Source organism: Segatella maculosa OT 289 (assembly GCF_000243015.1).
Classification (GTDB): domain Bacteria; phylum Bacteroidota; class Bacteroidia; order Bacteroidales; family Bacteroidaceae; genus Prevotella; species Prevotella maculosa.
Map to the genome: position 1 here is coordinate 1 of NZ_JH594502.1, position 53075 is coordinate 53075.

The window sequence follows — 53075 nt, forward strand, 5'->3', positions numbered from 1 at the left end:
AAAAGTTACAAAGGCCCGACTCTTTCACACGATGAAATGGCTGAGATTGAAATATAAAGTGTAAGCAATTGATTATCATTCGAATGTATGTAGGGACGCACGGCTCGTGCGTCCGCTCGATTCCGATTGACAGTTGACAAGTAAACAAAGCGAATAAGTTGCATGCTTTACAGTATGTAGGGACGCACGGCTCGTGCGTCCGCTCGCATTCCGATTGACAGTTGGCAAGTAAACGAGTGACTAAGTTGCATGCTTTATAGTATATAGGGACGCACGGCCTGTGCGTCCCTACGAACCGTGCGTTTCTTGCATCGACATCATGGCTTGTTGATGTGTAAAAATGCACTGGGATTAAAAGGCAAGGTATAAACGTTTACTCCCCCTCCCTCTTCGGGAAGCAGGGTAGGGGAGAAGCTTATGGCTATTAGTCCTTTCTGTGTGTGTTCAGATATTCAGCAATCTGCACGGCATTCAAGGCTGCTCCTTTGCGGATTTGGTCGCCTGTAAGCCAAAGCGTGTTGCTGTTGTCATCGGCCAGATCCTTGCGCACGCGGCCCACGTAGATGTCGTCTTTCCCTGCACTGTCGAGAGGCATCGGGTAAACATAGTGCTGTGGGTCGTCAACCAAGGTGACACCGGGAGCTGCTGCCAAGGCCTTGCGAATGGATTCGACGGAAATCGGTTCCTCAGTTTCGAACCACACGCTTTCAGAATGGGAACGAAGCGAACTGATGCGCACGCAGGTGGCACTCGTGCGCACGTCGCTGTGCATGATCTTGCGTGTTTCGTTGAACATCTTCATTTCTTCCTTGGTGTAGTCGTTGGGCGTCATTTTGTCAATCTGCGGAATGACATTGTAAGCCAGCTGGTGAGAGAACTTGTTGATGGTCTTCACCCGTCCTTCTTCGACGAGTTCCTTGTATTGTTGCTCCAATTCTTGCATGGCAGCGGCCCCGGCTCCGCTTGCACTCTGATAGCTCGCGATGTGGATTTTACGAATATGGCTGAGCCGTTCAATCGGTTTCATCACGACAACCATCATAATTGTGGTGCAATTGGGGTTGGCTATGATGCGTCGGGGGCAGTTCAAGGCGTCTTCGGCATTCACTTCGGGCACCACCAACGGCACGTCGTCGCACATGCGGAAGGCACTTGAGTTGTCAATCATGATGGCTCCATGCTTTGTGATGGTCTCGGCAAACACCTCGGAAGTGTCACCACCGGCTGATGTGAATGCGATATCAACGCCTTTGAAGTCGTCGTTGTGTTGCAGGAGTCTCACTTCGTAGTCCTTGCCCTTGAAGTTATATTTCCGACCTGCACTGCGTGCCGAACCAAACAAGACCAAATCGTCCACAGGGAAGTCTCTCTCAGCAAGAATACGCAGGAGTTCTTGTCCTACGGCACCGCTTGCTCCAACAATTGCTACTCTCATAATTCGGTAATTTTATTTATAAATTCATTATTTTCTGTTGCAAATTTACGATATTTTCGCTAACCTGGCTATAAAACGGAAGGAAAAGTGTCATCTTAAGACAAAAAATATCGGAACCCAATCACGGGCTCCGATGGTTTGTTTTCTTTGTTCTCAAAGTAAATGGTAACCTCACGGTCGCCATTGCCAGCCATGAAACAATCTTACTAAACTTTACCTTAAAATGAATGACTAACCTTTGAGATCTATTACTACTAATTATTAACATTTGATTTTGATACTACAAAGATACATCGCTTTTGATTTAGATGCAAGAAATTAACGTATTTTTTGTGTGGAAAAATTATTTCGTCTATCTTTGCAAGGAGATAGTCGAAAGAATAATGAGAATTCTGATTGTAAACACAAGCGAACGCACCGGAGGGGCTGCCGTTGCAGCCAACCGACTGATGGAGGCACTCAACAACAACGGTGTGAAGGCCAAGATGTTGGTGCGCGATAAGCTGACAAACGACATCAGTGTGGCAGAACTTCCCCATCAGTTGCGCAATCAATTGCATTTTCTTTGGGAACGATGGTGCATCTTTTGGCATCTTCGTTTCAGCAAACAACATCTCTTCGAGGTGGATATGGCCAATGTAGGAAGCGACATCACGCGGCTGCCGGAGTTCAAAGAAGCCGATATTATCCATCTTTCATGGGTCAATCAAGGCATGCTTTCGCTGAAAGGAATACGCAGAATACTCGACAGTGGCAAGCCTGTTGTGTGGACGATGCACGATATTTGGCCTGCCACCGGCATTTGTCACATCACGCTCGGCTGCCTGCATTACCAGTCAACTTGCGGCAATTGCCGTCTACTTCCACATGGCGGTTCGCCCCACGACCTGTCTTATAAGGTGCTCCGTCGCAAGAAAACGATGCTCAAGGATCGCAACATCTCATTCGTCACCTGTAGCAAATGGCTCGAAAAAGAGGCTCGAAAGAGTGCCGTTTTGGCCGACCAACAGATACAAACGATACCTAATCCCATCGATACCCGCATCTTCCGACCACACGACAAAAAGCAAGCGCGACTGCGTGTCAACTTACCTTTAGACATGAAAGTCATTCTCTTTGTCGCCCAACGTATAGCAAACGAGAACAAAGGCATATTTTATCTTATTGACGCCTGCCACAAAATGGCGGCTGAACACCCAGAGATGGTGCATAACACCTTTGTTGCCGTGCTCGGTGGAGGTAGAGGAAACATAGGTGATGTCTTTGATTTCTGCACGGGTAATTTAGGATATGTGAATGACACTCGACAGATAGTAGACATCTATAACGCCGCCGATGTGTTCGTTCTGCCCTCACTTTCAGAGAATCTTCCCAACACTATTATGGAGGCAATGGCCTGCGGTGTGCCCTGTGTGGGCTTCAATGTGGGGGGTATTCCCGAAGAAATCGACCATCTGAAAAACGGATATGTGGCCGAATATCGTAATGTCTCAGACCTTGCCAAGGGCTTGTATTGGGTGCTCAACGAGGCCGACAGCGAGGCATTAAGCCGAGAAGCCGTTCGCAAAGTGACGGCAAGTTACTCGCAACATGCCGTTGCCATGAAATATATAGAGGTGTACAACCGGGCTTTTTCGCTCAAAAACAATCGCACATGATTACCTTTTCCATCATCACCTGCACCTATCAAGCGGCCGAAGTGCTGCAAAGAACGCTCGACAGCGTGCTCAACCAAAGTTATCCGCACGTGGAACACATCATTCTCGATGGGGCTTCGCAAGATGCAACAATAGCCATGGTGAACCGTTATATCACGGAGAACGACAGCCGAACCGACTGCTTTCACCGCGTCGTTTTCAGCTCCGAGCCCGACAAGGGACTCTATGATGCCATGAATAAAGGCATCAATAAGGCCACAGGCGACTATCTTGTGTTTATCAATGCGGGCGATGTTCTACCCTCAGACACACTTGACCACATTGCCGCCTGCGTTGGAGAGGGCGAAACGCTCCCCGGCGTGCTCTATGGCGACACGGATATCGTTGACAATGACGGCCGTTTCGTGCGTCATCGCCGCCTCTGTCCGCCCCAAAATCTCACGTGGAAGTCGTTCCGTCACGGTATGGTGGTGTGCCATCAAGCCTTTTATTGCCGCACGGATATAGCCAAACGTAATCCCTATAATCTGCATTTCAGGTTCTCGGCTGATGTGGATTGGTGTATCCGTGTCATGAAAGATGCAGCGCAACACGGCCTATCTTTGCGGCCTGTCAACGCCGTCATCGTTGACTATCTCGATGGCGGAATGAGCGTAAAGCACCACAGGGCATCGCTGAAAGAGCGTTTCCGAGTGATGCAACGTCACTATGGTTTGCTCACGACCTTAGCCTTTCATGCGTGGTTTGCCATGCGAAGTGTTTTACGAAAATAAGTGAAAAATGTTATTTTCAGATAATTTTTTTTCTATATTTTGATGCTTCGTGCTATATTTGCAGTGTTCAATTAAAAATAAAACGATATGAAAAAAATGATGTTATGTGCAGCCCTGATGGTTGCTTCGTTTGGTTTTGTCAATGCACAGAATGCGAAACCGGCAGACAAGAAGTGTAATCACACCGAACAGTGTGCCAAAGACAAGAAGTGCGATGCCGACAAGCACGAGTGCAAAGACGGCAAGAAAGACGACAAAAAATGCAGCAAGAAAGAGTGCGATAAGAAACCTTGCTGCAAGAAAGACGCTGCCAAGAAGGGTGAGTGCAACAAGAAAGCAAAGCCGGTGAAGAAGTAAGCGCACGTCTTCTGGCCTGTTCAAGGGCCGAAGCCATGCATTTCTGAAACAAACAGCGAGCGCCAAGAAGCATCGAAGCATGCATCTTGGCGCTTTTCGCTTGTCGGTCGACGAGAACTGCACCCTTTCTCGGTTGCTTTTTGGCTCGACAGAGATTTTATTCCTCCCAATTCGGTCATTACCTTGCTCCGTATGCGCAAGCATCAAATGGAAAGGAAAATGACTTTCGCCCCGGGGCGAAAGCTCCAAATGTAAACATGTCTTAACGTCGCCCCGGGGCGAAAGCTCCAAATGTAAACGTGTCTTAACGTCGCCCTAGGGCGAAAGCTTCAAATGTAAACATGTCTTAACATCGCCCTAGGGCGAAAGTCTCAAATGTAAATATGTCTTAACGTCGCCCTAGGGCAAAGGCTTCAAAGCTAAACAGATGTTAACTGCGCTCCGAGCGCAAGCCTTTTAATGACCGATTTGGGGTAATGGGGGGAGAGACAAATGGCGCGTAACCCATTAAATCTCTACTGAGCCCTATTTCCCCGTGACGGTTTTATCCACATAAAGGCAATCGACGGCGGGAATCAAGGTCAAGGGACTGTAGAGTTTCACTTCGTTGTCGCCCGGCTTCAGGTTGATTTCGAACGCAGCCTCTTTGAAATCAATTTGGTTTTTGGCTATGGCTTGTTGGGAGGTTTGGAGCGCGTAGGCCTCTTTTCCGTTCACCATCACTTTCATGGTGAGCCGTTGTGCATCGACATATCTGATGCGTAGCTTGTAGGTTCCGCCTTGCTCGCTCCACACATGCTTCCAAACGAGCGTGTTGTCCATGTCGCCGCCCACGTTCGAAACGCATATTCCGCCGCTGGAGCCTTTCACTTTGGTGAAACCTACAGGCAATTTGCGCTTGCCCAAATCGTTGTAAGCCGGCAGATAAGCCCACTCTGCTTCATAACGCGTGGGCGCTATGCGTTGCTTGGCCTCTATGGTCATTACCTTGATTCCATGTGCCGGCACCGTAGCCTTCAGCACATTGCCGTTCATGGCAGGGCTTTTCACGGTTTCTATCTTTACCTCCGCATGCGAAATGACGTCTTTCGCCTTCGCTTTTCCTGCCAATTCCAATTCAGACAGCGGGACTTCGAAGCTCAATGCCGTGTCGGCAGGGTTGTAGAGCGCTACGGCTCTTGTCAATCCGCGCCGTTCTTTGATGTCTTTCACGAAGACATAGCCGGGACCTTGGCGTAAAGCAACATAGGCTTGCAGTCCCAATCGGTCTTGGTTGATGGCCAACAGCTCTCGGTTCTTCAATAATGCCAGCGAACTTTCATTGAGTTTGTTGAGATCGCAGCCAATAAGCATCGGCGAACTCATCATGCACCACATGCCGACGTGCACTTCTTCCTCGCTTGGTTTCAGGCCGCGACCAATCTCAAGCATGTCCATGTCGTTGTAATGGCCGTCACCTGCAAAGGCCGAAAGATACATGTTTTTCTCTATGATATACTTGATGGAGCTCCAATTGGGCAGAATGTCGCGGCTGATGCGCCAAGAAGTGGCGATGTTTTTCGCCCAAACACCGGGGAAAGCCCATCTGCAAATGTTGATGGAAACCGGATGTCCGGCCTCTTTCTTGATGGCTTCGCAGACAGCAGTGTATCGTTTCTGCTCCTCAAGGTCGAGCCATGTGCCGGCACCGCAGTAATCTATCTTGATGAAATCAAAGCCCCAATCGCGGAAATACAGTCGGGCATCTTGCTCTTCGTGCCCATAAAGGCCGGCACCGAAGCCATGGTCGTCGGCATCATACTTAGAACCGCACGTGTTTGCACCTGCATCGGAGTAGATTCCGGCCATCAAGCCTTTCGAATGTATGTAGTCGGCCACCACTTTCAGCCCATTCGGAAAACGTTGCGGGTGAGGATGCATCTCACCCGAGGCATCTCGCCAGCCAAAGAAGCCGTCGTCGATGTTGATATGGGTGTAGCCCACGTCTTTCAAGCCCAACCTGACCATTGCGTCGGCTTGTGTTCGTATCAGTGAATCGCTGATGTTGACATGGAAAGTGTTCCAAGAACTCCATCCCATGATGGGTGGTGCGAACTGTTGTGCCTCGACCCGGCACGGAAGAACGCTCAGACTGAAAAATAAAAAACCAATAAAGTTGCGCTGTTTAGCTGTCATGATGGTTAGATTTTGATGTTTGAAAGTTATAGATTGGTTGATAAAGGGAAATGAAAAACCGTTTCAGGCCCCTTTTTTGAATTTGCTCGGCGAGATACCGTAGTACTTTTTGAAAGCCGTACTGAAATATTTGGCATCCGAGAGCCCTATTTCCACGGCCACTTCCTGCACTTGTTCGCCCCTCTGCAACAGTTCGGCAGCCTTTCGCATGCGCAGGATCGTGATGAATTCTCCGGGCGATTTCCCGGTCAGGGCTTTCAGTTTCTCATATAAAATGGTGCGGCTCACCGCGATTTCCCTGCATAGCGATTTGATGGAGAAGTCTGTTTTGTTCATATTTTCCATGACGTATGAAAGACAATGGTCGAGAAAACGGTGGTCGGTTTCATTCAGTTCGGGTTTGTTTTCCGTGTCCGTGGTCCGGTCTGTGACTTCCGTTTCGTGCTTGAAGCCGTATTGCTGCACGGCTTTCTCGCGCAATCGGGTCTGTGCATTGAGCATGTTGCGCACCTTCGCCTTGAGTTTTGCCGAGTCGAACGGCTTCGGAATATAGTCGTCGGCCCCACAATCGAAGCCTTTCATGGCCTCCGCTCTTCCCGATCTGGCCGTCAGCAGAATGACGGGGATATGCGATGTCTCGACAGAAGTCTTGATTTTGCGGCACAAAGTGTCGCCTTTGATGCCCGGCATCAGCACATCACTGATGATAAAGTCTACCGTGTTCTGCTTCAAAGCGGCCAGTGCCGTGTCGCCATCGGGCATCGTAACAACCTGATAATCGTCTTTAAAAACATCATACAGATAGGAACGAAGTGCGTCGTTATCCTCAATAATCATCAAACGTTTCCGATGCAGCGTATCTTCCAAGCCGGTTTCGCTTTGCCAGACAGTCGGCTGAGCCGTTTGAAGCTGCAGCCGATGAGCAATGGGTCCGGCCATTCGCGGCCTTTGATGCCTGATATGGGCGCGCAACGGCGATAACAGTCGCAGCAGTTTCCAATGCCGTTGCTTGCGAGAAAAGGTGATGAAGAACGTCGTTCCCTTACCTTCGGTGCTGTCGAACGTGATGTCGCCTTGGTGCATTCGCATGATTTCGCGCGCAAAAGCCAACCCCAGTCCGTTGCCACTGGGATTGTCGCCGGTTGCATTGGCTGCCCTGTAAAACAAGGTGAATACTCTTTTCTGCGATTTCTGCGGAATTCCGATGCCCGTGTCGCTGACGGCAACAGTTGTATGATGTTTGTCCTGTTGCAATTCGATGGTGACTTTTCCGCCTTGACGGTTATATTTCACGGCGTTTGAAATCACATTATATAATACGTGGTCTATTTCGTTGCGGTTCATCCCCACCGTCACTTCTTCTTTCGGCAGGATCAGCCGCTGATGTATGTCTTTTTCATGGAAGAGTGGGGCGCAATGTGCGACGATTTCGCTCAGACGGGCTTTCAGGTCGCAGTGCCCCGTACGTTTTTTCCTGCTGCCTGATGCGCGAAAGTCTATCTTTTGGAAGTCAAGCAGTTCAGTGGTGAGTTGATAAAGGTTGCGGGCACCGACTAAAGCGGGTGAAAGTTTCCGACGTTCTTCAAGCGACAAGCCGTTTTCGTCGTCCAAATCGCTTAAAGGATTGACAATCAAGGTCAGCTGTGTCCGCATGTCATGCGCCGTATTTGCGAAGAATTGCAGTCTGCGCATGAAAAGTCGCCTTTCAATTCGGCCCAGATAGTTGCGCCGAATGCTGTAGAACGTCAGCAAAACGAGCAGAAGATAAACCGTCCAGTCTTGATGAGGCGACTGTATGTAGGCTAACTCGCCGACCGTGCTGCCCACATTGTGTGCCGACAATGCACTGCCGGCGGCATAACCGAGGGCGGTAGAAACCGGAATATTGCGGATTAAATTTCCCTGTGTGGCCGAGTGCGCTCCGCAGGCAAGTGCCCATGGCAGGAATATAAACATGAAGTATTTTTTCATTGTATTGAGAACTGGTCGTTGCAAAAATACGGTTTTATTTTGACAATAAGGCAAATAAAACGTAAAAAAAACGATTGTGGCTGAAAAGACAGAAAGAAAAGTACGTGCCACTTGGTGCAACATTGCCCGATATCGGCCTCATTGACGGCCGGTATTCGTATAAAAAAGAGACCTCTGCAAAAGTCTCGAAGAGGATTTTACAGAGGTCTCAACATGATAGGGTTCATTTCATGTATTTATCACAATAATTCAAGTATTGCGTCCAATCGAAATTGGTGACATCATGAATGCCCCTGCGGATATGATAGCCTACATCATTGTGAATAGGTTGTTCAATTGCCGGTGGTATAGGGCTGTCCAAGCCATGCATTCCATACAGTTTATACACGTCTTTTGTATAATAAGCTCCGAGATACTCGCCCTTTTGGTCGGCCCACATGTCCTCTTCTGCACTGGCAACATACAAGTGACGCGGGGCGATTAAAGCCAATAACTCGTGTTGGTCGAATGGCATACTTGCCTCGTTTCCTGCATATTGATTGAATGCCGGGCAGAACCAATGCGGGAAGGTAGTCGTAATCCGGGCAACGTTCTCGCCGAAAACTCTCTTGGAAAGTGCAGCTCCGCCACAACCTGAGCAATTTGATATGACAACCTTGAACCGAGTATCTTGTGCACCGGCCCAAAGTGCAGCCTTACCTTGCCGCGAATGTCCGAGCAATGCAATACGATTGCCGTCTATCCTGCTCTCGTTATCGATGATATAATCCGCTATACGGCTCGATCCCCATGCCCAAGCGCCAATAGCATTCCATTCATCGTGATTCTTGGACCTCTTGTCGTAATCAGAGAACAAAGAAATGACACTGTAATCGCGCAGCCCATTGAGGTCAGGATAGATGTCGCCGTAGAACATTGTGGCTACAGCATAACCGCGATCGATGATCATTTCAAACGGCCAACGCCTTTTCTGACTGGCACGAATCCATACTTCACTGCTGGGATCCTCTGACAAATGCATTGAAGGAGACGCAAAAATGGGTTTCTCTGTGGTTGTCGATTGGTTGCCAAGAAAGTTATATCCGATGAAAACCGGTGCTTTTCCGTTCACCTTATTCGGTAGGTAAAGTAACAGAATGGCTTCGATCTTCTTCCTTCCATTCGTAAACGTGAACAGAACCTGCTTGCGGGTGGCTTTTCCGTTCAGCGCATTCGGGTCTTCGGAGAGCAAATCGTACGACACTTTGATTTTTTCAGTTGGCGTACGTCCATACTCTAACGAAGAGAATATCTCAAGTAACTCTAAACGACGGATAGTTTCCCAGTCCTTTATCGTCTTTACTTTCTTCCCATTATTGCATGTCAGCACATCAGGCAGCGTAAACTGAGGTACCTTACTCTCGTTCTCATTGATGCGATTTTTATAATCCTGCGCAAAAACGGCAGTAAGAGATAAACACATCATCAAAAAAGTTAAACCTAATTTTCTCATTTTTTCTTTCTTTATTAATAGATTAAGGTGTTAAAATTAAATGATTTTTCCATTTAGAGGCATTAGAGACGGCAGTTGTTGTTGAATAGATTTGGATTTTATACCTGCTTTCTTGAAAGGTTCACAAGCGGTTTTTAATATGCAAAAGCATTAACGGCTGTAAATACAGGATATATTTTTGTAAAGGCATTCAAAGGAGAATGAAAACTTATTCTTTTCAGGTTAGAAGGTTGGAAAAGCGTCTCTACTGCACAATATCAGTCATTTTGTAATTTAATTTCAGCCATTTTACCGCGCAATATGGCTGATATTGCATGGTAAAATGGCTGAGATTGGGTCGTAAAATGACTGAAACAGAAAGGCAAGACCGACCATAAGCCGATTTTACATGCCTGTCTGTTGATTGTAATGTCATTTGCTACAACTCTTTATTAACGGCTCCATACGTTGAGGACAGCTTCACGTGAAGTCTCGTATTTGGCCGTCTTCACAACCAGTTTAACGTTATAGGTACCGATCGCCTTGGGGATATAGCAGAGACCTGTGCCTCGATGGACCACTTCCCCATCGATATACCAAGTCCCTTCGCTGTATTGTGAAGGCGTATATTGAACGATTGGCTTTAATGTGTCGCCCAATGTGAGATTGAACTCTCCGAGATCTCCATTGCTTTTCTTGTCAGGCCATTGTCCGAAAATCTGCGGATATTCATCTTTTCCGAGTTCCGTGAAGTCTGTTTTCTCATCTTTACAACTAACGAAAACATTGCCCAAAACAAGGAGGCTTAGCAATATTAAAAAAAGATGTTTCATGATTGTGTCGCTATATTTTGTTATGAATTGAGTTACATGCTTGAAAACATTTATTTTTATCAAGAGGTTTCGTTATTGATCCCACCATACGGGCTTGTTCCAATCATCAGTTCCGCCGAGTCGTTGCAGCACTTCTTCATACTTGGCCTTGTTATATGTGCCCTCAAAGAGCGGATAACAGAGGCGTAAAGGAATAGTTTGCGAGTTTAAGCACTTGGCTCCGTATTCTGTAGAAGACTTTAATACGGGGTAATCAACCCTGCGCCAGTTGGCATATCCTTCCCATGGGTTGTCAAAATGCAGGATCCATAGTTGCATATTGATTTTCTCGATTTGGTCTTTTTGGTCGGCCGATACGTTGTTGGCTGCAATATACGTGTTGATGTCAGCATCCTTGAAGGCTTCGGCCCCATAACTTTCCAAGTGATGGAACGCGGCTTTCACACCTTCTTCGTAGAGTTGCTCGACAGTTTTGCTGCTCATCTCGCTTCCCCACCGTGCCACGGCTTCGGCTTCCAGCAACTTTGTCTCGGCAAGGGTCATGATAACGCCGGGCGAAGTAGGCCTCAAGTAGAAGTTATTGACTTGCGGTCGGCATTCCTTTGCATAGTATTTCTGCATCTTTGAGCTCCAATAGCCACTCGGCCATCGCTCCCAAGAGAAGTAACCCGGGTCTACCGGTTGGAATTTTGCTTTCGGTGCGGACAGCATATCCTCTGTGATGTCATGGCGACCAAAGGGATTATTGGGCGACGTTTCATCGTAAGTGCGGCAATAGACGAACAACCTTGGGTCGTTGGTATCTTTTAATTGATTGAAGAACGTAGAGCAGATATAGGTTGCAGGATATTCTCCTGTTCCCTTCATCAGCAGTGCTATGCCATTACGTCTGTATTCCATGGTGGCCCAATCAAAGCTGTCATAGACGTATTTGACGAGTGCTTCTTCTTCAGCTGATGAGATTAATCCGCCGGGATTGTGCAAAGCTTTACTTACTTCCTGCTTGGCAAATGCGGGATCTGCCTTTACCATGCGCATAGCATAGCGCAAATGGAGTGAGTTAGCCAGCTTTTTCCATTTCAAGATATCGCCATCATAGATGATATCTCCCTTCACCTTTGTTTTCTCACTGGCACTTAAAGAGTCGACAGCTGTCTGTAGTTCGCTCATGAAATCCTTATAGATGTCTTGTTGTTTATCGAACGTCGGCAGCACATTGTCGTCGAAATGTCCGCGACAGGCCTCAAAATAAGGTACGTCGCCATAGAGGTCTGTGACGATACCGAAGCAGTAAACCTTGAATATGCGTGCTATATAATGCAGATTGCGCTGTTTTATGTTGCTTGTGCGGTTGACAATGTCAACGAGGTTCTTGAGCGTCAGCACATACATGTAGTCATAGATTGCGCCCACATATTGCGGATGCTTCGCATAACGGCCGCCATAAGTGGTCGTTGCCCAGTTACCCATCAGGTATTGACAAAAAGGAGAAACGTAATTAAGGGTTGTTTCATGCCAAAGCCAAAAGCCCCATATCTGTGCTTCGCATTGTGTGAGCTGATAATTAGGGTCTGCATTCGATGATCTCTTTGAGTTGGTGTTCATTGACTCAAAGGCACTGTCGTCACAAGCGCATAATGCAAAGGCTGACAAGCAAAGCAAACAAGCTAAAAGTTTATGTGTTGTTTTCATAATTGAGTTCTTTCTTTCATTAGAATTTGAGGTTTACGTTCATTCCAATGCTTCTTCTCGACGGAAGTGAGCCGTATTCGAGTCCCAAAGACGGTCCATTGTTATAGTTGGAGTCAGGGTCGATATTGGGAATGTTCTTGTAGATGTTGAAAAGGTTACGTGCAACAAACGAAACGGACAGCGACTGGATAACCTTCCCCAGCAATCTTTTCGGGAAAGCATACGATAAAGTCAGCTCACGCAGCTTGACATACGAGTTGTCATAAATGAATGGACGAGCCGTATTCATGGCCACATGCATCCAATAATCCTGCGGGTTGACATAAATATCATTCGGTTTATACGTCCCATCGGGCTGCTCAATCACGCCTTTGGCAATGTATCCTCCCGTAGGCTTCCAATCTTTGGGGGCCACACCGGCTTGTAAACGTTGCTCTTCTGATGCATACCACCCGTCTCTTCCCTCGAGTGTTTCCTTATTTTTACCCGTATAATAGGCCGACCGAGCTGACATGGAATAGAGATCTGCGCCTACTTTGACATCAAAGATAGCTCCAAGCGTGAGATTTTTGTAGCGGAAGTTGGTCGTAAGTCCGCCCGTCCAGTCCCATGTTGCATTACCTAAGACTTTCAAGTCGTCGGTTATTTTGGGCAATCCCGTCTTTCCATCGATGATAACATCGCCATTTGCATTGCGCAGGAAGTCTTGTCCCATGATACAACCATAGTTCTCGCCCACCTTGGCTACGATTTTTACACCAAGCCAACGGGCTGAAGACAATTCGAACTCATCTACTCCATGGGCTAATTTCCTGACTTTATTCTTGTTCTTTGCAAAGTTCATGTTCAGATCCCAGCTGAAATCCTGCAGGTCTATCGGCCGTGTATTCAACACAATCTCGATACCTCGGTTCTCAATATCTCCGGCATTGACCATCTTAAATCTGTAACCTGAGCCGTGTGCTGTGTTCATTCGAAGGATTTGGTCCCTACTATGCTGATTATAATAGGTGACATCGAGCCCAATCCTATTGTTCAAGAACTTCAATTCAAATCCCAATTCCACAGAGTTTGTCATGGTTGGTTTAAGTTTCTTATTGGGAATCACGTCGTTTGTAATAGAAGCCATCGGATATTTCCCAAAATTATGGGGTGCCATTTCATACATTAGTTGCAACAAGTAAGGCCAAGTATCGTGTCCAACCTTTGCCCACGAAGCACGTACCTTGCCATATGGCAATATTTTCTTGTTGATATGGAAGAACTCCGAGAATAAGAAACTGCCCGAAACCGATGGATACCAATAGAGATTGTTCTGTATTGGGAGCGTGGAAGAATAGTCGCCGCGCAGCGTCATATCCATATATGCGAAGTTATCATAACCCAAATTGAGGCTTCCATAAACGGAATTGATTTGTTTGCAATAGGGTTCTTCCTCTATTTTCCGCTCGGAGAAGCTCTCCAAAGCCTTGGCATCGCGCATGACCATGTTTTGTGCCATGATGATTCGCGTCTTATTGTCTACCTTATAGATGTTCCCACCGACTGTAGCACCATAGTTTAGTTTCTTAAACCGGTCTCTATAGCTTGCCAAGAACTCTGCGGTATAGGTACGATTGCGGTAATCCTTGATAGTAAGCGCACCCATTTCGCGTCCGGGAGACGTAGGATAAGCAAAGTCTTCAAAGACGAGGAAATTCATATCCGTACCGAGAGTGGCCCGCAATGACATTTGTTTGAACGGACGATATCTGATGACTGCCGAACCTCTATAGGTGTCTTTCTTCGTATCATTGGACATTTTATTCAGCACCCAGTAGGGATTTATGTTGTATCTATCGCCGTCGTTCCAATTGTAGTATTCCCCGTTGGCATCCTGATAGTTGTCGCGCAGCCATGCTTGGTCAAAGGTTGTGGAAAGCGTCATCAGGTTTTTGGCGATGTTAGCACGGTGATCGGCCACTGCAGGACGGTTGTGAACGTTCTCGTGGGTGTACGTAACTTTGAAGTCTAAGTCCACATATTTCGTGATATTTGTATTGGCACGGAGGTTCAAAGTGTTGCGCGACATGTGCGTTTTGGGGATAAGATCCTTGTCACGCATGTCGGTATAGGTCACACGCAAGCCTGTTTTACGCACCATTTTGTCGATGATCAGCGAATTGGTTGTGTTGACTCCCGTGCGGAAAAAGCCGTCGATGTTATCCTTGACAACGAGCAACGGACGAGCCACGCCGTCAAAATAGGTCAGATAAAGACCGGGGTCGACTCTCGGTCCCCAGTTGCGATTGGAGGAATATCGGTCGTCGGAGAGCGTGATGCGACCGTCAGAACCTTGTCCGAACTCATATTGTACGTCGCTCCATTTCGTGAGTTGCGTCTCAATCGTAGCCGTACTGTTCAGTTCAATCGAGAAGTCTTTCTTCGTACTTGCCTTTTTCGTCGTGATAAGAATCACACCGTGAGAGGCCCTACTCCCGTATAAAGCCGAGGCAGCAGGCCCTTTCAGCACTGAGATATTCTCGATATCGTCGGGGTTGATGCTTGAGATTCCGTCGCCGAGGTCGAAACCTCCCCATTGATCGGAGCTGTCATAGTTGGTGTTATCCATGGGAACGCCGTCGATGACATACAGCGGTTGGTTGTTTCCCGTTAGCTCCGTGCTTCCTCTGAGGATTACTCTTGTGGAGCCCGCAGGCCCCGTTGCAGTCTGACTGATGGAGAGTCCGGCCACTTTTCCGGCCAACGAGTTGATGACATTCGTCTCTTTTGCCTTCTGTAACTCCTTTCCATCGATTTCACTCAACGAATATCCCAACGCTTTACGTTCGCGCTTGATGCCCAAAGCCGTGACAACCACTTCGTTCAAACGCTTGGTGTCTTCTCTCATCGTAATGATTATCGGTTTTCCACGCCCTGTAACTTTCACCTCTTGTGTGGCAAATCCGATGTAGCTGACAACGAGAACGGATCCCGGAGCGGCCTTGATACTGAAGTTGCCTTCCGTGTTTGAAATCGTTCCCTCTTTGGTTCCTTTGACCATAACACTGGCCCCAATGATCGGATTGTTCTCTGTGTCCAACACAGAACCGCTTACATGTGGCGTCTGAGTTTGTGCCTGCACACCATTTCCCCAAAGGAGAAAGAGGCTGAAAAGCGTCAGAAATAAATAAAGATGTTTTTTCATAAGTTGATATTATATTTAAGTATGCTTCTTTTTCAATGTGTCCTTCATCGGCAAATTCGGCACAAAGATATGGAAAAAGGAAGCGGAGAAGGTTGAAAATCTATCGGAAAACGTTTGAAATACATCGGAATGTAAGGTTAAAACCATTTAATCTATAGTTTAAAATGTTTCAAATGCGATTTCGTTTCAATTTTATTGTGCTTTGACCTCTGTCGTTCTGTTTTGTAATCTCAGCCATTTCACCGCGTAATATCACCTATTTTACCGTGTAATCTCAGCCATTTCGCACGGCAAAATAGGTGAGATTGAAACATAAGGTGCAAGTCGTTGGTTATCAGGTTGGATAAATGTAAAAGTCGACGGAATGGATATCTGCTCCAACGAGCCATACTTTTGTGTCTTCATTCAACTTGAGCGGACGCACGAGCCGTGCGTCCCTACATACCTATCATGGTCGTATTGCAGTGTAAAATAGTTGATGGGAGGAGTTGCTCGAAGGCATGTAGACATGCACGGCTCGTGCCTCCGTTTAAACAATCCTGCATGTATGCTTTCAATTCAGCTGGAGCGGACGCCCGAGCCGTGCACCCCTACATGCAAAAGCGGGCTTCTGTGCAGTCTAAAATAGGGAAGCACAGCCCGTACGTCGGCTCAATGGCCTTTTTATCAAGATAAAAAAGGATGCCGAACAATTGATCACTCAATCGTTCGGCGCATTTTATAGCTCATAGGCCTAAGGCCATGAGTGAGAAAAGTCTGTGTTGTTTATTTGATTTTCTCGTAAACATAGAGCTCGTGTACCTCACCCGTGTAGCCTTCCTCGGTGAAAGGACCGATCGGCATGCCCAAAAGTATCTGGTTACCACGGTTGTTGAGCACCACAAGGTCGTCGTTCGTCGGGTCTATGGAGAGCCCTTCAATCTCGCCGGCACGGCGGAAATCGCCCATTTCGCGGAAGAGTTCAATGCGACCTGCTATGGCTCCGGCTGCAACCTTACCCGGTTTCTTCACTGCTTTGAAGTTCTCTACGGTCACTTGTGTGCCGTCTTTAAGACCAGTATAAGGCACGTTGGAAACGTCGGCCACGTAGATGTTGTCCGCAATACCGAAGGTTGACTCGCCATCATCGGCAGCAAAGAGCATTTTTCCATCGGCAATGAAGATGCCTTGGCACCAATATGGACACGGACGGCACTGCATCTTGGTGTAATACTTGCCCGTTTCGAGGCTGTAACAATACACGTATCGACTGTCAACCCAGTCACTCATCCACACAAGGTTCTTCTCGCGGTCGATGGCAAGGCCTGAACACTCCACTTGTCCCGACTCCGCAATCCATGGAATGGTTCGTTTCCACTTCAAAGTCTTAGCATCATAGACGTCAATTGATATATTATGGCCCTGACCGAACTCAAATTTCTCGTTACCGGTGTAGATTTCACCGTTGAAAATGTCGATATCGCCGAAGTGGTTGGCCTTTTCTGGGTCTCTGAACGGCTGATCGTTCTTCATAATGAGGTTGCCCTGCTTGTCATACTTGTAGAGTGCGCGCGTGTCGGACACGTAGTAGTAGTCCTTGTCAATGGCAATACCTTGCCGACCGGCTACGGGAATGACCTTCTTGAGGCGATATTCGGAGCCCAAGTGTTGTGCATGTGCCGCAACGGCTAAGCAAGCGGCAGCAAGAATCATAGATAACTTTTTCATAATCGTGAATTTTGAAAGATTAAACGATGGTTTTCTTAGAACTTATACATGGCCATGATCTGTATCTGGCTTGAACCTTTCTTGCCACCATTGGAGAAATCTTTTGCCTCTTTGGTGTACATGGAGTAGCCATAGTTAGCCTGTATCTTGAGTTTCTTGGAGAACATGTAGGTGAAGCCGCCCAAAATGCGGTCGTAGTTGTTCAAGGTTGCCTTGTTTACCTTGTCGCGATACATGTCATAGCGCACAACTGGCACCCAATTTCCGATGGTATAGGCCGCAAGGGCATAGAAACCGTCTTCCTTCACATAGCTTCCGGCCTGTATGTGGCCGTATTCTGTACGCAGGTTCAAGCCGTTGGGGTCGTTATACCATGCTCCGACGATGTAACGGTTCATCTCTTGATGCTTCACACCGGCCGGAACAAGACTGTTTCCACCAGCGATATTCTCCGAAGCATACTCGCCCCAGTTGTACGCACCCTTGAACATAAGGTTCTTGATGGGGCGGAATTCGAGTACAGTAATGATGTCCTTCGACTTGTTGTTGTCGTCTTTCATCGGCATGTTTCCGTTAGTCAGCGAGAGGTAGTAGCTCAAATAGTTGAAGTCTTTCTCCGCATTCGGCAGCAGATTACCGAACACCATCACGCCAAGGTCGCGACCATAGTCCACAACATTGTAGGAAACAGGGTTACGGCATACCATTCTGTAGCAGATATTAGAGAAATCGACGGTCTCGAGCGTTGCGGGAGATATGTTATAGTTCTCAAACCCGAGCGGAAGATAGTATTGTCCGGCCCTGATATTGAGCGCATCAGAGAGCTTCGCCGTGGCGAAAGCGTCCATCACTTGGAGGTTCTTCTGTCCGTTTCCGTTCCTTGAACCGCCAATACCATTGAAAGCCTCAATCTGTAAACGGAAGGTAACGTTCTCCATCACCTGTCCGTCCATGATTAAACGCAGGCGTTTGGCTTGGAACGACGATGTCCCTTTGCCTTGGGTGGTGTAGTTCCAACCCGTTTGCAGGTAACCTGAGAGCTTCGGGAGCTTGGAGATGAGTTTTTCCAAGGCTGAAGTGTTTTCCTCATCCGTGGTTTTCTCGGTCGAGGTTGTGGCTGTTTCCGTTGCAGTGTTCGTTTCTGCCGGTCCCATGTTCGCGTTTTCGTCGGCTGCAAGCGCAGGAGCTGAAATCAACAATGCGCTCACGAAAGACATAAATACTCGTTTCATAGAATGTAGTGTTAGTTATTAATGAATGATTGATTATAAAAAATACAAGTCTTTATTGAGTTAAGACAATGTCAGTTTTCTTGCTTTTACCAACAGTTTCCCAAACTCTTCGACGTTAAGCGCCGTAATATCTGGTTGCCGTTCATAGGTAAGGGATTGTTCCAACGTTGTTTCTCCAGAGAGAACCAGCACACCCAAGGCCCCTGCATTCTGTGCGGCGGCCACATCGGTATAGATTCTGTCTCCACACATGGCGACTTCATCGGGCTTCAAACCAAACCGTTCGCTGATACAATAGAGCATATTGGGGTTGGGTTTGCCGATGACAACGTCGGGCTTACGCTTTGTCGAGGCCTCAATGGCGCTGCAAATAGAGCCACAATCAACAAGAATTACCTCCTGATCCGTGGGGCATACCCAATCGGGATTGGTGGCAATGAAGGGGATTTCGGCCTTCGAGGCCCACCAAGCCGCACGACATAGCCGTTCATAAGTAAGGGTTGTGTCGAAAGCAACCACTAACATGTCCGGACGGTCTTGCGGAGAATCTGCCGTCAGTTCAAAGCCGGCGTTCGTAAATTCCCGTTGCATGCTCGGTGTTCCCAAAGCGAATATGCGCTTGACTTGCGGATAATGCAGCTTGATATAGTCTATTGTAGCAATCGACGACGTGTACATCTGCTCCTCCGTAGCCTCAATTCCCAATGCTTTCAGCTTCAATAAATAGTCCTTACTGCTCTTGGTTGGGTTGTTGGTCAGGAAAGAATACGAGATACCATGAGCCCTCAGCGTCTGCAAAAAGCCTTGGGTATAGGGGAAGAGTGTGCTTCCCAAGTAGATGGTTCCGTCCATGTCCAAGGCCACATGCTTGATCTTGGCACAGCATTTCAGCAATCTTTCTTCCGAAAGCGGGGTGATATAAGATTCAATGGTCTTCATATGGTGTTCTTTCATGCGTTATTCGTCGTAGTTGATAGACTGACTCTTCTCATAACCATCGCGTGGAGCTTGCCACATCGACACGAGAATGAAGATGCAGATGACGGCAACAACGATGATGGTTTCAAAGACATGAGTCCACCCATAGAGGTCGGCAACGTAGCCAACCAGCAGACCCGACAGACCGGCACCAATGTAACCCAAGATGCCCGCCAGGCCGTTGGCACGCGCTGAGGCCTCTTTCGTGGCCTGATTGCCCAAAGCTATGCCGATAAGTGCCTGTGGCCCGTAGATACAGAAGCCTGCACCGATGAGGATAATCGTTGTCAAAAGGAAGCTCGAATTCTGGGGTAGGAACCTGAATATCGTCATAAAGAGCGTTGCACCCACCATACTGAACACGCACATACGGTGAGCCTTGCCTTTAAAAAGATGGTCAGTGGCCCACCCAGCGAACAAGGTTCCGACGATACCTGCTATCTCAAAGGCCGCAACAGTCCAGCCGGCTTCCGCTATTTTCATGCCTCTGCTCTCGGTAAGGAACTTCGGTCCCCAGTCCAAAATACCCATACGAACGATATATACAAAGAGATTAGCGATGCAAAATGTCCAAACCCAGCGGTTTTTCCACACCATAATCATCTCGAATTTCTTCCGGGCTTTCTTGTCTTTTGCGTCAGTATAGTGGCCCAATGAGGTGTCGGGGAGGTCGGGAAGCCCTACATCTTTCGGTTCATCGCGGAGTCCTATCAGAATGAAAAGCGAACCTACCAACGCGATGCAGGCCGGAATCCAAAAGCACCAACGCCATGCTCCGGTATGAGATGCGTAGGCCAAGGCCTGATTTGCGGCATCCGTGACCCCATTGTCTGTGAGATGAGTCGTCAACTGGGCCACCCAAGCTGGATTGCTGCTCAGGTTGACGCCCATTGTGCCCATGATGTATCCGCAAATCAGCACAGCCAGCGTCGCACCCACGGAATGTGAGGTGTTCCATATCGACATCTTCGTGGCTAACTCGCTGGGATGAATCCAGTGGGGCAGTATTCTGGCGCAGGGAGGATAGCCCATTCCTTGGAAATATTGATTAAGAATGATGATGATTCCCATGATGAAGATAAACGTCGACGTGAAGTCTGCCCCGTGATCCGCCCCGGTTATCATCGCACTAAGGTTGACACCGAACCCGAAAGCAAAGTTTGCAACGGCACAAAGGAACAAACCTAATGCCATGACTATGCGACCTTTGATCTTATCGACCAGATAGCCGTTGATGAATCTCGAGAAACCATAGACGAGCGAGCCGATAAAGATAATCCAACCAAAGCTTTTATTGGTGATACCATACTCTGCTGTCAGTCCTGGCATGGCCAAAGAGAAGTTCTTTCTCACGAAGTAGAAGATGGCATATCCTATCATTGTGATGAGAATAGTGCGCATTTGCCATTTCAAAAACGGTTTTCTTTGTGGCCCTAACGGTTTATATACGTCTGTCTTTTCCATTATAAAATTTAGTGTTTTTAGTGTTTATGCTTCGTTCTTTTGCTGTTTTACCAGATATTGTTCCTCATGATAGGTCAGTCCCATAAAGAGAATGGAAAGTAAACAGGCGATGATGAGGAGAATAAACGTCCAGTTCCAGCCGGCAACTTCGGCTACATAGCCGATAACGATGTTGGCCAGAAGCGCCGTTCCCAGTACATAGCCCATGAAACCCGTCAAACCGGCCGCCGTTCCTGCTGCGTTCTTCGGCGCAAGGTCTAAAGCTTGCACTCCAATGAGCATTACTGGCCCGTAAATCAGGAAACCTATGGCGATTAAACAGCCGATAACGACATTCACATTGTCGATGTTCTGCCAATAAACCACGATGGCTACGGCCACAAGCACCATGAATAGGATCGTAGGCAGGGCACGTCGGCCGTTGAATACCTTGTCTGACAGCCAACCGCAGATGATGGTGCCCGGAATGGCAGCTATCTCGTAGGCGAAGTAGGCCCAGCCGGCACTCTTGATGTCGATGCCTTTCTCGGTCAGAATAGTCGGTGCCCAGTCCAAACAGCCGTAGCGTACCATGTAAACAAAGGCATTCGCAAAGGCAATATACCAAAGGAACTTGTTGGAAAGCACGATTCTGAATATCTCTTTCGTGGAAAGTACCTGCTCGGCCTTCTCATTATAGTTCTTTGAAGCCGAGCCGCTCCACTTCTCAATAGAGGGAAGTCCGCACGATTGTGGCGTGTCTCGTATCATGCTATAGGCCAACAAGGCAATCAAAATGGCTACCGCGGCCGGGAAAGCATAGGTTCCGATGAGGAAATATCGCTGCGCATCGGCACCATAGAACCACGATCCGAACCACATTGCGCCATATACGGCCATAGGACCTACCAAAGCGCCGCCAACATTATGGGCACAGTTCCAGAACGACATCCATGTTCCGCGCTCTTTGATGGAGAACCAGTGCGTCATCACGCGTCCGCACGGCGGCCACCCCATGCCGTTGAACCAGCCCACAAGGAAGTTGAGCACAGCCATCAGGAGAATGGCCAGCGATTTGTGGTCGGCACCGATCCATTGAATGGGAACAATCATGAAGAGCATGGATATGGCGGCCATCACCAAGCCCAATGGCAGGAAAGCACGGGCGTTACTACGGTCGGAAATGCTTGCCATGATGAACTTCGAGAAGCCATATGCAATGGCATTCATCGAGAGTACGATACCCAATTCACCCTTGTCGAAACCGAAATTGGCAAGCATTGGTATCGCCATTGAGAAGTTCTTGCGCACAATATAAAAGCCGGCGTATCCGATAAAGATGCCCAAGAACACCTGCCAACGCAATTTCTTGTATCTTGCATCGGCTTCGGGGCCGGTTTGTTCGGCTTTATAGGCCGGAGGAGTCAGTAGTTTCCACATAGGATATGAATGGTTTTCAGTGTTGTAAATAGCGTGTTATCATCTTATAAAGCCTGTGTTCTCAAGCATAGGTCGTGCATTTGGGAATACGATTCTCGTCGCCCTGCATCACCTGCACATGGAAAAACCGAGGCAAAAAGGCCGTAAAAGAAATACCATTTAGGCTTGTTCTTCGTTTTCATTGTATGGTATGATGGTTTCATTTCGGAAATATTCCGCATTACTTTGCTTGTGTTGGTAAGACTATATGTTTCATACGAAAACAAAGATAGGCTATTTATGGCAATTCCATTCATTCTATTAACATCTTTTATAAATTTAATAACCACCTTTTCTCTATTTCTTTTCATGCCGATAAAGGCCGAAGTCATTTCCATTGGCCACGCCCTTGAGGCTCATAGGAATAGAATGAGAGGGGGAATAAGCGGCATGCAACCCGTAACCCCACTGGATTTATGGGCTCTCCTGACCCTTTCAAAGGACGGAAATCCAATATATTGCAACTCCATGCTGTTGGCGACAGGTCGCTTGGTCTTCCTTGTTCAATTTCTATTCGGCGGAAAATACATCGCAGCTATTGGGGGGCAGTGCTGCAAGCGTTGCGCGTTTCATTCCCAATCGATTCTTTGAAGTAGTGTTACGTTGTCTCGTTTTTCGGCTATGCTCAGTCGTTTGGTTTCCGAAGAGGAATGTAATGAAAATACTTAACAAAAGGCTTTGCGCAGCTTGCGTATTTGAAAAGCGAAAGAAGATGGACGGAAATACGCGCCGAATTTCAAGTGTTTGTAATCCATTGGTATGCAGATGGTTATGAAAATTAGCAGAAACGACGACGAGAAATAAATGCCAAAGCGGTGCCGTTTGGCTGCAACAACGTTGCAATATGCCCCGGTTTGGCAGGTAAAATAAGCCAGATTAGCGTGTGATATGGCCCATATCGGCATGTAAAATGGGCCATATTGCGGGCAAACAGGACTGAAATGAGTGCATCACCTGCAAGAAACGACAAGACCATTTACCAAAACCAAGCAGAAAACCGCAGAGACCTTCGCCTCCCATTTCTATTTGGTTGCTTGGAAAAGCCCTGTCTTTTGTGTAATTATTTTAACATGATTGACAGAAGACACAATCTTTTTCCGGCATCAAAACTCCGTCAGTCGCATGTCCCCTTTCGTCAGATAGGCATCGTGGAAGGCGAGGGCTGAACGCATGTGCTGCGGTTCGTGCCCCTTACCTGCTATCTTCAGGTAGTCGCGAAGCAAGGGACGATAGTCCGGATGCGCACAGTTTTCGATGATTTCCTGTGCTCTTCGCAGCGGACCTTTGCCTCTCAAGTCGGCCACTCCCTGCTCGGTTACAATGACATCTACGTCGTGTTCGGTCGAATCTACATGGCTGCACATGGGCACAATGCTACTGATGGCACCGTTTTTTGCCGTACTCTGCGTCGTAAAAATACTGATAAAGCCGTTCCGTTCATAGTCGCATGAGCCGCCGACTCCGTTCATCAGCCGGCTGCCACAGATGTGACTGGAGTTCTCGTTGCCGTAGATATCGCACTCAAGTGCCGTATTCATGGCGATGACTCCAAGTCTTCTGATGACCTCGGGCGCGTTGCTAATCTCGCTTTGACGTATGGTTATGCGGGCTTTGAAATAGTCCATGTCGGCATAAATGCCTTTTAAGGTGTCGTTGGTGACAGTCAACGACGAGCAACTGGCAGCTTTGATGCGCCCCTCTCTCATGTATTTTACGACGGAATCTTGCACAACCTCCGCGTAAACGGAGAACACCGGGACGGCCGGATTCTGCCCCAATGCCTCGAGAACGGCGTTGCTCGTCACGCCAACTCCGCTCTGCAAGGGCAGGAATTCGGGCGGAATGATGCCCCGTTTCAGGTCGTTCACCAAGAAATCGGCCACGTTATGGCCCATTTGTTCAGTGACCGGGTCGAGCGGAGTGAATGCGCGTGCCTCCTCGGGAATGCAACATTCCACCACACCAACGATTTTCTTGGCATCGATTTCCACGTATTCTCTGCCGATACGGTCGCCAACCTGCAGGATAGGAATGGGGAGACGGCGGGGGCATTCGGCTATCTCGTACACGTCATGCAGCAGATGTGACGTCGGATGGTGAAAGCTGTTGTGCTCGATGATGACGTGTTTAGCCAGCCTGACGATGGTGGGTACGATGCCTCCGGCACTGGTCAGGAAGGCCTTGCATGTGGAGGTTCCCTCCTCCAAGCCGCTCACTTCGATGATGGCCCAGTCGATTTCGCCATAGAACCCACGCCGCAATCGCTCGGCAACATGGCCAAGATGCATGTCCTCGAAGTCGATTTCGCCCGCGTTGGTGCAGTCTCTGAAGTCCTTATTCGTGGAGAACGGCGCCCTGAACTTGATGGCCTTGGCCGCTGCCATGTCGCCTTCTACGCTCTGACCTGTGGAGGCTCCGGTGATAATTCCAATCTGAAAGGGACGCCCGGCCGCGTGTTCTTGCTCGGCATGTTTGGAGAGTTCGCGGAAAACGGCCTTGGGAACACCGTTTGGAGTGAACCCCGAAAGCGCAATGGTCTCGTCGTTTTTGATCATGGCCGCAGCCTCGGCAGCCGACATTCTCGTGTATCCCATATCGTTGTTTCAATTGATGTGAACAAAGATACGACTAATTTTATAAATATACAAACATTCTTTTGTTTTTGCATAAAAGTAAGATGAATTTGTATAATTATCAATGTTAGATGCGCAAAAAATTGGTTTCCGGGGCCGATAGCTCTTGTCTTAGGGCAGAAGACAGCGTGGTTCGCAGACCCAACCTGCTTTCATGGAATGTGCTTCCACCTTATTATATATATACCTATCATGCTCTCGCCTCCCGTTTTATTGCGAAAAGGCATGTGAATGGAGTTATTGTCGGCACATTTCGTATGAAGCGAGCATGCAGAATGCGCACGTGCGTTTCTCTTTTACCTTGAGCGGATGCACGAACCATGCGTCTCTACATGCGTTACCTCACGGTTTTTTCATGTTTCGGGGGTGATGATTCAGGATTTCTTCGCGTAAGGTTGTCGTGTCGATGTGTGTATAAATCTCGGTGGTACCGATGCTTTCGTGGCCCAACATGGCCTGAATGGCCCGCAAATCGGCGCCACCTTTCAACAAAGCCGTGGCAAAACTGTGGCGCAAGGTGTGGGGGGAAATCGTCTTTTTGAGGCCGGCTTCTTCAGCTTGTCGCTTGATCATGATGAGAATCATGGTGCGCGTGAGATGCCCACCACGCTTACTCAGAAATACGAAATCTTCTTCTCCACGCTTGATTTTCAGGTGGACACGGTCGGTGAACCACAGTTTTAGTTCTTTAATGGCACGCGGAGAAATCGGCACGAGCCGCTCTTTCGACCCCTTACCCAGCACGCGAATGAAGCCTTCTTCAAGATGGAGTTGCGAGAGTTTCAAGTTGACTAATTCCGAAACACGCAGGCCACAAGAGAACAACATCTCGATAATGGCGCGGTTACGTTGGCCTTCGGGCTTCGAAAGGTCAATGCTTTGTTCCAGCAAATCCACCTCTTCGGTGGACAGAACCTCGGGCAGATGTTGTCCCAAGACGGGCGATTCGAGCAGTTCGGTGGGGTCGGTTTCGATGTAACCGTCAAGCAACAGATAGCGATAAAAGGAGCGGACGCCACTCAAGATGCGGGCCTGTGAGCGCGGACCGACTTGATATTCATGCAGCGAAGCCGCAAAATGCTGCAGGTCTTCGGGCTGCAAGGCCGTCGGTTTGCGCGATTCTCGGTCGCAATAGTCCATGAGCCATGCGATGTCATGGGCATAGGCATCGATTGTGTTCTGCGAATAATTGCGCTCCAACTTCAGATATCGCAGATAAGTCTTCAGTATATTCGCATCGCTTTTCTTGTCGGTTTCCATTTATTTTATTATTTTTGCTGCTGCAGGACGGCGTATTCGGCAAGTGTTGTAAGCCTTTCCGCATGCCATTGCTGCAAAGATAAACAAAAAAAACGAGACAATGAAGATTCAAATCATCAACGGACCGAACCTCAATCTCTTGGGAGTTCGCGAGCCGGGTATCTATGGCGGCCGGTCGTTTGAGGACTTTCTGCCCGCAGTGAAGGCTAAATTCCCCGATATCGAGATTGAATATTTCCAGAGTAACAGCGAGGGTGAGCTGATTGACAAGCTGCAGAAAGTGGGCTTTACGCATGACGGTGTGGTGCTGAATGCCGGTGCTTACACCCATACGAGCATTGCCTTGCAAGACTGTATTCGCGCATTGAAGTGCCCGGTGGTGGAGGTTCACATCAGTAATGTGCACCGTCGGGAGGCTTTCCGCCATCAGTCTTACCTCAGTTCTGTCTGCCTTGGCGTCGTCTGTGGCTTCGGATTGCATGGCTATGTCATGGCCATTGACGGCATACTTGCCCATCTTTCCAATGCCGTTTGAGCGATGAATAGACACGGAGAGCGGCAGGTTGCGGCACTGCAAAGCATTGAAGACCCTATCAATGCGTATATCGTGCAACACATCGACCCCGAAGACGACTATCTGTATCGCCTCTATCGGGCCACGAATATCCACACCATACACGGCCGAATGGCCAGCGGGCATATTCAAGGCAGGCTGCTCAAGATGCTTGTCACGATGATTCGACCGAGGAATATCCTTGAAGTGGGCACGTTCAGTGGCTACAGTGCGATCTGCATGGCCGAGGGATTGACGGGCGACGGCAAGGTATATACGTTTGAAATCAACGACGAAATGGAAGACTTTACACGCCCTTGGATTGAGCAATCTCATGTAAGTGAGCGCATTGTTTTCACCATCGGAGATGCCAATCTGTTGGCCCCTAAGCTTGGAATTACGTTCGATATGGCTTTCATCGACGGCGATAAACGCACGTATATCGAGACTTATGAGATGGCAATGTCAGTGCTTCGGCGGGGCGGTTACATTGTGGCCGACAATACATTGTGGGACGGTCACGTCGTAGATTCAGCCTATGACCACGACCAACAGACCCTCGGTATCCGTGCATTCAACGACCATGTGATGGCCGATAAGCGGGTAGAGAAAGTTATTCTGCCTCTTCGTGACGGGCTTTCGCTTATCCGTAAGATTGCGGAATAGGCCAAAGAAGTACGATGGATGGCAGAAAGTGGGGCCAACCTTGCAGGGAATGCAACATTTTGAACAAAAGCTATCACTTTTGTTTCATGTAACATTTTTGCTTTGTTTTGAACGATAAGTTCGTTCGTTTTACAAGATTGCGGTTTATCTTTGCGACAGAAACCTTGATAGGATCATTGAAAAGTCATGTGGTTCCTGTCTGATAACATTATAAACCTAAATAAAATTAACGAATGAACAATCTGAAACGACTCATGATGAGCACCATGCTCATGTTCTGTTGCACATTGATTTATGCGCAAACAGAGTTTTCTGGAATTGTTGTCGATGCCAATGGCGACCCGATTATCGGTGCCTCGGTCATGGAAAAAGGTACATCTAACGGTACGATTTCCGACATCGACGGCAACTTCAAACTGAAGGCGAAGCCGGGTTCCACCCTTCTTATCACCTACATCGGCTACGTCGGACAAGAAGTAAAAGCTGCTCCAAATCTGAAAATCACACTGAAAGAAGAATCAAAACTGTTGAACGAGGTTGTTGTTACGGGCTATACGAAGCAAAGAAAGGCCGATTTGACGGGGGCAATCTCAGTGGTCAGCGTCAACGAAATAGCCAAACAGAATGAAAACAACCCTATCAAAGCACTGCAAGGTCGTGTGCCGGGAATGAATATTTCGGCTGACGGTGCACCGTCGGGAAGTGCAACTGTGCGCATTCGCGGTATCGGAACGCTGAACAACAACGATCCACTTTATATTATAGATGGTGTGCCAACGAAAGTAGGTATGCACGAACTCAACGGTAACGACATTGAAAGTATCCAGGTGTTGAAGGATGCAGCCTCGGCTTCTATCTATGGTTCACGTGCTGCCAACGGCGTAATTATCATCACAACCAAGCAGGGAAAGAAAGGAAAAGTAAAGGTTGACCTTGACGCTTCAGTAGCCGTTTCATCCTATGCGCATAAGATGGATGTGATGAATGCTAAGGAATATGGGCAGGTAATGTGGCAGGCTTATGTCAATGATGGCATGGATCCCAACACCAATGGCTTGGGCTATCGCTATCAGTGGGGCTATGATGCCAACGGATATCCTGTGCTGAATGGCATCAAGATGAATAAATATCTCGATGCAGCAAGCACAACTCCTGCCGCAGATACCGATTGGTTTGACCAGACAACGCGTACAGGAGTAATCCAACAATATAATGTTGCCGTGAGCAACGGCACGGAGAAAGGAAGCTCTTACTTCTCTCTTGGTTACTATAAGAACCTTGGTATCATCAAAACTTCTGACTTTGAGCGTTTCTCTGCACGTATGAATTCCGACTATAAGCTCATCAGTAACGTGCTGACTGTAGGTGAAAACTTCACCTTGAACCGTACTTCTGAGGTGCAAGCTCCTGGTGGTTTCCTCAGCAACGTATTGCAATTCAATCCCTCTTTGCCTGTATATACGGCTAAAGGAGAGTATGCCGGCCCTGTAGGAGGCTATCCCGACCGTGAGAACCCGGTAGCCCGTTTGCAACGAAACAAAGATAACCGTTATACTTATTGGCGTCTTTTCGGTGATGCTTACTTAAACCTGAACCCTTTCAAAGGCTTTAATATCCGCTCGACTTTCGGCCTTGACTACAGCCAAAAGCAACAACGCATCTTCACTTACCCTGTAACCGAGGGCAATGTTGCCAATAACAAGAATGGTGTTGAAGCCAAACAGGAACATTGGACGAAATGGATGTGGAATGCAGTTGCCACTTATAACGCCGTTATGAGACTCAACAGAGTAGACGCTATGTTCGGTATGGAGCTTAACCGTGAGGATGATACCAATTTCTCTGGGTACAAAGAGAACTTCATTATCCTTAATCCCGACTACATGTGGCCTGATGCCGGCGTGGGAACAGCACAGAGTTACGGTGGCGGTTCAGGCTTCTCGCTCGTTTCCTACTTTGGAAAACTCAACTATAACTACGATGATAAATACATGGCTTCACTGACTGTGCGTCATGATGGAAGCTCCCGTTTCGGTCGTAACAACCGTTATGCCACCTTCCCTTCTGTCTCTGTGGGCTGGCGAATCAACCGTGAAAACTTCCTCAAGAAAGCTACATGGATTGACGATTTGAAGCTTCGTGCCTCATGGGGACAGACGGGTAACCAGGAAATTTCGAACATTGCACGCTATACTATCTATGTAAGTAACTACGGAGTCAGTGAGAATGGTGGTCAGAGTTATGGCACTTCTTATGATATCGGCGGTACGAATGGTGGCAAAACCCTGCTGTCCGGCTTCAAACGTGACCAGATTGGAAACGACAATATCAAGTGGGAAACAACCACACAGACCAATCTTGGTCTTGACTTCTCATTCTTCAACGGAAGTCTTTATGGCGGTTTTGATTGGTATTACAAGAAGACCAAGGACATTCTTGTGCAGATGGCAGGCATCGCAGCCATGGGAGAAGGCAGCACACAATGGATTAATGCAGGCGAAATGGAGAACCGAGGTATAGAACTAAACCTTGGCTATCGCGGTCAGACCAACTTTGGATTGAAATATGATCTCACAGGAAATATCGGTACATATCGCAACAAAATCACGAAACTTCCAGCTACAGTTGCTGCCAATGGAACCTTTGGTGGTAACGGTGTGAAGAGCGTTATTGGTCATCCTATGGGTGCACAGGTGGGCTATATTGCCGATGGTATCTTCAAAAGTCAAGATGAAATCGACAATAATGCCGTGCAGGATGGTGCTGCATTAGGACGCATCCGATGGAAAGATCTCAATGGAGACAATAAGATTACTGAGGCAGATCAGGACTGGATTTATAATCCTGTGCCCGACTTCACCTATGGTTTCAATCTCTATTTAGAATATAAGAACTTCGATTTCACCATGTTCTGGCAGGGTGTTCAAGGTGTGGATATCATTTCAGACCTGAAGAAAGAAACCGATATCTGGGCGGGTTTAAACATTGGTTTCCTCAACAAAGGACGCCGTTTGCTTGACGCCTGGAGCCCAACCAACATGGGAAGCAACATTCCGGCATTGACTTTGTCGGACAACAACAATGAAAAGCGTGTGTCAACCTATTGGGTTGAAAACGGTTCTTACTTGAAACTGCGCACCATTCAACTGGGATATAACTTCCCACAAAGCATTGCCAAGAAACTCTTTATGGAGCGTTTCCGTGTTTATTTGAGTGCACAGAACCTACTTACTATCCACAGCAAGAGCTTCACGGGCGTTGATCCGGAGAATCCTAACTTTGGATATCCAATCCCACTCAACATCACTTTCGGACTGAATGTTACATTCTAAATCTAAAACAATGAAGAAATTAATATATATTTGTACGGCGTTGATGACGCTTGTATTAGGCAGTTGCTCTGATTTCCTCGACAAACAGACACCGCAAGGAACGCTGAGCGACAAGCAAGTAAAGGAATCTAAATATGTGGATAACCTTATTATATCGGCTTATGCCGTATGGATTTCGGCCGAAGACATCAACTCTTCGTTCTCAATGTGGAACTTTGATGTGCGCAGCGACGATGCTTATAAGGGCGGAAATGGTACGAGTGACGGTGATGTTTTCCACCAGTTAGAAGTTTCTCAGGGCATTCTTACCACCAATTGGAACATCAGTGACATGTGGCAACGCCTTTACAATTGCATCTCCCGCGTGAATACTGCCATTGCTCTGCTTGATAAAACAGATGCAACAAGCTATCCGCTGAAAGCCGAAAGAATAGCCGAGATGAAATATCTCCGTGCTTATGGTCACTTCCTTTTGAAGAGACTCTATAAGAATATCCCTTTCATCATGAACGAAAATCTTACAACAGAGGAGTATAACAACCTTTCCAACCGTGAGTTTAACAATGATGAAGGCTGGCAACAGATTATCAACGACCTTGAGGTGGCTTACAAAACGTTGCCTGTGAAGCAAACAGAAGTGGGCCGACCCAGCAAGGCTGCCGCTGCCGCTTTCCTTGCAAAAGTCTATCTTTATAAGGCTTATCATCAGGATAATGCTGAAAGTAACCAAGTAACGAGCATCTCGAAAGACGACTTGAAGAAGGTTATTGAATATACAGATGAAAGTATTTATACGGCTGGAGGTTATAGACTCGCTGCCGATTTCCACGATAACTTCCGTCCAGAACCACAGTATGAGAATGGCAAAGAGAGTATCTGGGCCATGCAGTATTCCATGAACGACGGTACAAAATACGGTAATCTGAACTGGAGTTACGGTCTGATTGTGCCGAATATTCCTGGAGTTACCGATGGAGGTTGCGACTTCTACAAACCCAGTCAGAACCTTGTCAATGCCTTTAAGACCGACAACAACGGCCTTCCTGAACTTGACAACTTCAACAAAGACAATTATGACAAGACCAAGGATTATGCTGATCCGCGCCTGTTTCTCACCGTTGGAATTCCTGGTTTGCCTTATGAATTCAACAAAAAGTATATCATGGACGAGAGCGCTACATGGAGTAGATCGAATGGTCTCTATGGCTATTATGTCACATTGAAGCAGAATGTAGACCCTGACTGTGGCTATCTCATCAAAGGTTCATGGTGGGGCACACCGATGAATCGCATTGTTTTCCGCTATGCCGATGTGCTATTGGAACGTGCCGAAGCTTTAGTTCAGTTGAATGACGGCCGAATCAATGAAGCCATTTCACTCGTTAACCGACTTCGTACACGTGCAAAACAGAGCATGAGTGTTATCGGTGACTATGAAAGTAAATACGGTGTCAAGATGAATGTCGGGACTTATACTGGCAGCTATGACCAAAATCAAGCTTTGAAAATCGTTAAAATGGAACGTAGGATAGAGCTTGGTATGGAGAGTGAACGCTTCTTTGACCTTGTACGTTGGGGCGAAGCAGAGAGCGTTATCAATAAATATTATGCGGAAGAAGCCAACGACTGCGCTATATATAAAGGTGCTAAGTTCACTAAGGACAAGAATGAATACCTGCCGATTCCATACGCACAGATTGCTGCATCGAACGGTCATTATACACAAAACATAGGAGCATGGTAATTATGAAAAGACTGATTTCAACATTATTTATAGTATTGTTGGGCGTGATTACATTCACATCATGCAGCGACAGCAACGTTTCTGACTTGCAACTCAGTGGGAATTGTACACTGAAGAGCCTGAAACTCGATCAATATGAGGGCACTATCGACTCGTCAAACCGTACGGTTACAGTACGCGTTCCTGAGACTTATGCCGTTGAAAACATGGCTGTGACCACACTTACTATCAGTAATGGTGCCGAAAGCACCATTAAAGTGGGCGATAACCTCAATATGTCTACACCGCAAGTCATTCGTGTAACCAACGGAGATGTATTGCTTGATTGGACGATTAGCGTGAAACGTGATGAAGCCAAGATAAAGAGTTTCAAGATAAACGATATCTATACGGGCATCATTGATGAGAAACACAAGACCATTTCGGTATATGTTCCCAAGGGACTTGACCTTACAACCCTCACACCTACTATTGAATACAGCGATGATGCAACCCTCGAACCAATGAGTGGCGTGCCGACAAACTTCATTAATCCTGTTGTCTTCAAAGTCAAAAACAATACAGCAGAGAGCCAATACACTGTCACCGTGACTGCAATCGGAAAACCTTCGGCTGTCTTTGTAGGCTTTGCTGCCTCGATGGATCAGTTGAATATGGAGGAACAAACGGCCTGCAAGTGGATGCTGGAGAACGTTTCCAACTCGCTTTATGCCTCTTTTGCCGATATCAAGAACGGTACTGTAGACCTCAGCGAATGTAAAGTTATATGGTGGCATTACCACAAAGACGGTGGCGTTGACGGCAAAAATGCATTTGAAGCTTCAGCTCCCGAAGCCCTCAATGCAGCCTTGAAGCTGAAAGACTATTATAATAATGGTGGCTCATTCCTCTTTACACGCTATGCAACCAATATGCCTGCAGAGATTGGAGCCGTTGCCAACGATGCCTGTCCTAACAACTGTTGGGGACAGAACGAGGCTGATGCTGAGACCGTAAATGGGCCATGGAGTTTCATGATTACAGGGCATACGGATCATCCTTTGTTCCAAAATCTCATCATGAAGAGTGGTGAACCGACGAATGTCTACACCTGTGATACAGGCTATCGCATTACTAACTCTACCGCACAATGGCACATTGGAAACGATTGGGGCGGTTATGATGACTACACAGCATGGCGTAGTAAGACCGGAGGAAAAGACCTTGCGTATGGTGGCGACGGTGCTATTGTGGCATGGGAATTCCCCGCAAGTGGCACAAAGGGCAAGATACTATGTATCGGTTCAGGCTGTTACGATTGGTACAGCATCGCTGAAGTGGCAGAAAACTATCACAAGAACATTGTCAAGATGACTCGCAATGCATTTGATTATCTGATTAACAAGTAAATATAATCTTATGAATAAGAAAATACAATATATCACATTGGCAGCGCTCATAGTGCTACCATTGGCAGGTTGCAGTAGCGAAGACAACCCCGTTACCGAGAAAGATTGGGACAATACCACCTATTTCAAGTCGACAGACGAACAGAAACAGGATACTTACTATAAGCCTTACAGTGGCTATGTGGGCGACCCAATGCCGTTTTTTGACCCCGTATCAAAGGATTTCAAGATACTCTATTTACAAGACTATCGCCCAAATCCTGCCGGTACTTACCACCCAATATGGGCGGTAAGTACTGCGGATGCAGCAAATTATCGCTCATTAGGCGAATTAATTCCATGTGGAGGATTGGCCGAACAAGATGCTGCCTTGGGCACAGGTTCTACCATTTATTCTGAAAAAGACAAGCGCTATTACACATTCTACACAGGACATAAATACCAACCTACAGCCAAGGAAAACGGTGAAGAGGTGATGGTTGCCACATCAGCTGACTTCAAAAGCTGGACAAAGAATAGAACTTTCCGACTCAAAGGCGAAGACTATGGCTACAGCAAGAACGACTTCCGTGATCCCTTTGTATTCAAAGGCGATGATAACCGCTATCACATGCTCGTTTCAACCCTCAAGGGAAGCAAGGGCGTTCTGGCCGAATTTACCTCTTCTGATCTTGAAAACTGGACACGTGCGGGCGTTTTCATGACCGACATGTGGGACCGTTTCTACGAGTGTCCTGACGTGTTCAAGATGGGCGAGTGGTGGTATCTTGTTTACAGCGAGAAGCATTCTGCACTGCGTCGTGTGCAGTATTTCAAGGGAAAGACACTCGATGAGCTGAAAGCCTGCACAGCAAATGATGCCGGCAAATGGCCCGACAGTCACGAAGGTTTCCTTGACAGTCGCGGCTTCTATGCAGGAAAAACCGCCACAGATGGCACCAATCGATATATCTGGGGCTGGTGTCCTACGCGCCCTGGACAGAACAATACGAACGTTGGTGCAGCGCCAAACGAACCTGAATGGGCTGGAAACCTTGTGGCACATCGCCTCATCCAGCATGCTGACGGAACGCTGACTTTGGGTGAAGTAAAGGCTATCAGCGACAAATATAGCAAGGAACAGCAGGTGAAACTCATGGAGAAAAGCCAGCAGGGAGTGACCGAAAGCAATGGAACCTACATGCTGAACGGTGATGCCCACCTGCTTTTCAACCGCTTAGGCAACCATAACAAGATTTCATTCACCGTCAAAACCAGCAGCAACACAGACAAATTTGGGTTTTCTTTTGTACGTGGCAGTGACTCCAATAAATACTACTCCATCATCGTGAGCCCCGAAAACGACAGCCAACGCAAGCTGAATTTCGAAGAAGAAGGCAAGTCGGGACAGGGCTTTATCGCAGGAATTGATGGCTATATATTCAACCGCCCAACCGACAACACCTATCATGTGACTGTCTATACTGACAACAGTATATGCGTGGTCTACGTCAATGATATTTGCAGTTACACCAACCGTATCTATGGAATACAGAAGAATTGCTGGAGCATCAACAGCTATGGAGGCAACATTTCAGTGAGCGACGTGAAGGTCAGTCAATATGAATAAAAGGAAAAAATATGATGAACTATAAGAAGAGTCTTTTAATTTTAGCCTGTTCTTTCATGCTGCTACAAACTCATGCACAGTCAAAGGTCACTGAAATAAACCAGTTGAGTGACAACCATTCGCTGGCCCGTATCACCCCACATCAGCGCTATCTGCTCGTCCCTATAGAGGAAAAGGAAGACTATGCAGCTCTGAAAGTCATCGTTGATAACCGGATTGTAAAGACTTTCAACGCCAAAATAGCCGTTGACCACATTGACTATTTCGTGCCGGTTGCCCTCGACAGTTATCAAGGAAAGCAAGTATTGCTCGACATTACCTTCTTGAATAACCGCCGTTCCACCGGTGCTGTCAAGGACTTTGTGGCTTGGAAAGAACTCAAAACGAGTGACAGTTTCGACACCACCAACCGCGAAAAGTATCGGCCTGCCTATCATCATACCCCCCAATGGGGGTGGATGAACGATCCCAATGGCCTGTTTTATAAAGATGGTGTGTGGCATCTTTACTTCCAATATAACCCATATGGCTCGCAATGGGAGAATATGACTTGGGGCCATTCCACGTCAAAAGACCTTGTACATTGGGTGCATCAAGGTAACGCTATCAGCCCCGATGCGTTGGGAACTATATTCAGTGGCTCCGCAATCGTGGACAAAAACAACACTTCGGGCCTTGGGAAAGGCACCGTTGTTGCCATGTACACGTCGGCCGGAAAGAGTCAGACACAGAGCCTTGCCTATAGTACCGACGACGGAAAAACATTCACTAAGTATGCCAATAACCCTGTAATTACGGCCGAAGTCCCCGACTTTCGCGACCCTCACATCTTCTGGAATGAAGACATACATGCGTGGAATCTCATCCTTGCCGCAGGGCAGGAGATGAACATCTACAGCTCGAAAGACCTCAAAAACTGGATATTTGAGAGTACATTCGGGCTGGGATATGGCAACCACGACGGCGTTTGGGAGTGCCCCGACCTCATGAAATTGCCTGTCAACGGAACCGGGGAAGCGAAGTGGTTGCTGATATGTAACATCAATCCCGGAGGACCTTTCGGGGGCAGTGCCACCCAATATTTCGTGGGATCTTTCGATGGTCACAAGTTCACTTGCGAGAGTAAGCCCGACGTTACCAAGTGGATGGACTATGGAAAAGACCACTATGCCACCGTCACATTCGACAATGCACCCGACAACCGTCGTGTGGCTATTGCGTGGATGAGCAACTGGCAATATGCCAATCAGGTGCCGACGATGCAGTATCGCAGTTCCAATTCTGTGCCACGTGACTTGGGGCTCTTCACTGATGCAGGCGAAACCTACGTCAGTGTGGTGCCTTCAAAGGAGTTGCTTGCCCTGCGTGGTGATAAAACAAACAGGCTTTCGGCCGCTTGCGAACTTGTGGTTGACATCAAATCACAGTCGAAACCAACGGTGATTACGCTTAGCAACGCCCGTGACGAGCAGGTGGTGATGACCTATAATCCCAAGGATTGCACCTTCTTCATGGACAGAACGCAAAGCGGAAACACCGGGTTCAGCGACATGTTCAAGGCAAAGACCATCGCTCCGACGCACGGAACGATTCGCCAATTCCGTATTTTCATTGACAAATGCAGCATAGAAGCCTTCGATGCCGCAGGCAAAATGGCCATGACCAACCTTGTTTTCCCAACCGAACCTTACGGTAGGTTAACGGTCAACGGGGCTGCCAAAACAACGCTATATGAATTGAAATAACCAACTGCTTCAATCGTTCGGCTTCGCATAAAATGGTTACGATGTAACATCTTTGGCGCAAATTGAACGATTTTTTTATGGCTTTTCTGAATGAAATGCCTATATTTGCAACATAAACCGAACAACAAACTCCTATCAACGACATGAACAAAACCAACAAACTTGCCATTATCCCCGTGATGCTCTGCTTTTTCACAATGGGTTTTGTTGACCTTGTGGGCACGGCATCCAATTATGTAAAGGCCGATTTGCATCTGAATGATACGCAATCCAATCTGTTTCCGTCTTTAGTATTCTTTTGGTTTCTCATCTTTTCCGTGCCCACGGGCATGCTGATGAATAAAATCGGGCGTAAGAAAACCGTGTTGCTGTCTATCATCATCACGGTCCTTTCCCTGTTGCTGCCCCTCTTTGGCGAAAGTTACTTGCTGATGTTGCTCGCCTTTTCCCTGTTGGGCATCGGCAATGCACTGATGCAAACCTCGCTCAACCCACTGGTCTCTACCGTCATCAAAGGCGGAAATCTTGCCAGCACGCTTACCTTTGGCCAGTTCATCAAGGCCATTGCATCGTTCATGGTGCCCTATCTTGCCATCTGGGGTGCCTCGGCCAGCATTCCAAGTTTCGGCTTAGGGTGGCGCGTTCTCTTTCCTATTTACATGATTATCGGCATCATTGCCACCTTATTATTATGGACAACGCCGATTGAAGAGGAAGCCGTTATCGTTGAAAACGAACTCCCCACCAACAATATCGCAGACGAATACATCGCTTGTTTCAAGCTTTTGGGCATTCCCATCGTGCTGTTGAGCTTTATTGGTATCATGTGTCATGTGGGCATCGACGTGGGAGTGAACACCACGGCACCGAAGATTTGTCAGGAACGTTTGGGCATGACGCTCAACGAAGCGGCCGTTGCTACGAGCCTTTATTTCCTGTTCCGCACAATAGGATGCCTCACGGGAAGTTTCTTCCTGCGCGTGATGAAGACACAAACGTTCTTCATCATCAGCGTCACGATGATGGCATTGAGCATGATTGGTCTCTATTTCGGCACGTCAAAGCTTGTGCTTTACACGGCAATAGCACTTGTTGGGTACGGCAATTCCAATGTTTTTTCCATTGTGTTTGCACAGGCTTTGCAATGCGTTCCCACTAAAAAGAATGAGGTCAGCGGGCTGATGATCATGGGCCTTTTCGGCGGAACGGTCTTCCCATTGCTGATGGGTTACGTCAGTGACGCACTGCATCGGCAGGCCGGAGCTATCCTTGTCATGGCAGTAGGTGTGGCTTATTTGTTTACATATATAAGAAAACTGGCTTGAACTCCCGCCCCGTTCCTCCCTTGGTGAGGGAGCATTCCTTGGCAATATCCAATCAATAACATAACTAAACGCATTCAATAACAACACAACCTGACGCCCCTGACGCCCTGAAACGAACGCGATAAGCCCACGCAAGCAAGCGTTCTCTCCCCTTGGGAGGCTCAAAGTGGGTACCGTGGGGCCTCGTTTTTTATTATTTTCTCTATGCAAAAAAGATTTATTGTAGGCCTCGGCGAAGCATTATGGGACTGCTTACCCGAAGGAACAAAGCTGGGCGGGGCACCTGCCAACTTTGCTTTTCACACCCATCAGTTCGGATTTGACGCCATGGCCATCAGTGCTTTGGGCAACGATATCCTTGGCGATCAGACACGAAAGGAGCTTGATCAGGAAGGACTTCGCTACATTATGCCCATCGTCGACTATCCAACGGGCACAGTACAAGTGTCGCTCGACGACGAAGGAGTGCCCACTTACGACATCAAGGAGAACGTAGCTTGGGACAATATTCCATTCAACGACGAGATTGAGGAGGTGGCAAAGAACGCCCGCGCCGTGTGTTTCGGTTCGCTCGCGCAGCGCAACGGCGTCTCAAGAGAGACCATTCACCAATTCCTCGCAGCCACCCCGAAAGACTGTCTCAAGATTTTCGACATCAATCTGCGCCAGACTTTCTACACCAAAGAGATTATCCAAGAGTCGCTTACGGCTGCCGACATTCTCAAAATCAACGACGAAGAGCTCGTCACCATTGGTCGTTTGTTCGGCTATCCGGGTCTGGATATGGAGAATAAGTGCTGGCTTATCCTTGGAAAATACAATCTAAAGATGCTCGTTCTCACGTGTGGTGTCAACGGAAGTTATGTCTTTGCGCCTGCAACGAAGTCGTTCCAAGAGACGCCGAAGGTTGAGGTTGCCGACACGGTTGGGGCAGGTGACAGCTTCACGGGGGCGTTTTGTGCCGCCATTCTTGCAGGGAAATCCATCAAAGCTGCCCACAAACTGGCTGTAGAAGTCAGTGCCTACGTCTGCACACAGAATGGTGCTATGCCCTTGCTTCCTGAGGAATTCACCCGTCAACTCTGAGTTTCTCTCTCTGGTTTCCACGATTTTCCCTTCAGTTTCCAAGGTATCTCCCGACGTTTTCCATTCGGTTGTCGGATAACCTTGTAATGCTTTGAACGCCAACTGCTTGCAACGGCGTTCCAATATCAGCCATATTACGCGGTAATATCACCCATATTGCCGCGCAATATGGCTCATTTTGTCGCCCAAAGTGGCTGGTATTGAAAACCAATAGGATTGATATGAGAAAACAGTTGAATGCATGTAGGGACGCACGGTCTGTGCGTCCGCTCCTGTTTCAATTGACAGTTGACGCGTAAACGGTTGAACAAGTTAATTGTTTCGCGCAGAACGGACGTACGAGCCGTGCGTCCCTACATTTCTATCTTAATTGCTTCCCCTCTCTTTTTGGGAGGGGTAGGGAGGGAAGATCCTACTTCTTTGCCGGCACTGCGGCTGCCATTTTTGCCGAAGGCTTGTAGGCTTTGTTCAAACCGGCAATGACTTCATTCGTGATGTCGTAGGCCTTGTCGGCATAAAGCAGGTTGTCACCGGCCTTACTGAGGATAAGACTGTAGTTCTTGTCCTTGTTATAGAGCTTCAAATAGTGCTGAATACTGTCGCGAAGTGCGTTATTGTATTTCTCTGTTTCAGTCTGGAACTCATTCGTCAGCCGCTGGTTGAGGGCCTGAAGGTCGGTGTTTTGCTTTTGAAGATTGGCGTTGATGGCCTCTGCCTGCTCGCGTGTATAGGCGTTTTGTTGCACCTTTTGCTGGAAGTTTGCAGCCGCAGCCTGCAACTGTTGCTGCTTGGCAGCGAGCGTGTTCTGTATGTTCTGTCCCTTCTTTTGCAGTATCAGGGAGTAATCCTTGCAGAACTGATACCGGCTCATGATGCTATCTACCTCGACATATGCTATCTTTAAGCCCGTAGGATTGGTCTGTGCGGCATCTGATTTTGCGTCAACTTTCGGGGCAGATTGGTTACAACCGGTCATGGAAACGGTGGCGATTGCAGCCACGGCCATTGTTTTGAGAATGTTTTTCCTGTTCATTTTCTTTATTGTCTTTTTGATTTTAATCGTCGTTCAATAGGCTTTTCCGGCCTTGCGTGCCGCTTTGTCTTGGTCGATCACACAGTGGATGCCCTGCTTTCTCAGTGCCGCATTGTCGTGAATGTGCTGCGAAGAGAATCTTCCGTTCTTGCGGAAGAGCATCTTTATGCCTAATAATGCCATCGATATAGCAATTATTAACACGCTCAATACGAATGTCTTCATCATTTTTATTACTTTTGCAGTGCGCCATTGGCCACTAAAATATGGGCAAAGGTAATATAAATCGGCAAAAGAACAAAATAAAAACAAAATAAAAAGATATAAAAATGAGCAACGTAGAACTAAGACCTGCCCGCGTGTTCGAGCAGTTTTCGGCCATCAACAAAATCCCTCGTCCATCGAAACATGAGGAGAAAATGGCCGCTTATTTGAAGAAGTTCGCCGCCGACCGCGGCCTCGAAGTGAAGGAAGATGAGACGGGTAACGTCCTAATCCGCAAGCCGGCGACTAAGGGTTTGGAGCATTTGGCAACGACAATCCTGCAGAGTCACATGGATATGGTATGCGATAAGCTGGTCGATGTGGACTTCGATTTCCACAAAGATGCCATTCAAACCTACGTTGACGGGGAGTGGTTGCATGCTAAAGGCACTACTTTGGGGGCTGATGATGGCATCGGTTGTGCCATAGAACTGGCCATTCTTGACAGTAACGACATTGAACATGGCCCGATAGAATGCCTTTTCACGCGTGACGAAGAGACTGGTCTTACGGGCGCATTTGGCCTGAAACCGGGCTTCATGTCAGGCAAATACCTCATCAATCTCGACTCCGAAGACGAGGGACAGATATTTGTTTCGTGCGCAGGAGGCATCAATACGACCGTCACCTACAGCTTTTCTCGCGAGCAAGCTCCCTCAGGTTACTTCTTTATGCAGGCAGCATTGAAGGGCCTAAATGGCGGACATTCGGGCGATGATATCAACAAGAAGCGGGCCAATGCCATCAAGATTATGGCGCGTTTCCTCTATATGGAGCAGACGAAAATGGTGCTTCGGCTGGCCGATTGGAACTCTGGTAAGATGCATAATGCCATTCCACGCGACGGAAAAGTAGTCTTTGCCGTGCCCGAAGACCGTAAGGAAGAGGTGATGGCCGACTGGAACATATTCACGAAAGGGGTGGAAGATGAGTTCCATGTGACTGACCCGACGATGCATTGGAGCATGGAAAGCGTTGAAGCAAGGCCGGTATTACCGCTCGAAACCTCGCGCGGACTGATCCTTTCTTTGCAGGCTCTCGACAATGGACCGCTGACTTTCTGTCAGGATGAGGCCATCGCTACCATGGTAGAGACCTCAAGTAACGTGGCCAGCGTGCAGACCGAGGCCGACAAGGTGGTGGTCGTGGCCAGCCAACGCAGCAATGTAATGAGCAATCTTCGCAATATGGCCGACACAGTGAAAGCCGTTTTCGAACTGAGTGGCGGCAATGTTGTCCAGAACGACGGTTATCCGGCGTGGAAAATGAACCCGAACAGCAAGCTTGTTAAGGTCACAGTGGACGCTTATAAGAGGCTTTTTGGCAAGGAACCTGTCGTGAAAGGCATTCACGCCGGACTTGAATGTGGCCTCTTTTCTGAGAAATATCCCGAGCTTGACATGGTGAGTTTCGGTCCCACTTTGCGCAATGTTCACACGCCAGACGAGGCACTTTTGATTCCGACTGTGCAAATGGTGTGGGACCATCTGCTTGAAATTCTGAAGCATATCCCGCAGGAATAAGTTCCTGCCAGAATGGTTATACATTACAAACCTCACTTTCAACGACGCCTGCTGGGCGCATTGAGAGTGAGGTTTTCGTTTGTTTCCGTTCAGTTCGCATCGCGGTTTCGTTGTTTAGCGAGCAATGTTGGCATGCCATGCCAATGCAGTCATGGGGCGAATGGGGCAGAAGTAACGCCAAACGACATGGAGCTCACCCCTTTCCTCCCGCTTCTATAAAAAATAATAAAACCCACCCTGTTTCGCGATATTTATTGTATCTTTGCACAAAACTTTGAAGAATATACGATTATGGCACAAGAAGATGTTTTCAAAAAGATAGTGAGCCACTGCAAGGAATACGGCTTTGTCTTCCCGAGCAGTGAGATTTACGACGGACTCGCAGCCGTTTATGACTACGGTCAGAATGGTGTTGAGTTGAAAAACAACATCAAAGAATACTGGTGGAAGAGCATGGTGCTGCTCCATAGCAATATCGTTGGCATCGATGCCGGCATCTTTATGCACCCAACCGTGTGGAAAGCCAGCGGTCATGTCGATGCTTTCAACGACCCGTTGATTGACAATCGCGATTCAAAAAAACGCTATCGGGCCGATGTTCTCATTGAAGACCAGATGGCAAAATACGACGAAAAGATTGAAAAAGAGGTGGCCAAGGCTGCCAAGAAATATGGCAACAGCTTCGAAGAAGGCAAGTTCCGCGAGACCAACCCACGTGTGTTGGACTACCAAAAGAAGCGCGACGCACTGCATGCCCGCTATACCGAGGCTATGCAAGGCCCGGATTTGGAGGCATTGAAGCAGATTATCCTCGACGAAGGCATTGTGGATCCCATCAGTGGCACGAAGAACTGGACCGACGTGCGCCAGTTCAACCTGATGTTCTCTACCGAAATGGGGTCCCTAAGCGACCAAACCAACAAGATTTATCTGCGACCCGAGACCGCACAAGGTATCTTTGTGAACTATCTCAACGTGCAGAAGACGGGCCGAATGAAGCTACCTTTCGGTATATGTCAGATAGGAAAGGCCTTCCGCAACGAGATTGTTGCCCGCCAATTCGTCTTCCGTATGCGCGAATTTGAGCAGATGGAGATGCAATTCTTCTGTCAACCGGGCACCGAAATGAAGTGGTTTGAGTATTGGAAACGCCACCGTTTGGCGTGGCATGAGGCACTTGGCATGGGAAATGAGAACTATCGCTTCCATGATCACGAGAAATTGGCTCACTATGCCAATGCCGCTACCGACATCGAGTTCCGTATGCCGTTCGGTTTCAAGGAAGTTGAAGGCATACATTCGCGTACCGACTTCGATCTCAGCCAGCATGAGAAGTTCAGCGGCCGCTCTATTAAGTACTTCGACCCTGAGAAAAACGAGAATTATACGCCGTATGACGTAGAGACTTCCATTGGTGTTGACCGCATGTTCCTTTCGGTGATGTGCCATAGTTACACCGAAGAGCAACTCGAAAACGGCGAAACGCGCGTCGTATTGAGGCTCCCCGAGCCCTTGGCTCCTGTGAAGTGCGCCGTATTCCCATTGGACAAGAAAGACGGACTGCCCGAGTTGGCTGAGCAAATCGTCAATGATTTGAAGTTCCACTTCAACACCCACTACGGTGATCCGAAGGATTCCATCGGCAAACGCTACCGTCGTCAGGACGCAGTGGGCACGCCGTTCTGCGTCACTGTGGACCACGACACGCCCAACGACCATAAGGTAACGTTGCGTTATCGCGACACGATGAAGCAAGAACGCGTTGACATTGACGCACTTCGCCCCATCATGGAAGACCGTGTCAGCATCACAAGCTTGTTGAAAAAACTCAATATCGACGAATAATGAAGAGAAACGCATTCCATATCCTCGTGTTCCTGCTGGCCGTTGCAGGCCTTTCGTCATGCAAGGAAGACGATAACACGGTAGAGGAATACCCCGATTGGCAGGCAAAGAACGAGGCCTACTTCAACAACCTCTATAAAGAAGCCGTCAGTGAGGCCGGAACCAATCCGAAAGTGAAGGTGATTCGCAAGTGGTCTCTCCCCGAAACGCGCAAGAATCCCGAGGACTTCATCGTGGTAAAAGTGCTGAAACAGGGCACAGGAACGCAGCTTCCACTCTACACAGACACTGCACTTGTGCACTATCAAGGCCGTCTTCTCCCCTCGACAACCTTTCCCAAAGGAAGGATTTTCGACCAAAGTTGGACGACGACCGAGTTCAATCCAAGCACAAACGCGCCGAGGAAGTTTGCCATAAGCAGTGTAGTTGACGGCTTCGCCACAGCATTGCAGAACATGAAAGCAGGCGATCGGTGGCTGATTTACATTCCTTATCAATTGGGTTATGGGCCGAAAGGCAATAATGGTATACCTGCTTACTCAACCTTGGTGTTTGATGTGACCCTCGCAGGAAGCTATCATCCGAAGACGACAACAAAGGAAAACAAGAAGAAGAACTGACCTGTCGGCTCGCAATCAAGGTGAGTTTCATCGGAATAACCGGTGTATGTATAATATAAGGTATAGGAGACGGGCGCACAAACCGGTATGGTTCGTGCGCCCGTTCAAGTTGAATGGCGGGCATATATGTATGGTTGTTGGAGTGGACGCACGAGCCGTGCGTCCCTACATACATTCGTATTGAAAATCAACGACTTATACCTTGTGTTGCAATGTCAGCCATATTACCGTACAATATGGCTGAGATTAGCGTGTAATATGGCTGGGATTGCATCGCAATGTGGCTGAAATTAAAAACCGTTTCAAGTAGTCTTGTCTTCCGGCTTCCTTTTTCTTGCAAAGCAGAGCCACACGACGAGGAGAGCTATCATGGTCACGTTGGCCAGCAATACATAGCCCAATGTGTCGAGTTCGCTAAGGGCAAACGCGCGGAAAGCAGGCAAATTGGATCCCGCGGTCTTGTAGATTGCCAGTTCGTTGCGGGCTTTTTCCCAATAATAATAATCGGTCATCATGAGTCCGTGAAAGGCTATGAGCAGGGCAATCTTTGTCCATTTGTTCATTGTTTCTATCGTCTTTTCGGGTTTATGAAGTGTAAAAATACGGAATTTACGCGGATATGCAAGTTTGTAAGAGCTTGAATGGCTTGGTTTCCTCTCCCTTGGAGGAAACGGGCGAGGCTTATATTATGTTTCGTCTTAGTTTCTATCGTTATACGATTTCCTGAAAACAAAGTAGCAAAGTGACAGGACGAGCGCAGAGAATAGACCCCCGAGAACGAAGTAGGTGAGTATGAAAGTGATGCATAACATGCTGACGCTGAAGCCGGTGACGGTCAGACAGAAGACCAAAACAAGCGCGTTGCCGACGAAAAGTTGGCGGCCAACCATGCTACGCCAACGCTTCTCGGTGAATGATTTCCAAGCGATTACGCCGCCAAGGAAATAGGATAGGCAGATGATGAGGGAGTAAATCACCAGATATCCCCACCGGATTCTGTCGCAACCCCACCCATACACGGTGAGTGCGACGTCGAATGCGACAATCAAAAGGCTGCTCAAGAGGTTTATGCGCATGAAATTCCGATGCGCAAGAGACGGCGTTTTTATTTCTTTTTCCATCATGTAATAAATAAATAAACGACAAATGGTGTGTCTGATGCTACAAAGGTAGGAAATAAAGTGGAGAGTTGTTGCGGTTAGGAATGCTTATTTTGTTTATCGCCGAAAGGAGTTGAAGTGTTGTTGGCAATTGTCGTGTTGTCTATTATGAGCGCCAAGCTGTTCTACCAAGGCTTTGGTATTTTCCAACGATAATAAAATAAGCAGGAAAGTTGGGCAAAAGTTTCAACATATTAAAACCTTTTTGTATCTTTGTAAGGTTAAATACAGTGTCAATGAGAAGAGAGATTGTTGCTTATGGAAGTTATTACAAAGACTTTATGGCAACGCTACATGACAAAGAGCGGCGGAAAGTGCTTTATATTCTTTCGTTATTAGAAAACGAAGAAAGGCTTCCTACAAAGTTCATCAAACATCTATTGAGAGGTTTGTATGAGCTGAGGATTAAGTACGAAGGCAATATCTATCGCATCTTTTTTATCTTTGACGACAATAAGATAATCGTATTGTTCAATGGTTTTCAGAAGAAAACACAGAAAACACCAAGGACGGAAGTAGAGAGAGCAATTAAAATAATGGAGGATTACTATGCATACAAAAGGAGAAATGATAACGAGCATCAGCAAAGAGATAGAACGTGAGTTTGGAAAACCGGGCACTCCGGAACGTGAAAAGTTCGATGAAGAAGCCTATGCCTTTTATACAGGACAGCTACTCTCTGATGCACGAAAGGAAGCTAAAGTGACACAGGCAGAATTGGCAAAGCGTCTGCACTCCACAAAATCCTATATCTCGCGGGTGGAACGTGGAGATATTATCCCCAGTGCGGCCAAATTCTACAATATGATTACTGCATTAGGTATGCGGATAGAGATAGTAAGGCCTCTGGTTAGGGTGTAATTACTTGCCTTTAACGCTATTTCTTTGTCGGAGAAACCTATAACAAACACGGCAGGATGAAACATGTCGAAGCTGATTTCAAAGTGATAGCCGATTATTACGAGAAGCACAGCGAGGAGATGAAGCGTTTTGTCTCCAAACACATCATGTATGACAGCCAAGAGGCTGAAGACATCGTGCAGAATGTCTTTCTGCGGCTGATGACCATGGGCAGAATGATTACGCCGGTTACCCTTCCTTGCTTGGTATATACGATGGTCCGAAACCTGATTTGCGACGATTGGCGGCATCATCAGCGCATCACGGAATACGAACATTATATAAAAGGTGGACAGGATGGCTTGGATTGCGACCCGATGTCGGTCTATTCGGCCGCCGAGACGCTTGAGATTCTGGAGCGAGGCATCGCCCGTTTGACGGCAAAACAGCGACAGGTGTATCGCCTCCATATATATAAAGGTATGAAGGTTAGCGAGATTTCCAAGGCATTGGACATGAGATACAAGAGCACGGAGCATCGATTGGGCATCGCAAGGCGGGAAGTGAGGGCGTTTGTGAAGAGAGCTTTGGCGTAGTTTTGGGGCGACTGGTGTAGGTATCCGGGGAGTTCTGGAATGCTTATTTTCCCCAAAATCCATATCTTTGCACTTGTATTATTGAGCTTTATCTAAGGAAATCGACAGTAATCCCATGATAAAGGAACGAAAAGGATTAATTGATTAAAAACCATAAACATGAACATCTTTTCATACATCAGAACCATTGCTGCAGTATTGCTGCTGAGCCTTGCCGTGCCATCAGCCCGTGGAGGCGACTTCACTGTGGGCAAGAACACTTTCCTGCTGAACGGACGGCCGTTTGTCATCAAGGCGGCCGAGCTACATTACCCACGTATTCCGCGACCTTATTGGGAACAACGCATCAAAATGTGCAAGGCTTTGGGCATGAACACGCTTTGTCTTTACGTGTTTTGGAACATTCACGAGCAAAGGGAGGGGCAGTTCGACTTCACAGGCAACAATGATGTGGCGGCATTCTGCCGGTTGGCCCACAAGAACGGCATGTATGTCATCGTGCGTCCCGGTCCTTATGTGTGTGCCGAGTGGGAAATGGGTGGCCTGCCTTGGTGGCTTTTGAAGAAGAAAGACGTCCGTTTGCGTGAAGACGATCCCTACTTCATGGCGCGAGTGAAGGCTTTCGAGGCTGAAGTGGGGCGACAATTGGCCCCTCTGACCATTCAGAACGGCGGTCCTATCATCATGGTACAGGTGGAGAACGAATACGGTTCTTACGGCATCAATAAGAAATATGTGTCAGAAATACGGGATATCGTGAAGGCTTCGGGCTTTGACAAGGTGACATTGTTCCAATGTGATTGGGCCAGCAACTTCGAACATAACGGACTTGACGACCTCGTTTGGACGATGAACTTCGGTACGGGAGCGAACATCGACGAGCAGTTCAGGCGGCTCAAGCAACTGCGTCCCGAGGCTCCACTGATGTGTTCGGAGTTTTGGAGTGGCTGGTTCGACAAGTGGGGTGCACGTCACGAGACACGACCGGCAAAGGATATGGTAGAAGGTATCGACGAGATGTTGCGCAAGGGCATTTCCTTTTCGCTTTACATGACCCACGGTGGAACGTCATTCGGCCATTGGGCCGGTGCCAACAGTCCGGGCTTCGCTCCAGATGTGACGTCTTATGACTACGATGCGCCTATCAACGAATACGGTATGCCTACCCCCAAGTTCTTTGCACTGCGCAATACGATGGCGAAGTACAGTGGCAAGCTGCCCGATGTGCCTAAGCCGGCCGCGCCTGTCATCACGATTCCGAAGCTGACGCTCGCCGAATTCTCGCCCCTTATCTACAGCCTCACCATTCCTACGCTAAGCCGTGACACGAAGACCTTTGAGGAAATGGACATGGGGTGGGGTGTGATGGTCTACGCAACAATCCTCCCCGAGATTGCTACGCGTAGCAGGTTGTCACTCAACGACGGTCACGACTATGCCCAAATCTTCATCGACGACAAACCAATCGGCGTTATCGACCGGGTGAAGAACGAGAAGACGCTGATGCTTCCACCCGTAAAAAAGGGCCAACACCTCACGATACTCGTCGAAGCCATGGGCCGTATCAACTTCGGACGGGCCATTAAGGATTTCAAAGGCATCACCGAAAGCGTGACCATTGATGCAGAGATTGACGGGCACGAGGCAACTTATAACCTCAAGAACTGGGCCATCATGCCTATTCCCGATGGCTATCAAGACGCACGACGTGCATTCGACAAACTGGATGAGACTCACTGCTTCGCTCCTGTGCGTCTTCCTAAGCAAAACATTGGCTACTATCGCGGTTATTTCGACTTGAAAAAGACGGGTGATACATTCCTTAACCTTGAGCAATGGGGCAAAGGTCAGGTCTATGTGAACGGTCATGCACTGGGTCGTTTCTGGCATATCGGCCCTCAACAGACGCTCTATCTGCCGGGTTGTTGGTTGAAGAAAGGACGCAATGAAATCATCGTCTTGGACGTTGTCGGGCCAAAACAGCCCGTTGTTTGGGGACAAAGCGAACCCGAACTGAATAAACTGCAACTCGAAAAGACCGACAAGCACAATAATCCCGGCGACCGTCCCGACCTCAACTCGGCCCACCCTGTGGCACAAGGCGAGCTTTCGGGCAGCGGAAACTGGCAGACGATTACGTTCGACAAGCCTGCCAAAGGACGCTACATCGCCCTCGAATGTGAGAGCGTTCACGGCACAAAGCCTTACGTGGCCATAGCCGAACTCTACGCACTCGACGCAAACGGAAGTCGTATTCCGCGCGATTCGTGGTCCACAAAGTATGCCGACAGCGAAGACGAAGACGGCAATCACACGGGAGACAAAGCCTTCGACCTGCAGGAATCCACCTATTGGCAAACCGTAAAGAGCACGCCTTTCCCTCATCTTCTGGTTATCGACCTCGGCAAAGTGCAGACCGTCACCGGCCTGCAACACCTCTCACGCACGGAGAAAGAGACGCCCGGAGCCCTGAAAGCCTATAAGATTTTCGTGTACGAGTAGGCTTTTCTCGGTAACGAACTCGCAAAAAAGCTTAAATGCTTGCAGAAACGCGTGTAATTTCATACTTTTGCGACTGTAACACTATAAACGATAATCACATGAAGAAAATCCTTATCCTCGCCATCGTACTCGCAACGGGGCTCACGGCGTGCAACAACCACAGCAAGAACACGGCACAACAGCCTGCCGTTAAAGTTGAAGAACAACCTGTCGACACGGCTTTCCTGAAAGCCAATGCGGGCGAATACCGAAGCTATGACGGTTCACAGAAAATCATCTTGGGTGCAGACGGCAGCGTGAAATGCGTGAAACTCAACAGCAACTACACCACATGGCGTCTGCTCGAAAAGGACAGCACCACTGCCTATATCGCGCTTTCTCGCGAGGGGCTCGACCACCCCGTCACGGTGAGCGTGGCAATGGACCTTAAAGAAAAGTCCATCGTGGTGGATAATGAGACGTACAGGAAGCCCACTAAACCTAAGAAACACACCCCGGCCCTCCCAAAGGGAAGGAAGTGAAGCCTCCCCCAAAAGCCTCTCCCCCAACCCCTCCCCGAAGAAGGAGGGGAGTAAAATGCAAATAGACCTTGCGAACATTTTAGTTCACAAGGTCTATTTTGTTTATCATGCACTGTTCATCATCGCCTGCAAGCTTGACCTCCCCCTCCCTCTTCGGGGAGGGGTTGGGGGAGAGGCTTCATTCTCCCCTCCCTTTGGGAGGGCTGGGGTGGGTGTCTAAAACGGGGAGGGACACAGACAAGCGAGTTAATCATAAGGTGAATTTTGATTTTGACTAAATACAGGTAAGTCGTGCGCCCTCCCCTTGAAACCTCCCCCAGCCCCCGGAAACCTCCCCCGACCCCTCCGAAGGAGGGGAGACCGAGCTTGCACCAAATTAGTTTGCACGCTGTTCGCGCTCCCCTCCCTTCGGGAGGGGCCGGGGGTGGGTGTCAGGGTGTTAGGGTGTTTGTTGGTGGGCTTCAATTCCCGTGCTGCCCTATTCCCCCTTCCTCTTTTTTCTTCTTTTTCTTCTCTTCTTTCCGCTTCTGATTATCCACCTCCACTTCGATTTTCTTCAGTGCCTGACGGATAGTGTCTTTCCACGTCACGATGATACGGGGCTTTTTCAGCGAGGTAGCGCACACGTCCTCCTCCTTGGCCTCCATCTTCGAGGTGATGCTGGTGCGAATGGAAAAAATGTCGCCGAGGTCGAGCGAGGCACCCAACTTGATGACCTCGATGAAGATGTTGCGCAGCGTGATGAGCACGTTGCGCACGTCGCCCTCGCTCAATGACGTTTCGCGCACGATGCGTTCCACGAGCCATGTGGCCGAGAACTTGGTTACAGACTTGGGCTCGGCAACGAATGCGTCTTGCCCTTTCTTCGGGCCTACGCCCACTTTCCTTTTGATTACTTTGAATGAAATCATAGCGTTAATTTATTAAGTTAATAATGAGGGGCTTGCGTCGCCCCCTTTTCTGTTGTTTTCGGCTTTCGGTTATGTGCTTTTTATACCTCTATTGGAAGTCGGTTCGTACCTCCCTTGGAAGTCGTCGAGGACTTCCATTGGAGGTCCTTCCCTACTTCCATTGGACCTCCTCTCGTACCTCCACTGGGAGTCCTCTTCTACCTCCAATGGAGGTGCGATGTCGGGGGCTTTGGGCATCATGTCGCGCTTAATATTTTACGAAAGGAAGAACTCGCTTTTTATCTACTGTGGCGGATTTAGAGAAAGTTCTTGAGGAAAAATTATTGCCTGCTATATATACTCCAAAAATGTGGCTAATGGAAGTTGCTTCCGTACTTGTCCAAAATCCTAGTGCCATAGCGCCACCGTCCGGCGTTATGTTGGCACCCACCTGTATGAAAGCACTGCTGAATAATCCCGTATACCACGTGCCGGTGGTTGCAAATACACTCTTATCGCCAAAGCCTAAGACCTCGTGTGCTACAGCCCAATCGCTCATCGATGGCAGATACCATTGCAAGGCGGGCGTACCCGTATAGGTTATCCCGGGGTCGTAGTGGGCGGCAGCATAGAAAGCATAATAGTAGCCATTGTTGGCTTTGACGCCGACCTTGCTGTAGGCTGCATTCCATGTTTCTTCGAAACCACTTGGTCCGGCGGCAGCGGCGGCTCTGGTTGGGTAAGAATAAGTGTTCGCTCTTGTACTGTAATAATCGTTATCACACCAGCCCATCAATGCTCCGTTATTGGCAGTCTTCAGTGCCACGGCCATGTGCTTGCTTTGGCTGATGACCACGGCGATGGGTGTCTTTGCTGTTGCAGCAGGTGCACCGCCGAAAGTGGTCTTTTCGATGAAGCCTGTGCTACCATCGCTCATGAGATAAAGAAAGCGATACATCAGGTTGATGTTAAGCACATAGGAGCCGTTCTGGTCTAATTGAAGTGGTGTTTTCGGGGCAAAGGTAAGACTCTTTCCTGCCACGTTCAGATTATAGATGTTGCCGGCTGTAAAAGAGAGTTTCAGTTTCGATACGTCGGTGGAGGGCATGAAGAATGCGTCTTCGGTGCTATTGGCCGTGTAGGTACGCCCCACGCCGGGTATAATCGGGCTTTGCTGACTTACCCCGTAAGTGAGCGCATCGCTTGTGGCTGCACCCGTGCCGAGCGACCATGTGCCCGTCAAGGCATCGTAGACCGAGGAGGAGGGTACGTCAGTGGCATTGACGGAAGCGAGCGTAGCCGTAACACCTGTTGCCGGCATATAGCCCGTGAGTTTCACTTTCACCTTGGCGGCGACGTGCTTCATGGTGAAAGTTACCAATTGGTTGTAGGGCGAGGCTGGGATCACTTTCCCCGTGGTGCGCCCGATGAGTGCGTCGCCGGCATTGGCCCGCGTCACGGTGAGCAGGTTGCCGCTGCGGCTGACCTTGCTGTTGAAGAGCACGAAGTCGTAGGTGCCGGCGGGGATTTCTATCGCACCGAAGCTCGA

40 protein-coding genes are annotated in these 53075 nt (G+C 48.1%); 20 read left to right on the plus strand and 20 right to left on the minus strand.

Going from position 1 to position 53075, the window contains the following annotated elements; translation table 11 throughout:
• Positions 1 to 424: 424 nt before the first annotated feature.
• Complete coding sequence (locus HMPREF9944_RS04150) at positions 425 to 1435, minus strand: aspartate-semialdehyde dehydrogenase (RefSeq protein ID WP_008564655.1); 1011 nt, start codon at positions 1433 to 1435, stop codon at positions 425 to 427.
• 383 nt (positions 1436 to 1818) lie between these two features.
• Between HMPREF9944_RS04150 and HMPREF9944_RS04155 the strand changes: the two genes are divergently transcribed.
• The 3 genes from HMPREF9944_RS04155 to HMPREF9944_RS04165 all read left to right on the plus strand — a co-directional run bounded on the left by HMPREF9944_RS04155 (position 1819) and on the right by HMPREF9944_RS04165 (position 4223).
• Positions 1819 to 3093 carry a glycosyltransferase family 4 protein gene (locus HMPREF9944_RS04155; protein ID WP_044113346.1) on the plus strand — a complete coding sequence of 425 codons (1275 nt, stop codon included), beginning with the start codon at positions 1819 to 1821 and terminating at the stop codon, positions 3091 to 3093.
• Positions 3090 to 3866 carry a glycosyltransferase family 2 protein gene (locus tag HMPREF9944_RS04160; RefSeq protein WP_008564658.1) on the plus strand — a complete coding sequence of 259 codons (777 nt, stop codon included), beginning with the start codon at positions 3090 to 3092 and terminating at the stop codon, positions 3864 to 3866. The genes HMPREF9944_RS04155 and HMPREF9944_RS04160 overlap by 4 nt, the downstream gene beginning before the upstream one ends.
• Positions 3867 to 3953: 87 nt before the next feature.
• Complete coding sequence (locus HMPREF9944_RS04165; protein WP_008564660.1) at positions 3954 to 4223, plus strand: hypothetical protein; 270 nt, start codon at positions 3954 to 3956, stop codon at positions 4221 to 4223.
• A gap of 525 nt (positions 4224 to 4748) precedes the next feature.
• On the opposite strand, the gene HMPREF9944_RS04170 is transcribed toward HMPREF9944_RS04165, so the two are convergent.
• The 13 genes from HMPREF9944_RS04170 to xerA form a co-directional block, all read right to left on the minus strand.
• On the minus strand, positions 4749 to 6398 hold the full coding sequence (locus HMPREF9944_RS04170) for an alpha-galactosidase (RefSeq protein ID WP_008564661.1): 1650 nt from the start codon (positions 6396 to 6398) through the stop codon (positions 4749 to 4751).
• Between the two features lie 63 nt (positions 6399 to 6461).
• The gene (locus HMPREF9944_RS04175) at positions 6462 to 8369 is read right to left on the minus strand and encodes a hybrid sensor histidine kinase/response regulator transcription factor (RefSeq protein ID WP_044113347.1); all 1908 of its coding nucleotides are present in this window, start codon (positions 8367 to 8369) and stop codon (positions 6462 to 6464) included.
• Positions 8370 to 8592: 223 nt separating this feature from the next.
• Positions 8593 to 9861: an alpha/beta hydrolase family protein gene (locus HMPREF9944_RS04180; RefSeq protein ID WP_008564663.1), complete on the minus strand. Its 1269-nt coding sequence runs from the start codon at positions 9859 to 9861 to the stop codon at positions 8593 to 8595.
• Positions 9862 to 10292: 431 nt separating this feature from the next.
• The gene (locus HMPREF9944_RS04185) at positions 10293 to 10673 is read right to left on the minus strand and encodes a hypothetical protein (RefSeq protein WP_008564664.1); all 381 of its coding nucleotides are present in this window, start codon (positions 10671 to 10673) and stop codon (positions 10293 to 10295) included.
• A gap of 72 nt (positions 10674 to 10745) precedes the next feature.
• Positions 10746 to 12365: a SusD/RagB family nutrient-binding outer membrane lipoprotein gene (locus HMPREF9944_RS04190; RefSeq protein ID WP_008564665.1), complete on the minus strand. Its 1620-nt coding sequence runs from the start codon at positions 12363 to 12365 to the stop codon at positions 10746 to 10748.
• Between the two features lie 19 nt (positions 12366 to 12384).
• Positions 12385 to 15552 (minus strand): SusC/RagA family TonB-linked outer membrane protein, encoded by a 3168-nt coding sequence (locus HMPREF9944_RS04195; protein ID WP_008564666.1) that lies wholly within the window; start codon positions 15550 to 15552, stop codon positions 12385 to 12387.
• Positions 15553 to 16317: 765 nt separating this feature from the next.
• Positions 16318 to 17259, minus strand: a complete 942-nt coding sequence (locus tag HMPREF9944_RS04200; RefSeq protein ID WP_026356268.1) for an NHL repeat-containing protein — start codon at positions 17257 to 17259, stop codon at positions 16318 to 16320.
• 35 nt (positions 17260 to 17294) lie between these two features.
• Positions 17295 to 18491, minus strand: a complete 1197-nt coding sequence (locus tag HMPREF9944_RS04205) for a porin (protein WP_008564668.1) — start codon at positions 18489 to 18491, stop codon at positions 17295 to 17297.
• 60 nt (positions 18492 to 18551) lie between these two features.
• On the minus strand, positions 18552 to 19445 hold the full coding sequence (locus HMPREF9944_RS04210; RefSeq protein WP_008564669.1) for an HAD-IIA family hydrolase: 894 nt from the start codon (positions 19443 to 19445) through the stop codon (positions 18552 to 18554).
• Between the two features lie 3 nt (positions 19446 to 19448).
• A complete protein-coding gene (locus HMPREF9944_RS04215) occupies positions 19449 to 20933 on the minus strand; it encodes an MFS transporter (RefSeq protein ID WP_008564672.1) in 1485 nt (494 codons plus the stop codon).
• Between the two features lie 24 nt (positions 20934 to 20957).
• Entirely contained in the window at positions 20958 to 22352 is a 1395-nt protein-coding gene (pgtP, locus tag HMPREF9944_RS04220) for a phosphoglycerate transporter protein PgtP (protein ID WP_008564675.1), read from the minus strand.
• Positions 22353 to 23494: 1142 nt separating this feature from the next.
• Positions 23495 to 24985: an acetyl-CoA hydrolase/transferase C-terminal domain-containing protein gene (locus HMPREF9944_RS04230; RefSeq protein WP_008564678.1), complete on the minus strand. Its 1491-nt coding sequence runs from the start codon at positions 24983 to 24985 to the stop codon at positions 23495 to 23497.
• A 381-nt stretch (positions 24986 to 25366) separates the two neighbouring features.
• Complete coding sequence (gene xerA, locus HMPREF9944_RS04235; protein WP_008564679.1) at positions 25367 to 26284, minus strand: site-specific tyrosine recombinase/integron integrase; 918 nt, start codon at positions 26282 to 26284, stop codon at positions 25367 to 25369.
• Positions 26285 to 26384: 100 nt separating this feature from the next.
• Here xerA and aroQ point away from each other — a divergent pair, with 100 nt between their 5' ends.
• The 9 genes from aroQ to HMPREF9944_RS04280 all read left to right on the plus strand — a co-directional run bounded on the left by aroQ (position 26385) and on the right by HMPREF9944_RS04280 (position 39732).
• A complete protein-coding gene (gene aroQ, locus HMPREF9944_RS04240; protein ID WP_008564680.1) occupies positions 26385 to 26819 on the plus strand; it encodes a type II 3-dehydroquinate dehydratase in 435 nt (144 codons plus the stop codon).
• 3 nt (positions 26820 to 26822) lie between these two features.
• Positions 26823 to 27503 carry an O-methyltransferase gene (locus HMPREF9944_RS04245; protein WP_008564681.1) on the plus strand — a complete coding sequence of 227 codons (681 nt, stop codon included), beginning with the start codon at positions 26823 to 26825 and terminating at the stop codon, positions 27501 to 27503.
• 233 nt (positions 27504 to 27736) lie between these two features.
• Entirely contained in the window at positions 27737 to 30835 is a 3099-nt protein-coding gene (locus HMPREF9944_RS04250; protein ID WP_008564682.1) for a SusC/RagA family TonB-linked outer membrane protein, read from the plus strand.
• 10 nt (positions 30836 to 30845) lie between these two features.
• Complete coding sequence (locus HMPREF9944_RS04255; RefSeq protein WP_008564684.1) at positions 30846 to 32579, plus strand: RagB/SusD family nutrient uptake outer membrane protein; 1734 nt, start codon at positions 30846 to 30848, stop codon at positions 32577 to 32579.
• On the plus strand, positions 32573 to 33967 hold the full coding sequence (locus tag HMPREF9944_RS04260) for a DUF4960 domain-containing protein (RefSeq protein WP_008564686.1): 1395 nt from the start codon (positions 32573 to 32575) through the stop codon (positions 33965 to 33967). The genes HMPREF9944_RS04255 and HMPREF9944_RS04260 overlap by 7 nt, the downstream gene beginning before the upstream one ends.
• A gap of 10 nt (positions 33968 to 33977) precedes the next feature.
• Positions 33978 to 35576, plus strand: coding sequence for a glycoside hydrolase domain-containing protein (locus HMPREF9944_RS04265; RefSeq protein WP_008564688.1), 1599 nt, complete (start codon positions 33978 to 33980; stop codon positions 35574 to 35576).
• Positions 35577 to 35587: 11 nt separating this feature from the next.
• The gene (locus HMPREF9944_RS04270) at positions 35588 to 37321 is read left to right on the plus strand and encodes a DUF4980 domain-containing protein (RefSeq protein ID WP_008564690.1); all 1734 of its coding nucleotides are present in this window, start codon (positions 35588 to 35590) and stop codon (positions 37319 to 37321) included.
• Between the two features lie 143 nt (positions 37322 to 37464).
• Positions 37465 to 38646, plus strand: coding sequence for an MFS transporter (locus HMPREF9944_RS04275; RefSeq protein ID WP_008564691.1), 1182 nt, complete (start codon positions 37465 to 37467; stop codon positions 38644 to 38646).
• 204 nt (positions 38647 to 38850) lie between these two features.
• Complete coding sequence (locus HMPREF9944_RS04280; RefSeq protein ID WP_008564692.1) at positions 38851 to 39732, plus strand: carbohydrate kinase family protein; 882 nt, start codon at positions 38851 to 38853, stop codon at positions 39730 to 39732.
• Positions 39733 to 40144: 412 nt separating this feature from the next.
• On the opposite strand, the gene HMPREF9944_RS04285 is transcribed toward HMPREF9944_RS04280, so the two are convergent.
• The gene (locus HMPREF9944_RS04285) at positions 40145 to 40765 is read right to left on the minus strand and encodes an OmpH family outer membrane protein (RefSeq protein WP_008564693.1); all 621 of its coding nucleotides are present in this window, start codon (positions 40763 to 40765) and stop codon (positions 40145 to 40147) included.
• A 33-nt stretch (positions 40766 to 40798) separates the two neighbouring features.
• On the minus strand, positions 40799 to 40993 hold the full coding sequence (locus HMPREF9944_RS04290) for a hypothetical protein (RefSeq protein ID WP_025830120.1): 195 nt from the start codon (positions 40991 to 40993) through the stop codon (positions 40799 to 40801).
• 101 nt (positions 40994 to 41094) lie between these two features.
• On the opposite strand from HMPREF9944_RS04290, the gene HMPREF9944_RS04295 reads away from it, so the two are divergent.
• The 3 genes from HMPREF9944_RS04295 to HMPREF9944_RS04305 all read left to right on the plus strand — a co-directional run bounded on the left by HMPREF9944_RS04295 (position 41095) and on the right by HMPREF9944_RS04305 (position 45017).
• The gene (locus tag HMPREF9944_RS04295; protein ID WP_008564695.1) at positions 41095 to 42552 is read left to right on the plus strand and encodes an aminoacyl-histidine dipeptidase; all 1458 of its coding nucleotides are present in this window, start codon (positions 41095 to 41097) and stop codon (positions 42550 to 42552) included.
• A gap of 291 nt (positions 42553 to 42843) precedes the next feature.
• Positions 42844 to 44397: a glycine--tRNA ligase gene (locus tag HMPREF9944_RS04300; protein WP_008564696.1), complete on the plus strand. Its 1554-nt coding sequence runs from the start codon at positions 42844 to 42846 to the stop codon at positions 44395 to 44397.
• On the plus strand, positions 44397 to 45017 hold the full coding sequence (locus HMPREF9944_RS04305) for an FKBP-type peptidyl-prolyl cis-trans isomerase (protein WP_008564698.1): 621 nt from the start codon (positions 44397 to 44399) through the stop codon (positions 45015 to 45017). The genes HMPREF9944_RS04300 and HMPREF9944_RS04305 overlap by 1 nt, the downstream gene beginning before the upstream one ends.
• A gap of 302 nt (positions 45018 to 45319) precedes the next feature.
• Here the strand turns inward: HMPREF9944_RS04305 and HMPREF9944_RS04310 are convergent, their stop codons facing one another.
• The gene (locus HMPREF9944_RS04310; protein WP_008564700.1) at positions 45320 to 45580 is read right to left on the minus strand and encodes a hypothetical protein; all 261 of its coding nucleotides are present in this window, start codon (positions 45578 to 45580) and stop codon (positions 45320 to 45322) included.
• A gap of 135 nt (positions 45581 to 45715) precedes the next feature.
• A complete protein-coding gene (locus HMPREF9944_RS04315; RefSeq protein WP_155814619.1) occupies positions 45716 to 46138 on the minus strand; it encodes a hypothetical protein in 423 nt (140 codons plus the stop codon).
• A 275-nt stretch (positions 46139 to 46413) separates the two neighbouring features.
• On the opposite strand from HMPREF9944_RS04315, the gene HMPREF9944_RS04320 reads away from it, so the two are divergent.
• From HMPREF9944_RS04320 to HMPREF9944_RS04340, 5 genes are all read left to right on the plus strand, one after another.
• Positions 46414 to 46779 carry a type II toxin-antitoxin system RelE/ParE family toxin gene (locus HMPREF9944_RS04320; protein ID WP_044113351.1) on the plus strand — a complete coding sequence of 122 codons (366 nt, stop codon included), beginning with the start codon at positions 46414 to 46416 and terminating at the stop codon, positions 46777 to 46779.
• Positions 46727 to 47038 carry a helix-turn-helix domain-containing protein gene (locus tag HMPREF9944_RS04325; protein ID WP_008564704.1) on the plus strand — a complete coding sequence of 104 codons (312 nt, stop codon included), beginning with the start codon at positions 46727 to 46729 and terminating at the stop codon, positions 47036 to 47038. The genes HMPREF9944_RS04320 and HMPREF9944_RS04325 overlap by 53 nt, the downstream gene beginning before the upstream one ends.
• Before the next feature lie 56 nt (positions 47039 to 47094).
• Positions 47095 to 47613: an RNA polymerase sigma factor gene (locus tag HMPREF9944_RS04330; protein WP_008564705.1), complete on the plus strand. Its 519-nt coding sequence runs from the start codon at positions 47095 to 47097 to the stop codon at positions 47611 to 47613.
• A 159-nt stretch (positions 47614 to 47772) separates the two neighbouring features.
• Entirely contained in the window at positions 47773 to 50115 is a 2343-nt protein-coding gene (locus HMPREF9944_RS04335) for a beta-galactosidase (RefSeq protein ID WP_008564706.1), read from the plus strand.
• Positions 50116 to 50213: 98 nt separating this feature from the next.
• Positions 50214 to 50636, plus strand: a complete 423-nt coding sequence (locus HMPREF9944_RS04340) for a hypothetical protein (RefSeq protein ID WP_044113352.1) — start codon at positions 50214 to 50216, stop codon at positions 50634 to 50636.
• Positions 50637 to 51097: 461 nt separating this feature from the next.
• Here HMPREF9944_RS04340 and HMPREF9944_RS04345 read toward each other — a convergent pair whose 3' ends face one another.
• Positions 51098 to 51547 (minus strand): HU family DNA-binding protein, encoded by a 450-nt coding sequence (locus tag HMPREF9944_RS04345; protein ID WP_008564708.1) that lies wholly within the window; start codon positions 51545 to 51547, stop codon positions 51098 to 51100.
• A 247-nt stretch (positions 51548 to 51794) separates the two neighbouring features.
• Positions 51795 to 53075: fimbrillin family protein (locus tag HMPREF9944_RS04350; protein ID WP_008564710.1), on the minus strand; the 1281-nt coding region annotated here is incomplete at its 5' end.

What these genes read in the sequence shown, in the direction of transcription:
- HMPREF9944_RS04150 (WP_008564655.1), bottom strand. Translation starts at nt 1,435, where the DNA reads ATGAGAGTAGCAATTGTTGGAGCAAGCGGTGCCGTAGGACAAGAACTC.
- HMPREF9944_RS04155 (WP_044113346.1), top strand. Translation starts at nt 1,819, where the DNA reads ATGAGAATTCTGATTGTAAACACAAGCGAACGCACCGGAGGGGCTGCC.
- HMPREF9944_RS04160 (WP_008564658.1), top strand. Translation starts at nt 3,090, where the DNA reads ATGATTACCTTTTCCATCATCACCTGCACCTATCAAGCGGCCGAAGTG.
- HMPREF9944_RS04165 (WP_008564660.1), top strand. Translation starts at nt 3,954, where the DNA reads ATGAAAAAAATGATGTTATGTGCAGCCCTGATGGTTGCTTCGTTTGGT.
- HMPREF9944_RS04170 (WP_008564661.1), bottom strand. Translation starts at nt 6,398, where the DNA reads ATGACAGCTAAACAGCGCAACTTTATTGGTTTTTTATTTTTCAGTCTG.
- HMPREF9944_RS04175 (WP_044113347.1), bottom strand. Translation starts at nt 8,369, where the DNA reads ATGAAAAAATACTTCATGTTTATATTCCTGCCATGGGCACTTGCCTGC.
- HMPREF9944_RS04180 (WP_008564663.1), bottom strand. Translation starts at nt 9,861, where the DNA reads ATGAGAAAATTAGGTTTAACTTTTTTGATGATGTGTTTATCTCTTACT.
- HMPREF9944_RS04185 (WP_008564664.1), bottom strand. Translation starts at nt 10,673, where the DNA reads ATGAAACATCTTTTTTTAATATTGCTAAGCCTCCTTGTTTTGGGCAAT.
- HMPREF9944_RS04190 (WP_008564665.1), bottom strand. Translation starts at nt 12,365, where the DNA reads ATGAAAACAACACATAAACTTTTAGCTTGTTTGCTTTGCTTGTCAGCC.
- HMPREF9944_RS04195 (WP_008564666.1), bottom strand. Translation starts at nt 15,552, where the DNA reads ATGAAAAAACATCTTTATTTATTTCTGACGCTTTTCAGCCTCTTTCTC.
- HMPREF9944_RS04200 (WP_026356268.1), bottom strand. Translation starts at nt 17,259, where the DNA reads ATGAAAAAGTTATCTATGATTCTTGCTGCCGCTTGCTTAGCCGTTGCG.
- HMPREF9944_RS04205 (WP_008564668.1), bottom strand. Translation starts at nt 18,491, where the DNA reads ATGAAACGAGTATTTATGTCTTTCGTGAGCGCATTGTTGATTTCAGCT.
- HMPREF9944_RS04210 (WP_008564669.1), bottom strand. Translation starts at nt 19,445, where the DNA reads ATGAAAGAACACCATATGAAGACCATTGAATCTTATATCACCCCGCTT.
- HMPREF9944_RS04215 (WP_008564672.1), bottom strand. Translation starts at nt 20,933, where the DNA reads ATGGAAAAGACAGACGTATATAAACCGTTAGGGCCACAAAGAAAACCG.
- pgtP (WP_008564675.1), bottom strand. Translation starts at nt 22,352, where the DNA reads ATGTGGAAACTACTGACTCCTCCGGCCTATAAAGCCGAACAAACCGGC.
- HMPREF9944_RS04230 (WP_008564678.1), bottom strand. Translation starts at nt 24,985, where the DNA reads ATGGGATACACGAGAATGTCGGCTGCCGAGGCTGCGGCCATGATCAAA.
- xerA (WP_008564679.1), bottom strand. Translation starts at nt 26,284, where the DNA reads ATGGAAACCGACAAGAAAAGCGATGCGAATATACTGAAGACTTATCTG.
- aroQ (WP_008564680.1), top strand. Translation starts at nt 26,385, where the DNA reads ATGAAGATTCAAATCATCAACGGACCGAACCTCAATCTCTTGGGAGTT.
- HMPREF9944_RS04245 (WP_008564681.1), top strand. Translation starts at nt 26,823, where the DNA reads ATGAATAGACACGGAGAGCGGCAGGTTGCGGCACTGCAAAGCATTGAA.
- HMPREF9944_RS04250 (WP_008564682.1), top strand. Translation starts at nt 27,737, where the DNA reads ATGAACAATCTGAAACGACTCATGATGAGCACCATGCTCATGTTCTGT.
- HMPREF9944_RS04255 (WP_008564684.1), top strand. Translation starts at nt 30,846, where the DNA reads ATGAAGAAATTAATATATATTTGTACGGCGTTGATGACGCTTGTATTA.
- HMPREF9944_RS04260 (WP_008564686.1), top strand. Translation starts at nt 32,573, where the DNA reads ATGGTAATTATGAAAAGACTGATTTCAACATTATTTATAGTATTGTTG.
- HMPREF9944_RS04265 (WP_008564688.1), top strand. Translation starts at nt 33,978, where the DNA reads ATGAATAAGAAAATACAATATATCACATTGGCAGCGCTCATAGTGCTA.
- HMPREF9944_RS04270 (WP_008564690.1), top strand. Translation starts at nt 35,588, where the DNA reads ATGATGAACTATAAGAAGAGTCTTTTAATTTTAGCCTGTTCTTTCATG.
- HMPREF9944_RS04275 (WP_008564691.1), top strand. Translation starts at nt 37,465, where the DNA reads ATGAACAAAACCAACAAACTTGCCATTATCCCCGTGATGCTCTGCTTT.
- HMPREF9944_RS04280 (WP_008564692.1), top strand. Translation starts at nt 38,851, where the DNA reads ATGCAAAAAAGATTTATTGTAGGCCTCGGCGAAGCATTATGGGACTGC.
- HMPREF9944_RS04285 (WP_008564693.1), bottom strand. Translation starts at nt 40,765, where the DNA reads ATGAACAGGAAAAACATTCTCAAAACAATGGCCGTGGCTGCAATCGCC.
- HMPREF9944_RS04290 (WP_025830120.1), bottom strand. Translation starts at nt 40,993, where the DNA reads ATGATGAAGACATTCGTATTGAGCGTGTTAATAATTGCTATATCGATG.
- HMPREF9944_RS04295 (WP_008564695.1), top strand. Translation starts at nt 41,095, where the DNA reads ATGAGCAACGTAGAACTAAGACCTGCCCGCGTGTTCGAGCAGTTTTCG.
- HMPREF9944_RS04300 (WP_008564696.1), top strand. Translation starts at nt 42,844, where the DNA reads ATGGCACAAGAAGATGTTTTCAAAAAGATAGTGAGCCACTGCAAGGAA.
- HMPREF9944_RS04305 (WP_008564698.1), top strand. Translation starts at nt 44,397, where the DNA reads ATGAAGAGAAACGCATTCCATATCCTCGTGTTCCTGCTGGCCGTTGCA.
- HMPREF9944_RS04310 (WP_008564700.1), bottom strand. Translation starts at nt 45,580, where the DNA reads ATGAACAAATGGACAAAGATTGCCCTGCTCATAGCCTTTCACGGACTC.
- HMPREF9944_RS04315 (WP_155814619.1), bottom strand. Translation starts at nt 46,138, where the DNA reads ATGGAAAAAGAAATAAAAACGCCGTCTCTTGCGCATCGGAATTTCATG.
- HMPREF9944_RS04320 (WP_044113351.1), top strand. Translation starts at nt 46,414, where the DNA reads ATGAGAAGAGAGATTGTTGCTTATGGAAGTTATTACAAAGACTTTATG.
- HMPREF9944_RS04325 (WP_008564704.1), top strand. Translation starts at nt 46,727, where the DNA reads ATGCATACAAAAGGAGAAATGATAACGAGCATCAGCAAAGAGATAGAA.
- HMPREF9944_RS04330 (WP_008564705.1), top strand. Translation starts at nt 47,095, where the DNA reads ATGAAACATGTCGAAGCTGATTTCAAAGTGATAGCCGATTATTACGAG.
- HMPREF9944_RS04335 (WP_008564706.1), top strand. Translation starts at nt 47,773, where the DNA reads ATGAACATCTTTTCATACATCAGAACCATTGCTGCAGTATTGCTGCTG.
- HMPREF9944_RS04340 (WP_044113352.1), top strand. Translation starts at nt 50,214, where the DNA reads ATGAAGAAAATCCTTATCCTCGCCATCGTACTCGCAACGGGGCTCACG.
- HMPREF9944_RS04345 (WP_008564708.1), bottom strand. Translation starts at nt 51,547, where the DNA reads ATGATTTCATTCAAAGTAATCAAAAGGAAAGTGGGCGTAGGCCCGAAG.